This is a genomic window from Streptomyces sp. NPDC050610 (assembly GCF_040654875.1).
Taxonomy (GTDB): Bacteria; Actinomycetota; Actinomycetes; order Streptomycetales; family Streptomycetaceae; genus Streptomyces.
In genome coordinates this window covers 112,352-157,560 of sequence record NZ_JBFAIV010000020.1, presented here as the reverse complement: position 1 = coordinate 157,560, position 45,209 = coordinate 112,352, and the positions used below count along the sequence as shown (strand labels likewise).

The 45,209-nt window shown below is 72.7% G+C and carries 41 protein-coding genes and 1 tRNA gene (1 of these 42 cut by a window edge); 20 read left to right on the top strand and 22 right to left on the bottom strand.

Features of this window, described 5'->3' with window-relative positions; all coding sequences use genetic code 11:
- Nucleotides 1-127 precede the first annotated feature (127 nt).
- Nucleotides 128-1,285, bottom strand: coding sequence for a hypothetical protein (locus tag AB0I22_RS24455; protein ID WP_363133011.1), 1,158 nt, complete (start codon nucleotides 1,283-1,285; stop codon nucleotides 128-130).
- Nucleotides 1,286-1,337: 52 nt separating this feature from the next.
- On the opposite strand from AB0I22_RS24455, the gene AB0I22_RS24450 reads away from it, so the two are divergent.
- Nucleotides 1,338-2,000 (top strand): NAD(P)H-binding protein, encoded by a 663-nt coding sequence (locus AB0I22_RS24450; protein ID WP_363133010.1) that lies wholly within the window; start codon nucleotides 1,338-1,340, stop codon nucleotides 1,998-2,000.
- Between the two features lie 98 nt (nucleotides 2,001-2,098).
- Here the strand turns inward: AB0I22_RS24450 and AB0I22_RS24445 are convergent.
- A tRNA-Tyr gene (locus tag AB0I22_RS24445) sits at nucleotides 2,099-2,180 on the bottom strand.
- 186 nt (nucleotides 2,181-2,366) lie between these two features.
- Here AB0I22_RS24445 and AB0I22_RS24440 point away from each other — a divergent pair.
- Nucleotides 2,367-2,855 (top strand): YajQ family cyclic di-GMP-binding protein, encoded by a 489-nt coding sequence (locus AB0I22_RS24440; RefSeq protein ID WP_363133009.1) that lies wholly within the window; start codon nucleotides 2,367-2,369, stop codon nucleotides 2,853-2,855.
- A gap of 227 nt (nucleotides 2,856-3,082) precedes the next feature.
- On the opposite strand, the gene AB0I22_RS24435 is transcribed toward AB0I22_RS24440, so the two are convergent.
- Both AB0I22_RS24435 and AB0I22_RS24430 read right to left on the bottom strand, forming a co-directional pair.
- Nucleotides 3,083-4,105: an NAD-dependent epimerase/dehydratase family protein gene (locus AB0I22_RS24435; RefSeq protein ID WP_363133008.1), complete on the bottom strand. Its 1,023-nt coding sequence runs from the start codon at nucleotides 4,103-4,105 to the stop codon at nucleotides 3,083-3,085.
- A 149-nt stretch (nucleotides 4,106-4,254) separates the two neighbouring features.
- Entirely contained in the window at nucleotides 4,255-4,911 is a 657-nt protein-coding gene (locus AB0I22_RS24430; protein WP_363133007.1) for a ScbR family autoregulator-binding transcription factor, read from the bottom strand.
- A 310-nt stretch (nucleotides 4,912-5,221) separates the two neighbouring features.
- Between AB0I22_RS24430 and AB0I22_RS24425 the strand changes: the two genes are divergently transcribed.
- Together AB0I22_RS24425 and AB0I22_RS24420 are read left to right on the top strand one after the other, a co-directional pair.
- Complete coding sequence (locus AB0I22_RS24425; RefSeq protein WP_363133006.1) at nucleotides 5,222-5,890, top strand: ATP-binding protein; 669 nt, start codon at nucleotides 5,222-5,224, stop codon at nucleotides 5,888-5,890.
- A gap of 112 nt (nucleotides 5,891-6,002) precedes the next feature.
- Nucleotides 6,003-6,938, top strand: coding sequence for a response regulator transcription factor (locus AB0I22_RS24420; RefSeq protein ID WP_363133005.1), 936 nt, complete (start codon nucleotides 6,003-6,005; stop codon nucleotides 6,936-6,938).
- Between the two features lie 222 nt (nucleotides 6,939-7,160).
- Here AB0I22_RS24420 and AB0I22_RS24415 read toward each other — a convergent pair whose 3' ends face one another.
- Together AB0I22_RS24415 and AB0I22_RS24410 are read right to left on the bottom strand one after the other, a co-directional pair.
- Nucleotides 7,161-8,114: a phosphotransferase gene (locus tag AB0I22_RS24415; RefSeq protein ID WP_363133004.1), complete on the bottom strand. Its 954-nt coding sequence runs from the start codon at nucleotides 8,112-8,114 to the stop codon at nucleotides 7,161-7,163.
- 323 nt (nucleotides 8,115-8,437) lie between these two features.
- Complete coding sequence (locus AB0I22_RS24410; protein ID WP_363133003.1) at nucleotides 8,438-9,430, bottom strand: ScbA/BarX family gamma-butyrolactone biosynthesis protein; 993 nt, start codon at nucleotides 9,428-9,430, stop codon at nucleotides 8,438-8,440.
- Between the two features lie 163 nt (nucleotides 9,431-9,593).
- Between AB0I22_RS24410 and AB0I22_RS24405 the strand changes: the two genes are divergently transcribed.
- Together AB0I22_RS24405 and AB0I22_RS24400 are read left to right on the top strand one after the other, a co-directional pair.
- The gene (locus AB0I22_RS24405; RefSeq protein ID WP_363133002.1) at nucleotides 9,594-10,220 is read left to right on the top strand and encodes a ScbR family autoregulator-binding transcription factor; all 627 of its coding nucleotides are present in this window, start codon (nucleotides 9,594-9,596) and stop codon (nucleotides 10,218-10,220) included.
- Between the two features lie 399 nt (nucleotides 10,221-10,619).
- Complete coding sequence (locus AB0I22_RS24400; RefSeq protein WP_363133001.1) at nucleotides 10,620-11,546, top strand: AfsR/SARP family transcriptional regulator; 927 nt, start codon at nucleotides 10,620-10,622, stop codon at nucleotides 11,544-11,546.
- On the opposite strand, the gene AB0I22_RS24395 is transcribed toward AB0I22_RS24400, so the two are convergent.
- Both AB0I22_RS24395 and AB0I22_RS24390 read right to left on the bottom strand, forming a co-directional pair.
- Nucleotides 11,492-12,196, bottom strand: a complete 705-nt coding sequence (locus AB0I22_RS24395; RefSeq protein ID WP_363133000.1) for an SDR family oxidoreductase — start codon at nucleotides 12,194-12,196, stop codon at nucleotides 11,492-11,494. The two genes, AB0I22_RS24400 and AB0I22_RS24395, sit on opposite strands and share 55 nt — an antisense overlap.
- A 95-nt stretch (nucleotides 12,197-12,291) precedes the next feature.
- A complete protein-coding gene (locus tag AB0I22_RS24390; RefSeq protein WP_363132999.1) occupies nucleotides 12,292-13,416 on the bottom strand; it encodes a 3-oxoacyl-[acyl-carrier-protein] synthase III C-terminal domain-containing protein in 1,125 nt (374 codons plus the stop codon).
- A 313-nt stretch (nucleotides 13,417-13,729) separates the two neighbouring features.
- Between AB0I22_RS24390 and AB0I22_RS24385 the strand changes: the two genes are divergently transcribed.
- The 6 genes from AB0I22_RS24385 (at nucleotide 13,730) to AB0I22_RS24360 (ending at nucleotide 20,321) form a co-directional block, all read left to right on the top strand.
- Complete coding sequence (locus AB0I22_RS24385) at nucleotides 13,730-14,002, top strand: phosphopantetheine-binding protein (protein ID WP_363132998.1); 273 nt, start codon at nucleotides 13,730-13,732, stop codon at nucleotides 14,000-14,002.
- Nucleotides 13,995-15,335: a beta-ketoacyl-[acyl-carrier-protein] synthase family protein gene (locus AB0I22_RS24380; protein WP_363132997.1), complete on the top strand. Its 1,341-nt coding sequence runs from the start codon at nucleotides 13,995-13,997 to the stop codon at nucleotides 15,333-15,335. Before AB0I22_RS24385 ends, AB0I22_RS24380 begins: the two co-directional genes overlap by 8 nt.
- Nucleotides 15,332-16,675 carry a beta-ketoacyl synthase N-terminal-like domain-containing protein gene (locus AB0I22_RS24375; RefSeq protein ID WP_363132996.1) on the top strand — a complete coding sequence of 448 codons (1,344 nt, stop codon included), beginning with the start codon at nucleotides 15,332-15,334 and terminating at the stop codon, nucleotides 16,673-16,675. Before AB0I22_RS24380 ends, AB0I22_RS24375 begins: the two co-directional genes overlap by 4 nt.
- 93 nt (nucleotides 16,676-16,768) lie before the next feature.
- A complete protein-coding gene (locus AB0I22_RS24370) occupies nucleotides 16,769-17,794 on the top strand; it encodes an AfsA-related hotdog domain-containing protein (protein WP_363132995.1) in 1,026 nt (341 codons plus the stop codon).
- Between the two features lie 64 nt (nucleotides 17,795-17,858).
- Nucleotides 17,859-18,536, top strand: coding sequence for an HAD-IB family hydrolase (locus tag AB0I22_RS24365; protein WP_363132994.1), 678 nt, complete (start codon nucleotides 17,859-17,861; stop codon nucleotides 18,534-18,536).
- 168 nt (nucleotides 18,537-18,704) lie between these two features.
- Entirely contained in the window at nucleotides 18,705-20,321 is a 1,617-nt protein-coding gene (locus AB0I22_RS24360) for an FAD-dependent monooxygenase (protein ID WP_363132993.1), read from the top strand.
- Between the two features lie 164 nt (nucleotides 20,322-20,485).
- On the opposite strand, the gene AB0I22_RS24355 is transcribed toward AB0I22_RS24360, so the two are convergent.
- Nucleotides 20,486-22,189 carry an MFS transporter gene (locus tag AB0I22_RS24355; protein ID WP_363132992.1) on the bottom strand — a complete coding sequence of 568 codons (1,704 nt, stop codon included), beginning with the start codon at nucleotides 22,187-22,189 and terminating at the stop codon, nucleotides 20,486-20,488.
- 454 nt (nucleotides 22,190-22,643) lie between these two features.
- Between AB0I22_RS24355 and AB0I22_RS24350 the strand changes: the two genes are divergently transcribed.
- From AB0I22_RS24350 to AB0I22_RS24335, 4 genes are all read left to right on the top strand, one after another.
- Nucleotides 22,644-23,570, top strand: coding sequence for a TIGR03560 family F420-dependent LLM class oxidoreductase (locus AB0I22_RS24350; RefSeq protein ID WP_363132991.1), 927 nt, complete (start codon nucleotides 22,644-22,646; stop codon nucleotides 23,568-23,570).
- Nucleotides 23,571-23,765: 195 nt separating this feature from the next.
- Nucleotides 23,766-24,455 carry a restriction endonuclease gene (locus tag AB0I22_RS24345; protein WP_363132990.1) on the top strand — a complete coding sequence of 230 codons (690 nt, stop codon included), beginning with the start codon at nucleotides 23,766-23,768 and terminating at the stop codon, nucleotides 24,453-24,455.
- Between the two features lie 205 nt (nucleotides 24,456-24,660).
- Nucleotides 24,661-26,919, top strand: a complete 2,259-nt coding sequence (locus tag AB0I22_RS24340; protein WP_363132989.1) for a helix-turn-helix transcriptional regulator — start codon at nucleotides 24,661-24,663, stop codon at nucleotides 26,917-26,919.
- Nucleotides 26,920-26,925: 6 nt separating this feature from the next.
- Entirely contained in the window at nucleotides 26,926-27,483 is a 558-nt protein-coding gene (locus AB0I22_RS24335) for an XRE family transcriptional regulator (RefSeq protein ID WP_363132988.1), read from the top strand.
- 122 nt (nucleotides 27,484-27,605) lie between these two features.
- Here AB0I22_RS24335 and AB0I22_RS24330 read toward each other — a convergent pair whose 3' ends face one another.
- From AB0I22_RS24330 to AB0I22_RS24270, 13 genes are all read right to left on the bottom strand, one after another.
- Nucleotides 27,606-28,310, bottom strand: coding sequence for a 4'-phosphopantetheinyl transferase superfamily protein (locus AB0I22_RS24330; protein WP_363132987.1), 705 nt, complete (start codon nucleotides 28,308-28,310; stop codon nucleotides 27,606-27,608).
- Between the two features lie 236 nt (nucleotides 28,311-28,546).
- Nucleotides 28,547-28,939, bottom strand: a complete 393-nt coding sequence (locus AB0I22_RS24325; protein WP_363132986.1) for a YccF domain-containing protein — start codon at nucleotides 28,937-28,939, stop codon at nucleotides 28,547-28,549.
- A 159-nt stretch (nucleotides 28,940-29,098) separates the two neighbouring features.
- Nucleotides 29,099-29,962: a zinc metalloprotease HtpX gene (htpX, locus tag AB0I22_RS24320; protein WP_363132985.1), complete on the bottom strand. Its 864-nt coding sequence runs from the start codon at nucleotides 29,960-29,962 to the stop codon at nucleotides 29,099-29,101.
- Between the two features lie 153 nt (nucleotides 29,963-30,115).
- On the bottom strand, nucleotides 30,116-31,744 hold the full coding sequence (locus tag AB0I22_RS24315) for an NADH-quinone oxidoreductase subunit N (protein WP_363132984.1): 1,629 nt from the start codon (nucleotides 31,742-31,744) through the stop codon (nucleotides 30,116-30,118).
- Entirely contained in the window at nucleotides 31,744-33,321 is a 1,578-nt protein-coding gene (locus AB0I22_RS24310; protein ID WP_363133019.1) for an NADH-quinone oxidoreductase subunit M, read from the bottom strand. The genes AB0I22_RS24315 and AB0I22_RS24310 overlap by 1 nt, the downstream gene beginning before the upstream one ends.
- 17 nt (nucleotides 33,322-33,338) lie before the next feature.
- The gene (locus AB0I22_RS24305; protein WP_363132983.1) at nucleotides 33,339-35,423 is read right to left on the bottom strand and encodes an NADH-quinone oxidoreductase subunit L; all 2,085 of its coding nucleotides are present in this window, start codon (nucleotides 35,421-35,423) and stop codon (nucleotides 33,339-33,341) included.
- Nucleotides 35,420-35,782 (bottom strand): NADH-quinone oxidoreductase subunit NuoK, encoded by a 363-nt coding sequence (gene nuoK, locus AB0I22_RS24300; RefSeq protein WP_363132982.1) that lies wholly within the window; start codon nucleotides 35,780-35,782, stop codon nucleotides 35,420-35,422. The genes AB0I22_RS24305 and nuoK overlap by 4 nt, the downstream gene beginning before the upstream one ends.
- Complete coding sequence (locus AB0I22_RS24295) at nucleotides 35,782-36,498, bottom strand: NADH-quinone oxidoreductase subunit J (RefSeq protein ID WP_363132981.1); 717 nt, start codon at nucleotides 36,496-36,498, stop codon at nucleotides 35,782-35,784. Before AB0I22_RS24295 ends, nuoK begins: the two co-directional genes overlap by 1 nt.
- Complete coding sequence (locus AB0I22_RS24290; RefSeq protein ID WP_363133018.1) at nucleotides 36,495-37,208, bottom strand: NADH-quinone oxidoreductase subunit I; 714 nt, start codon at nucleotides 37,206-37,208, stop codon at nucleotides 36,495-36,497. Before AB0I22_RS24290 ends, AB0I22_RS24295 begins: the two co-directional genes overlap by 4 nt.
- A 26-nt stretch (nucleotides 37,209-37,234) precedes the next feature.
- Nucleotides 37,235-38,200, bottom strand: coding sequence for a complex I subunit 1 family protein (locus AB0I22_RS24285; protein ID WP_363132980.1), 966 nt, complete (start codon nucleotides 38,198-38,200; stop codon nucleotides 37,235-37,237).
- Nucleotides 38,197-39,492: an NADH-quinone oxidoreductase subunit C gene (locus tag AB0I22_RS24280; RefSeq protein ID WP_363133017.1), complete on the bottom strand. Its 1,296-nt coding sequence runs from the start codon at nucleotides 39,490-39,492 to the stop codon at nucleotides 38,197-38,199. The genes AB0I22_RS24285 and AB0I22_RS24280 overlap by 4 nt, the downstream gene beginning before the upstream one ends.
- A 95-nt stretch (nucleotides 39,493-39,587) precedes the next feature.
- Nucleotides 39,588-40,376: an NADH-quinone oxidoreductase subunit NuoB gene (gene nuoB / locus AB0I22_RS24275; protein ID WP_363132979.1), complete on the bottom strand. Its 789-nt coding sequence runs from the start codon at nucleotides 40,374-40,376 to the stop codon at nucleotides 39,588-39,590.
- Nucleotides 40,367-40,783, bottom strand: a complete 417-nt coding sequence (locus AB0I22_RS24270; RefSeq protein ID WP_363132978.1) for an NADH-quinone oxidoreductase subunit A — start codon at nucleotides 40,781-40,783, stop codon at nucleotides 40,367-40,369. Before AB0I22_RS24270 ends, nuoB begins: the two co-directional genes overlap by 10 nt.
- A gap of 181 nt (nucleotides 40,784-40,964) precedes the next feature.
- Between AB0I22_RS24270 and AB0I22_RS24265 the strand changes: the two genes are divergently transcribed.
- From AB0I22_RS24265 to AB0I22_RS24250, 4 genes are all read left to right on the top strand, one after another.
- Nucleotides 40,965-42,170 carry a sensor domain-containing protein gene (locus AB0I22_RS24265; RefSeq protein ID WP_363132977.1) on the top strand — a complete coding sequence of 402 codons (1,206 nt, stop codon included), beginning with the start codon at nucleotides 40,965-40,967 and terminating at the stop codon, nucleotides 42,168-42,170.
- A 329-nt stretch (nucleotides 42,171-42,499) separates the two neighbouring features.
- Nucleotides 42,500-43,909 carry a sensor domain-containing protein gene (locus tag AB0I22_RS24260; RefSeq protein WP_363132976.1) on the top strand — a complete coding sequence of 470 codons (1,410 nt, stop codon included), beginning with the start codon at nucleotides 42,500-42,502 and terminating at the stop codon, nucleotides 43,907-43,909.
- 262 nt (nucleotides 43,910-44,171) lie between these two features.
- Nucleotides 44,172-44,843: a response regulator transcription factor gene (locus tag AB0I22_RS24255; RefSeq protein WP_363132975.1), complete on the top strand. Its 672-nt coding sequence runs from the start codon at nucleotides 44,172-44,174 to the stop codon at nucleotides 44,841-44,843.
- Between the two features lie 277 nt (nucleotides 44,844-45,120).
- Nucleotides 45,121-45,209 carry the 5' end (the start) of a 2-oxoacid:acceptor oxidoreductase subunit alpha gene (locus tag AB0I22_RS24250; protein ID WP_363132974.1) on the top strand. Its footprint extends 1,870 nt past the window's final position, so the window shows 89 of its 1,959 coding nt (coding positions 1-89); the start codon lies at nucleotides 45,121-45,123; its stop codon lies beyond the right edge, outside the window.

Sequence of the window (45,209 nt, the reverse complement as noted above, 5' to 3'; positions counted from 1 at the left end):
GGAGGGAACGATCCGCGAGACCAGGCCCGCCCGTTCGGCCTCGGCCGCGTCCATCGTCCGGCCGGTGCTTCAACGGGCCTCGCCTCGTTGAAGCAGCCGCCCCTCCCCCAGGGCGTCAGCCCCCGTATCAGCCCCCGTAAAGGGAGTTGCTGGTTCCGTGGGCGCCGCCGCGGCTGCCACGGGCGTCCGCGGCCAGGGTCATGAGCCCGGCGAACATCTTCTCGGGGTCGACCGCGGTGGCGTTCTCGGGGGCGGCGACCTTGGCGGCGCCGTCGCCGAACGTCATCCGCAGCGGCACCTCGCCCTTGACCTTCGCCTTCTCCGCGAGGGGCGCGAGGTCCATGGAGGCGGCGGAGAGCTTGCCGTTCTTGATGGCGAAGTCGACGGAGACCTCGGCGTCCGGGATCTCCTTGAAGTCCTCTTCCTTGGGCATGTTGCCGGCGCCGCCGGGCGACATCTCGTCGGCGAACGGCCGCAGCTTGTCGAAGACGCTCTTGACGACCGTACGGAACGGAGCGGTGGCGAGCACGTGGTCGGCGCCGTCGCGCTTGCCGCCGTCCTTGATCTTGACCTCGTGGTTCACGACGCCCTTGATCTCGTCAAGGATCTTCTTCTGCGTCTTCTCGCTGAGTGTGGGCTCGGCGGACGGCTTCTCGCCGCCCTTGGCCTTCGACTGCTTCTCGGCGGCCTTCTTCATCGCCTTGGTGTCGACCTTGACCCACTCGCCGTCGAGGATCTTGTCAGCGAATTCGAGGCCCTTGGGGAGCGTCGCGTGCATCTCCTCCTTGGTCGGCGCCGGCGAACCGGTCATCTTCGCGAACGCCTTCACGTCGACGCGGTAGTACACCGTGTCCCCGATGAAGCGGCCTTCCACCAGATCGCCCTCGGCGCCCGAGATCTTCATCAGGGAACCGGTGACATCCCCCTCCTCCGTGTCCTCCAGGGCCTTCTTCGACTCCGCGGAGAAGGTGACCTTCAGCTTCGACATCGCCTTGGCCATGGCCGGCGGAATCGGTTCGTCGCTGCCCTTGGACATCGCGACCAGCTGGTCCGGGGCGGCGTCGAGGCCCATCTCGACCGAGAGCGAGTGCTGCTTGCCCAGCGAGTCGAAGGCGTTCGACAGCTGCTTCTCGGGGGACAGGTTCTGCTCCGTACCGCAGGCGACGGCGCCGGCGGTGAGAGCTGCGACGCAGCCGATGGCGGACACGGTCTTGCGTATGGCGGTGATGACGAACTCCCTCGTATCTGGCGCGGGGCGGTTTTTCGACCCCACGTTGATGATCACCAGAGGTGACTCCTGAGTGGCAGAGAAGGTTGCACCGCGTACGGTCGGAATTATGCGCATTGTCATCGCTGGTGGACATGGTCAGATCGCACTCCGACTCGAACGCCTGCTCGCGGATCGGGGGGACGAGGTCGCGGGCATCATCCGCAGGCCCGAACAGGCGGGGGATCTGCTCGCCGCGGGCGCGGAACCGGTCGTCTGCGACCTGGAGTCCGCGCCCGTCGAGGACGTCACCCGACACCTGGAGGGCGCGGACGCCGCCGTCTTCGCGGCGGGCGCGGGCCCGGGCAGCGGCGCGGACCGCAAGGACTCCGTGGACCGCGGCGCGGCCGCCCTCTTCGCCGACGCCGCCGAGCGCGCGGGCGTACGCCGCTTCCTGATCGTCTCCTCCATGGGCGCCTCCGACAGCCCGCCGCCCGGCACCGACCCCGTCTTCGCCGCCTACCTCCGCGCCAAGGGCGCCGCGGACGACGACGTACGGGCCCGCTTCGGCCTCGACTGGACCGTCCTGCGGCCCGGCAGGCTGACCGACGACGCGGGCACCGGCCTGGTGACCCTCGCCGAATCCACCGGGCGCTCCGACGTCACCCGCGACGACGTGGCGGCGACACTGGCCGCCCTGCTGGACGCGTCGGCCACGGCGGGGCGCACGCTGGAGCTGATCGGGGGCGACACGCCGGTGACGGAGGCGGTCGAGGCGGTGGCCGGGGGCTGACCCCGGCGGGGGCGCGGCTCTTCCGAGGAGCGCCTATAGCCCACACGAAAAAGCCCCTGTCCTGCGAAAACGCAGGACAGGGGCTGTTCCTTTGCCTGTGGCGGCGCCAGGGTTCGAACCTGGGTAGGCTGAGCCGGCAGATTTACAGTCTGCTCCCTTTGGCCACTCGGGCACACCGCCAAGGGTTGCTGCCGTACGAACGCTGGTTCGCAGCGCTCTGTGGCAACGACGTAAACCATACCCGATGACCAGGGGTGGTCCGCCACTCGATTCGGCACCGCCGGATCGGGCACGGGTGACTAGGCTGGCAGGGCGGTCCGCGGGCCGTACCACCTGATGGATCTACGTACGAGGAGCCAACTCAATATGGCCGACTCCAGTTTCGACATCGTCTCGAAGGTCGAGCGGCAGGAGGTCGACAACGCCCTCAACCAGGCGGCGAAGGAGATCTCGCAGCGTTACGACTTCAAGGGCGTCGGCGCTTCGATCGACTGGTCCGGCGAGAAGGTCGAGATGCGCGCCAACTCCGAGGAGCGGGTGAAGGCGGTCCTCGACATCTTCGAGACCAAGCTGGTCAAGCGGGGCATCTCGCTGAAGTCGCTGGACGCGGGAGAGCCGCAGGCATCCGGCAAGGAGTACAAGATCTTCGCCTCGGTCGAGGAGGGGATCACGCAGGAGAACGCGAAGAAGGTCGCCAAGATCATCCGCGACGAGGGCCCCAAGGGCGTCAAGGCGCAGGTGCAGGGCGACGAGCTGCGGGTGACCTCGAAGAGCAGGGACGACCTCCAGTCCGTCCAGCAGCTGCTCAAGGGCAAGGACCTGGACTTCGCGATCCAGTTCGTGAACTACCGCTGACCCGTCGACCGGCCCGGCCCTGTCGCCCCGGCCGGTACGGGCGCGGTGGAGCGGAGTGGACACGGCACAGCGAGGGCACAGCGAGGGCACAGCACCGAGGACGGCCTCGGTCGCCGCCCTCGCTGTGCCTTTTCTGTCGGGTCCGGTTCTCTCGGGGCCGGCTCTGTCGGGACCGGTTCTGTCCGGTTCTCTCGGGGTCCGGTTCTTTTGGGGCCCCGCAGGTTCCGTCAGGCGGGGGCCGGGACGGGCAGGCCGAGGTGGGCGCGGTACCAGGGGGCGGTGGCGGCGAAGGTCTCGGTGAAGGGCGGGCCCGGGGTCAGGGCCAGGTCCTGCCAGATGCCAGAGCTGTCGAACCAGTGGTCGACGCCGAAGACGGACAGGGAGTGCAGGTCCTTCGGGGAGCCGGCCAGGCGGGCGCGCGCCTGTTCGTAGTCGAGGTCCGCACGCGCGTCGGGCAGGCCCAGGTGGGTGGCGAGCGCGTCGGTCAGCTCCACGCCAGAGACCGGGTCGGGGTGGTTGACGGCGTGGGCGCCCGGTATCGGATAAGGGGTCAGGGCGGCGGCTAGGACGGCCCTGGCCAGGGCGTCGACGTGGATGACGGAGTGCTGTACGCGGCCGCCGGACACGTCGGCGCGGAGCGCGGTGTGCATGCTCAGCAGGGCGGGGACGACCCAGCGGTCCCCCGGTCCGTACACGAGGTGCGGGCGGAGTACGGTGCCGCCCGCGGCGAGGACGGCGCGTTCGGCGTCGGCGCGGCTGCGGCTGGTGGCCGAGGCCGGGGCGATGGGCAGCCGCGCGCTGTCCGCTCGTGAGAACGGGCCGCGGCCGTGCACCGCGGCCGTGCTCAGGCAGACGACGCGCCGTACGCCCGCCCGTACGGCTTCCTCGACCAGCGCCTCGGTGCCTCGGCCGTTGACCTGTTGGCTCTCCGCCGCATCGGTGCCGATGCGCGAGGCGCAGTGGACGACGGTGTCGATGCCCTCGCAGGCCCCGCGCAGCGTGGCCGGGTCCGCGAGGTCGGCGCGCCAGTGTTCGGCCCGGTCGCGGGCGCCGGGCGGGCGCCTCGTGAGCAGGCGTACGCGCAGGCCGGGCACGGACAGGGCCGACTCGGCCACGCGGCTGCCGATGAATCCGTGCGCGCCGGTGATCAGGAGGCCGCGGCCGGGCGTGGCGGTGGGTGTCAGAATGCGCTTCGTGGCGGGCGTCACGACGCGCCTCGTGGCGGGTTGCTCGGTCTGGGTTCTTCGCATCTCTCTCTTGTCTCCCCTGTCTGCCGTGTCTGCCGTGTCTGCCGTGGCTGCCGTGGCTCGCTTGCGGACCCAGGCGTGCGGCGGGACGCAGCGTAGAGAGCGGTGCCGGGGCGGCGGGCGGACTTCTCGATCTTTTTGTACGGTCCTCTTTACGAGCGGGCCGCGACAGCGGGCGCTGCGGCCTGCGCGGGCTCGGCGATCTCACCCGAGTGGGGCCGGTCGCGTACGGGCTCCGTGGTGAGCCGGGGCAGGAGCAGGGACCAGAAGGCGGTGAGGGACGGGGCGGAGAGCCATCTGCGGTCGTAGCGTCCCAGGAGTTCGAAACCGGTGGTGGCCGCCACGATCGCCTGGCCCGCCTCGCGGGCGCTGACCGCGTGTGTGAGAGCGCCCTCCGCGTCGGCGCGTTCGAGCATGCGGGCGACGAACCGTTCCCACTGCGCGTACGGGCCCTCGGCCGGGGGCCGGATCCGCTCGCAGCAGAGGCGGAAGCCCGCCCGTACGACCACGTCCTCGCGCAGCAGCGCGGCGAGTGCGTGGGTGGCGTCGACCAGGCGCTGGAGGGCCGGCGGGGCGCCGGTCAGGGCCTGGTCGGTGATCGCGCGCAGGGTCGTGCCGGCTTCCTTCTCCACCGCCTTGGCCAGCCCCGCCTTGTTGGTGAAGTGGAAGTGCAGCGCTCCCTTGCTGACGCCCGCGCGGTCGCTGATGCCGGTGAGGCCCGACGGTGTGAACCCTTCCTGGTCGAACGTTTCGGCGGCCGCCCGGAGCAGCGCCTGCCGTGTGCGCACCGCCCGTTCCTGCTGGACCATCTCTTCTCCTGACGTCGGCCCCGTGGAGGGAAGGCTAGCAAAAAACAAACCGCTCACCAGGTTTCTTTTCGGCCGCAGACTGGAACACATCGAGGGGGCTTCGAGATGGTGGGGTGGCGGAGACCACTTGGATGTGCGGGCATTTTGTCGGCCTCTGGCGGCCGTCGCCGCTCACTCCCCAACGGCAAACACCCGTTAAAAACAAACCGGGCAGTTTGATTGTTACTGAACTCCGCACTACCGTCGGAGACATGACCGCCGCAGCGGTGGCCGTGCGGTGGCCTTACCGAAGGCGAAGGTAGGAGCTGCGATGCTGTACGTAGACGACAGTCCCCACACGCAAGACCGGCGCACCCTGGCACGCGAAGTGCACGACCGCATCGGCAGCGGCCTGTGCCTGGCCCTGCGTCAGCTGGAGCTGCTGGAGGCCGACTCCGCGCCGATGGGCGAGCGCCCGGCCCGCCGCCTGGACGCGGCCCGCACCGCGTTGCTGACCACTCTCACCACCACCCGCGCGCTCGCCAGCGGCCTGCGCGGTCCGGCCGTCGCCGACGGCTCGCTGGAATCCGCCCTGCGCTCCTTCGTACGGTCCATGCGCATCCCCGGCCCCCTCGACGCCCACGTACGCGTACAGGTGCTCGGCGACGCCACGCGGCTGCCGCCCGCCACCGTCGACGAACTCTTCTTCATCGTCCGGGAGTCGCTGCGCAACGCCCTCGCCCACGCGCACGCCGGCCAGGTGACGGCCGTCCTGCGGCTCACCCCGTACGCGGCCCACGCCACCGTCTCCGACGACGGCCGGGGGTTCGACCTCGCCGCCACGCTCGCCGGCGGCCGGACCAACGGACTGCTCGCCATGGCCGAACGCGCCCAGGCGCTGGGTGGTTCGGCCGAAGTCGCCACCGCGCCCGGCGAGGGCACCACCGTGTCCGTCCGCATCCCCGTCCGAGAGCGGAGCGACCGCCATGACCTCGTCTGAACTCATTACCTCGTCCGAGCCCATGACCTCGTCCGAGCCCATGACCTCGTCTGATCCCGCGGCCCCACTTGAGCCCATGACCTCGCCCGAGCCCGCGGCCTCACCTGAGCCCATGACCACACCTGCGCCCACTGCCGGCCGGCCGATCCGCATCCTCGTCGCCGACGACCATGTGCTGTTACGCGAGGCGCTGTGCGATCTTCTGCGCGCCGAGGCCGACTTCGAGGTCTGCGCCGAGGCCGGTGACGGCGAGGAGGTACTGCGACTGGCCGCCCGGCACCGGCCCGACGCCGTCCTCCTCGACATCGAGATGCCCCGCAACGAGGACCCCGCCGCCACCGTCCGCAAACTGCTCCAGCACCAGCCGGAGCTGCGCGTCGTCGTCCTGTCCATGCACGACGACGCGCGGCTGATCCAGGACCTCCTCGCCGAGGGCGCCAGCGGCTACCTGCACAAGGGCTCCGACCGCGAGACGCTCGCCGCAGCCCTCCGGTCCCGGTCCGACCTCGGCCGCCGCGTGGTGACGATCTCGGTGTCCGACCGCACCCTGCGCGCGAACGAGACGGCGGAGGCCGGCCCGGCCGCACGGCTGTCGCCGCGCGAACGCGAGGTTCTCGACCTGGTGGCCGCCGCCCTGAGCAACCGGCAGATCGGCGCGCGGCTCGGCATCACCGAAGGCACCATCAAGCGCCACCTGCGCAACATCTTCGACAAACTCGACGCCGTTTCCCGCCTGGACGCCGTGAACAAGGCGCTGGGCAGCGCAGCGGCCCGGCCATGGGCGGCCCGCTCCGGGGGCGGGCCCGGCCCCTCATCGATCCCCTTGCCGGGCGCGGGGGCCTCGCCCGTCTCCGGCCCCGCTTCGGTGGGCGCCGCACACCCGGCCCCGGTCCTCGCCCGGCGCCACAGCCCGGCCGTGGCCGTACGTCGTACGGACCCGTCGGCCTATCCCCCGTCGCGCTTCCCCGCGAGCGCGACGGCTCGGCACGGCGGCGAGGCGCGGCGCCAGTACGTGGCGAGGGAGAGGGAGGGGGAGAGGGAGAGGTGAGCTTGTGCCGGCTTGGCGGCGGGCTGCTGGTCGCGGATCGGCTTCCACCTACGGGCCTCGGCGCGCGCTTTGGCGGACTCCGCCCTGCGCGACTACAGCAGGCTGTGGAGGCACCGGGACGGCAGCCCCGGGATGCTGCCCGGATCTGGCCGGAACGGTTGCAGTCTGCGGTTCAGCCCGCCGAACGGGCCCGGCTGCGGGTGAGGAGGCCACAGCCGCCGGTCAGCAGTTGCCGTCCTGGTCGGCGAACCACCGGCGGGCGGCTTCCAGCCCTGCCTCGTTCATGGCCGGGCCGTCGATGCCTGTGAGGTCTCCGCGGGCGATCCGGTCGGCGAAGTACACGGCTTGGCCGGCCCAGCGGTAGTCCAGCAGAGGGGGCAGTGCCCTCTCGACCTCGCCGTGGGTCAGCGCGCCTCCCGCCACATAGGCGTCGATCAGCGGCCGCATGGAGTCCGCTCCGCGGTACATCACCAGCGCCGCCAGATCGTACGCCCGCGGCAGTACGCCCGCCCCGCTCCAGTCGATCATCCCGCAGACGCCGCTGACCGGATCGAGGCGGAAGACGTCCGGAGCCGGGTCCCCGTGCACCGGCCCCCAGGTCAGCGTCTCCAGGTGGACGCCGTCCAGCCGGGACATGACCTTGGTGATCACGGGCCTGAGCCAGGGGCGTACGTCCAGGTGCTCCGACGGGAGGTGCAGACGTGCGGGTGCGGTGCCCTCGCCCGTCTTCCTATCGATACCGAGCGCGTGATGGGCTCGGGCCAAAGTGGCCCCCATCAGCTCCAGTTCGGTGTGCGATGCGCCGGTCAGCCCGCGGCCTTCGACCCAGCTCAGCAGGGCCACCGCTTGGTGGGCGAAGGGCACGACGGACAGCCCGCCGACCGTCGCCACCGGGGCCCCCGCCCGTATGCCCGCTCGCTCCAGTCGCTTCGCCACGTCGAGGCCGAAGACGAACGCGTCCCTGGCCTCCGGCGGTACCGCCTTCACTACCCAACGAGCGCTCCCGGCGCGCGCTTCCCACGTCAGGGAGTTGATACCGCCTGCAAGCGGCGTGATCTCATCCGCGGGGAGCGCCCAGTGCTCTGCGAGCAGCCGGGCGACGGGCTGAAGGTCGAGCGGCGCCGAATCGGCATCGGCGGCGTGGTCGGGCACGGGCACGGCATAGCGGTCAGCCATCGTGGGGGTCCTCCGCGCGGGCTTGGGCCGTCCGAGGGTATGCCAATGGTCGTCAACTCGCTTGTTTTTACGATCGGTTGAAATTTTCGGGTTGTCTGCGCAGGCCGTCCGCCGATCTGGTAGTCGAACTGGATGCGGTGCGTGCCGTCGGCGGCACAGGAAGGCTTTCGTGAGCCGCATGACGCCGATGACGGTGGTCTCCACCGGCTCGCGCCCGACGAGAGGACCATGCGCGCAGGCCGCCCGCCGAGCGGCGGCCGGGGCGGGCCGCCGCTGAACGCGGCCTGCCCCGGGGCGGCCGGTTCGGGCGGCGGCCCCGCGCGTCAGCCGCAGAGTTCGGCGGAGACCGTGGACTCGAATACGGTCTCGCCGTTCTGCTCCGCGCGGACCCGTACCTGGGCGTCCTTGCCGCGGCGGATCGGTGTGCGGGTCGCGGTGACCCAGCAGGGCGCCGCCAGTTCCACGTACCTGTAGTACTTGCTGTCGACGGCGACCGGCAGCACTTGGGCCGGGGACAGTGCCTGCGCGGCCTGGCGGGCGGCTTCCAGCAGGGCCATGCCGGGTACGTGGTCCACGGGGTGGTCGAAGAGGACCGGGTGGCCTCGGTCGATGCGCAGTTGCCAGCTCCCGTACGCCCAGTCGCCGTTGAGCCCGTCGGCTCCGACGGGTCTCTCCTCTCCGGGTGTTCCGAGGACCACGTCGCGCGGGTCGCGCCGGCCGACTTGGCCGGGCGGCACGGGGGCGGGCCGGGGCGGGAGTTCGTCGGGCGGAGTCGCGTACGGACCGCGCAGCCGCCGGTAGACGGCCGGCGACATGATCTGGAGCGGCATCCGGCCGGTGCCCATGAGCCTGCCGTCCCGCAGCAGGGTCGCGTCCAGGCACATGGCGGCCAGGTGTCTGCCGCGCCGCTGGACGTCGCGGCACTCGATGCGCAGCTCGACGTCGGCGGGGCCGGGGCCGACCGCCAGCGGTCTCGGCGCCGTCTGGAAGTCGAGCGCGCTCATCAGGGAGGGGTGGCCGGCCGGGACGCCGTAGAACTCGTGCCCGAGCAGTACGGACGCCTGCCGTACGGTCTCGGCGACGAGCAGCGGATCGTGCCAGGCGCGGGCCACCGGACCGTAGAAGCTGTGCCCCCGGGGCCACTGGGCCGCGAGGCGGAACGAGTCCTCGCCCAGCTGCCGCCAGTCGGTGAGCAGGACCTCGGCGACCGCGGCGCGGTGCACGAGGTGGCGGGGGGCCGTACGGGCGTAGCTCAACGCGGTGTGTTCGGTGCCCTGTTGCGGCACGGACGCGGGAAGAACATCGATCAGAGACACTCGCCGTCGCCCTTCGTAGGGGGTTGGTCGTAGCTTCCGACGTGAGTAAAATACGGACCACCCGGTTTTATTCTCAAGCAAGATCACCACATTTACCCCGCTCTTTACTCTGCGCCCCAGGGGATACGGGCATCGAACGGGACGAACCGAGCTGGAGGCCCTCATGGCGAAGCAGGAGCGCGCGGTACGGACGCGGCGCAAGGTGCTGGAGGCCGCCGCCACGGTCTTCGACGAGCACGGGTACGCCGCTGCCAACATCTCGGAGATCCTCAAGGCGGCCGGCGTGACCAAGGGGGCTCTTTACTTCCACTTCTCCTCGAAGGAAGAGCTCGCCCGCGGAGTGATGGCCTCCCAGATGGAGGAGACCTCCGTCCCCGAATCGGGCTCCCCGCTCCAGGACATCATCGACCTCACCCAGCAACTGGCCGTTCGGCTGCGGATGGGCCACGACCCGTTGCTGCGCGCGAGCATCCGGCTCACCATCGAGCACGGCTCCTTCGACGCCAGGGACACCGCCCCCTACGACTGGTGGCTGGAGACCTTCACCCGCCGCTTCATCCTCGCCATGGGCGCCGACGAACTCCGCGCGGGAACCGTCCCCGAGGACGCCGCGGCCACGGTCGTCGGCTCCTTCTCCGGCATCCAGCTTCTCTCCCACGTCACCACCGACCGCGAGGACATCACCCGCCGCATCACCACCTGGTGGCAGCAGCTGCTGCCGGGCCTGGCCGCGCCCGACGCCCTCCCCCGGCTGCGCCCGGAGGGCTCGGCACCGCTCCCGCAGGAGTGACGCCCGGCATTACGAGGAGGAGTGAGGCCCGGGGATACGAGCAGGAGCGACACCCGGCGCTACGAGCAGGAGCGACACCCGGCGCTACGAGCTACGGCGGACTCCCCGAAGGTGGCAGTCCGGAACGCCGTTCGGCACATACGCCCACCTCGTACGGGCCGCTAGGGTCCCCCGAAGAGCGCCCTCATCAGGGCGCCCGGAAGGCCGGTGAGCCGACGGACGCGTGACCTGGCACCGCGCGACGCCGCCCGTGCCACGGGGGCGTAGGCGTACGCGTCTCGTGCCCACGTGCACGCGTGCGTACGTACGTGCGCACTCGTCATCGCGCATCGCGCAGCGCACAGCGCGGGGGCGGCACCGCGCCATCCATCCACCGTCTGTTGGGGGTAGCGGTAAATGATGGCCAGTCACATACATTTCTCGGTGCTCGGCACGCTGCGGATGACCGTGAACGGCACCGTCCACGTCCCACGCGGCCCGAAGGTCAACAAGCTGCTGGCCCTCCTTCTGCTGCGGGCCGGGCAGGTCGTCGAAACCGGCACGCTCGTCGACGAGTTGTGGGCCGAGCAACCGCCGCGCGGGGCCGTCAGCACGGTGCGTACGCACATCTACCACCTGCGCCGCCAGCTCGCGGAGTGCCTCGGCGCACCGGTCGGCCCGCTGCTGGCCACCCGCCCGCCCGGCTATCTGACACAGCTCGGACCCGACCAACTGGACGCCACCCTCTTCACCCGGCTCACCGCCGAGGGCCGCGCCCTGCTGGCGCGGGGCCTGCCCGCCGAGGCGGCCGCGGCGTGCCGCGCGGGGCTCCGGCTGTGGGAGGGCCGCGCGCTGTCCGGGGTGCACGCCGGACAGCATCTGGAGGTTCATCTCCAGCGACTCGACGAACTGCGCGTCCAGGCGGTGGGGACGCGCGTCGAGGCCGAGATGCGGCTCGGCATGCATGCCGAACTCATCCCGGAGCTACGGTCGTTGGTGGCCGCCTATCCGTACCACGAGCGGTTCCACGCCTGTCTCATCGAGGCGCTGCGCCTGTCGGGCAGGCGCCGTGAGGCGCTCGACGCGTACGACGACCTGCGCAGGGTCCTCACCGACGAGCTGGGGCTGGGGCCGTCGGCGCATCCGCACGCCCTGCTGCGGAGCATCCTCACCGATACGCCGCCGGGGACAGGGGCTGGGGCTGGGACAGAGGCAAAGGCAGGATCGGGGGCGTATGCGGGGCCCGCCCCCGGCCGTACGCCCGCTCTCGTCGGGGCCCCGGCCACGGGGGCTCAGACACCCATGCCGATACCGCCGCCGACCGGCAGCACCGTGCCGGTGATGTAACCCGCCTCCTCGCTCGCCAGGAAGCGGACGGCGGCCGCGACCTCGTTCACCGTTCCCGGCCGGCCGAGCGGCGTCATCTTCATGGTGTCCCGCATCCGGCGGTCCGACAGCAGCTTGGTCATGTCGGTGTCGATGATGCCGGGGGCCACCAGGTTGACGGTGATGTCCCGCGCGCCCAACTCCCAAGCCAGTGACCGGGCCAGGCCGACCAGCGCCGTCTTGGTGGCGGCGTAGTTGGTCTGCCCCGGCGCGCCGAGGAACGCCAGCGCGGAGGAGAGCAGCACGATCCGGCCCCGGCGCGCGGCCAGCATCGGCCCAGTCGCCGCCCGTATGGTCCGGAACACCCCGCGCAGGTTGGTGTCCAGCACCTCGTCGAACACTTTCTCCGACATGCGCGGCAGGAGGGTGTCACGGGTGATCCCGGCGTTGGCGATCAGCACCTCGACGGGCCCCTGTTCCCGCGCGACCGAGTCGAAGGCCGCTTCGACCGAGTCCGCGTCGGTCACCTCGCAGCGCACTCCGAACAGTCCCTCTGGGGGTTCGCCGGACCGGTACCCGACCGCCACGCGGTCGCCGTCGGCGGCCAACGCGCGGGCCACGGCCAGGCCGATGCCCCGGTTTCCTCCGGTGATGAACACGGATCTCGACATGTGTTTTCCGCCTTCCTTATTGCCTGTCGTGGTGTTCTGTTGGGTGGGTTTCGCTCTCTCGTGGCTTCGTTCTCGCGTGGCTTTCGCTCTCTCGTTCAGGCGGTCCGGCGGGGCGCCTGGACCAGCAGGCAGGACCAGGTGAACCCGGCCCCCGCGCTGAACACCAAGGCCGACTCGCCGGGTGCGAGCGCGCGCCGCCGCAGCAGGTCCGCCAGCCCCGCCGCGGCGTCTCCCGCGCCCAAGTGGCCCGTCGTACGGCCGTAGTCCACGGGTTCGGCGCTGGTGTGGCCGGCGAGTTCCGCGACCCACGACTCGGCGAGGGTCTTGGCGCCGAAGCGCGGCAGCACCGCGTAGCGCAGCCCCGGGCCCCACGGGTCCACGCCGGTACCGTCCAGCGCCTCGGCCACGACCGCGCCGATGGCGTGCCGGTTCGCCCGCGCGAACGGCTCGTTCCCGTGTTCGCGCAGGTAGGCGCGTTTGGTGGCGCGCATGTCCACGCGGGGCCGGTGGCCGCGCGGTACGAGCGCGAAGGGGTCGGCGCCGCGGTGCATCACCTCCAGCTCCGGGGCGGCGACGCTCGCCGACGACCGGAGCAGCAGGGCGTCCGAGGGGCCGGCGGGCAGCCGCAGCAGTACGGCCGTACCGGCGTCCGCGTAGGCGACGCCGTAGTCGCTCGCCCACCGGTCGAAGCCCGGCCCGGCGAAGCGGTCGGCCGTGGTGACGAGGGCCCAATCGGGGGCGGGGGCGGAAGCGGGGATGGGGGTGGTGCCGGAGGCGCGGGCGTCGCGGTCCAATGCACCGGCCGCGCCCGCCGCGCCCGCCGCGCCCGCTACGAGCCGGGCCGCCGCCAGTTCGACGGCGGCGCTGCCGCCGTTGCACACCTGCTGGACGCCGACCGGCACGGCCCGTAGCGCGCCGAGCCGGTGGGCGACGTAGTGGGCGGGCGACCACAGGTCGTGCCCCTGGTAGTACATCCACGCGTGGCAGGCCAGGCCGAGGTCGGCCGCCTCGACCCCGGCCGCCGCGAGTGCCGCACGAGCGGCCCGTACCGCCATGTCCGGCGGCGCCACGTCCTCCGCGACCGGGATCTCCTCGTGGCCGAGGTCCCCGGCCTGCCGCTTGCGCAGTCGTCCTTCGCGCACCGCGTCGTCCGCCCGGGACCGGCCCCGGGGCAGCCACAGCGCGGCGGCCGCGATTCCCGCGGGCTCCACCAGCCTCATATCCGAACCGCCTCCCGTGAGTTACCGGAAAGCAGAGTGCAGCGGCCCGATAAAAGCTGAATGAAAGACGGATGAAAGGCGAATGTAAGTGGGACGGAAGGCACGACATAGAGGGTCGAAGTGACGCCGACACAACCATCTCCACCTGCACATATACCGGCTGTGCCGAATTATGAGCAGTCACCCCTACCCCTTTGGAGAGAGTTGTCGAAGCGGCGGCATCAGTGTTCCATTCATCTCGTCGACCGAAAACCGGTCGCGAATGATTACCGAACCGAATATTCCGCATCCGCGGCACACCAAGGAGAATTCGATGAGCCACGACAACGTTTCCGAAGAGCTCCGGCAGCAGATCCGGAAGATCGTCGCCGACGTACTGGAGGCCGAGGTCGCCGACCTCACGGACGGCAGCAGCTTCGTCGACGACTTCGACGCCGACTCCCTGCTCGTGATCGAGATCTTCTCGCGCTTCGAGCGCGACCTCGGCATCCGAATCCCGCAGGAGGACCTGACGGAGCTGGACGACCTGCCCGCCGCGTACGCCCTCGTGGCACGCCATCACGCCCCGGCGGTCGTCAGTGCGTAGGCCGGGGGCGTACGGGCGTGAACCGGAGGCGTCAGCGTGTACGCCGGGAGCTCCGGGAGCGCCGGCGCGTCACCCGGAGGCGGCGACCTGTGCGCCGGGAGCCTCCGCGCGTAAGCCGGGGGAACGCCGGGTCGTCGTCACCGGCATGGGTGCGGTGAGCAGTCTGGGCATCGGCGTCCGGCCGTTCGTCGAGAGCATCCGGGCGGGGCGCAGCGGCATCGGCCCCGCCGCGGAGTTCGACACCGCGGGGTTCGAGCACACCCGCGCCGGGGAGGTGCCGGACTTCGCTCCGGGCCGGCTGCTGCGGCGTACCGACCCCGGGCGATGGGGGCGCAGCGGCCAGTTCGCGGCCGCCGCGGCGCGGCTGGCCGTCCAGGACGCGGCCCTCGCCCCGGGCGCGCTGAACCTGGAGCGCACCGCTGCGTGCTTCGGCACGACCAACGGCGAGTCCCAGGTGCTGGAGCGGCTGGTGGCCCAGTGGGTCACGGACGGCCTGGACGCCCTCTCGCCCCGGCTCATCGGGCAGGCGGACGCCGGGCGCATCGCCGCCGCCGTCGCCGCCGAACTCGGCCTGGGCGGCGAGGTGCTGACCTTCGGCACGGCCTGCGCGGCCGGCAACTACGCCATCGGTTACGCCTACGACCTCATCCGCGGCGGTGCCGCGGACGCCGCCCTGTGCGGCGGGGCCGACGCCTCCAACCGGGCCACGCACGCCGGGTTCCACCGGCTCGGCGCCCTCGCCGAGGGGGAGCCCCGGCCCTTCGACGCCCGCCGCGACGGCATCGTCACCGCGGAGGGCGGCGCGGCCCTGCTCCTCGAACCGCTCGACGCTGCGCTCGCCCGCGGCGCCCGTATCTACGCCGAGGTGCTCGGCTACGGCGTCACCTGCGACGCGCGGCACATGACCAACCCCGATCCGTCCTCCATCGCCGCGTGCATCCGCGCCGCCCTCGCCGACGCCGGGGTGAAGCCCGGCGACGTCGGCTACATCTGCGCCCACGGGACGGGGACGCGGGCCAACGAGGCAGCCGAAGTGAGCGCGGTGCGCGAGGTGTTCGCGGACCGCGTCCCGCCGATCAGCTCCATCAAGTCGATGCTCGGCCACACGATGGGCGCGGCGTCCGCGTTCGGCGCGATCGTGTCCTGCGCGGCCCTGTACGAGGGGTTCCTGCCGCCCAGCGCGACGCTGCGCGAAGTCGATCCGGAGCTGGGCCCCGGTCTGGACTGCGTACCGGGCCGGGCCAGGGCCGCCCGGCCGGGCGTGGTGCAGAACCACGGCTTCGCCTTCGGCGGCAACAACGCCATCACGCTCTTCGGGGAGGTCCCCCAGTGAACGCCGCAGTGACCGGCTTGCCGAACGAACGGGCCGTACCGCCACAGCCACAGCCACAGCCGCGGCGGGCGGTGCTGCCGGAGGCGGCCCCGGAAGCGGTCCCGGAGACCGTCCTGGACGCGGTCCCGGAGGCGGTGGTTCCGGTGGACGTCGTCGGCTGTGCGGTGCTCAGCCCGGCCGGGACCGGGCTGGCCGCGCTCGCCGCCGCCTTGGCGGGCGTTCAGGCGTCGGCCGGTGTCGGCCCTGTCGCCGCGCACCACACCAACGGGAGCGGCGAGGTCGCCGAGGTCGACGGAACCCTGGGAGCCGTGGGAGGTCGCCCGCCCCTGGCCGTACGCCCGGTGGCGGGCTTCGACCCCGCCGCGGTCCTCGGCGCCAAGGGCCTGAGCCGCCTCACCCGTACCGACCGACTCGCCATGTCCGCCTGCACGATGGCGCTCGCCGAGGCGGGGGCGGGGGCCGAGGCGGGGGCGGGCCCCGCCCCCGAACGCACCGGCGTGGTGCTCGGCACCGCCATGGGCAGCTCCGGCGCGCAGTCGGCGTTCCTGCGCGACACCTTCGTGCAGGACCTCCCGTATCTGGTGAACCCCTCGGCCTTTCCGGGCACCCTGATGAATTCGGCGGCCGGCAAGACCGCCATCAAGCACGGGCTCACGGGCGTCAACGCGACCGTGTCCGGCGGGCCGCCCGCCGCCCTGCACGCCCTGCGCTACGCCCGTACCGCCCTGGTGGGCGGCCGTGCGTCCCTGCTGCTCGCGGGAGGCGTGGAAGAGGTGTCGCCGCAGAGCGCCCGGGCCTGGCAGCTCAGCGGCGCGCTGCGGCCCGGCGCCCCGCTCGCAGAGGGGTGTGCGGTCTTCGCCCTGCGGCCGGCGGACCCGGGCGCGGAAGCCACCGGCCGCCGTCCCCTCGGGAGGCTGCTGGCCTGCGAGACCGGTTACGCCGACCCGGTCCGGGACGTCCTGGGCGTCGGCCGCCGGCTCGCCGCCTGCGTACGTACCGCCCTGGCCCGCAGCGGCCTCGCCCCCGAAGACGTGGCGATCGTCGCCGCCGGCGCGGGCGGGCGGCGCGGCTGGGCGGCCGTCGAGGAACGCGCCCTGCGCCGCGTCTTCCCCGCACTCGCCACCCCCATCCCCTCAACCGCGCCCACCACCGCGCCCCGGCGGCTCCGCGTGGACCTGGCCCTCGGCGAGACGTACGGCGCGAGCGCCGCGCTGCAACTCGCGGCCGTACTGGCCCACTGGCAGGACCCGGCGACGCCCGCCGACGGCGAACGCGTCGCGGTGGTGACGTCCATCGGCCCGGACGGGTGCGTGGGCTGCCTCGCCGTGACCCGCCCCTGAACCGGTTCAGCGACCACAACCGCCTTCCCCACCACCCCCTATCGCTCCCCCATCCCTCCCTACTTACCGACCTACCGACCGACCGGAGAAACCATGCAGTCCGTCGTCTCCCCCACCGTCCAGGCCCCGCCACCCGGCCCGTCCCTCGACCCGCCGCAGGAACTGTCCCGCGAGCGGACCGTCCCCCGTGGCCTGGTGCACCGGTGGTCGCTGTCCGAGGTGTTCCTGACCGACTCCCGTGCCACGGACGGCCGCGCCTTCGTCGCGGCGGCCCAACTCCCGCTCTCCCACGCCTACTTCAGGGACCATCCCGGCCGCCGCGCCTTCCACGATCCCCTGCTCGTACTGGAGGCGTGCCGCCAGTCCGTGACCTACGCCGCCCACTGCCATCAGGGCGTTCCCGAGGCCACCACCTTCATGGTCACCTCCTGGGTGCTGGAGGTGACCGGCCCGGCCGCCCTCGACTGCGGCGAGCGCCCGGGCGACCTCACCGTGCACGGCGAGGTCACCGACCGCGTCGAACGCGGCGGCCGGCTGCGCCGCCTGGTCTTCGCGATGCGGCTCACCCTCGACGGGCGGCCGCTCGGCACCCTCTCGATGGACGTCAGCTGCACCCCGACCGAGCAGTACCACGCGCTGCGCCGGATGCAGCGCGGCAGCGAGGTGCCGACCGCCTTCCTGCTCCCCGCCGACCCGTACGGCGAGCCCGCCGACGCGGCGCGGGCCGGCCGCCTCGACCCGCTGAACGTCGTGCTCGACGACGCCCGGCACGCTGCCGGGGCCCTGGAGTCGGTGCTCAGCGCCCGTACGTTCCGCAACCGCAGCATGTACGACCACCCGTACGACCACGTGCCCGCGATGGTGTTCAGCGAGGCGGCGCGGCAGGGCGCGCTGCTGCTCGACACGGATGGCGGGGCGGATGGCGGGACGAATGACGGGACGGGGGCCGGCGCGGGCCGCGTGCTGCGGCTGCACGGCTCCTTCGAGAAGTTCGCCGAACTCGACGACACCGTGCGCCTGACCACCCGGCCCGACCCGGAGCGCGGCCCCGGCTCGTACGTCATGACCGCCGTCCAGAGCGGCGCGACGGTCGCCGAAGTCGCCGTCACCCTCGGCTGAGCCCGCGCGCCGCCCAACTCACCCGCTTGCAGAACCAACTTGCAGACCCAGCTTGGAGACTCAGATGGAACCGCGCCCCGCCGGCATCGCCTTCTTCGACGCCGACGAGACCCTCATCACCGTCAAAAGCATGTTCGACTTCTACGACTTCTTCCTCGACGCCATCGGACACACCCCGCAGGAACAGGCCCGCCTCCACCAGGAAGCCCGCGACCTGCTGCGCCCGGGGCTCCCCCGCGCCCAGGGGAACCGCCTCTTCTACCGGCGGTTCGCCGGGCACCGGGAGGACGAGGTCGCGCGGGTCGGCCGCGCCTGGTTCGACCGGCGGCTGGCCCGCGGCGGCTTCTTCCACCAGGACGTGCTCGCGGCGCTGCGGGCGCACCGGGCCGCGGGCCGTACGACCGTGGTGCTCTCGGGCTCCTTCCCGGCCCCCCTCGACCCGGTGGTCGCGCACGCCGGTGCCGACCTGCTCGTCAGCACGGGTCTGGAGGTGCGGGAGGGCGTCTATACGGGCGAGGTGCTGCGCACGATGATCGGCGACGCGAAGGCCGAGACCGCGCGGCGGTTGATCGCCGACGCGGGCGCCGTCGCGGCGGACTGCCACGCGTACGGCGACCACGGTTCCGATCTGGACCTGCTCAGCCTCGTCGGCCACCCCGTCGTCGTCGGGGCGAATCCGGAGCTGACGGCCGCGGCCGACGCTCGCGGCTGGCACCGGCTGGCCGGGGCGGCGGCCGCCTGACCGGCGCTTTCCCGTCCTGGTTCTGGTTCCCCGTCCCGGTTCTGATTCACCGTCCTGGTTCTGGTCCGTCAGAAGAGCCGCCGTGCCACCGGGCCCGGCGGCCTTTCGCCGCGCCCCCATTCCCCTTCTTTACTGCCCTCCATTTCCCGCTTACCGAAAGGCGGATCCATGAATGAGCAAGTGGTGATCGTCGGAGCCGGCCCGGTCGGCATGCTGCTGGCCTGCGAACTGCTCCAGCAGCACATCCCAGTCAGGCTGGTGGACGCCGCGCGCGAGCACTCGGCCCACTCACGGGCCACGATCGTGTGGCCCCGGCTCCTCGAACTCATGCGCCGTACCGATATGACCGAGCGCCTGGCGGCGAACGGCCACCGCATCGACGGCGTCGCGTACTTCTCCAGCGGCCGCAGGCTCGGCACCGCGTGGATGAACCGGCTGACGGACACCCCGTATCCCTTCGCGGTCGCCATCGCCCAGAGCGAGACGGAACGGCTCCTGGAGGACCGGCTCACGGAACTGGGGGGAAAGATCGAGCGCGGGGTGCGGCTGACCGACGTCGTAAACCCGCACAGCCCCCGCCCGACGGCCGTCCTCGCGACGGCGGACGGCAGGGCGGAGGAGGTCGAGACCTCCTGGCTGATCGGCGCCGACGGCGCGCACAGCGCGCTGCGCGGACTGCTCGACGCGGGCTTCGAGGGCGAACAGTTCGACGTCAGCTTCGCCATCACCGACGCCGAGGTGCACGGCGACGCGCCCATGAACGTCGTGAGCTACTGCTACACCCGCGAGGGCAGCCTCGCCCTCGGGCCGCTGGGGAGCGACGTGACGCGGGTGGCGGTCAGCGTGCCGCACCCCGAGGACGACACCCCGCCCTCCCGCGAGTTCTTCCAGCGCGTACTCGACGAGCGCGGGCCGGGCCGCAACGCGATGGGCGAGCTGCGCTTCAGTACGACCTTCCGCGTCCACGCCCGCACCGCCGGGCGGTTCCGCTCCGGGCACTGCCTGCTGGCCGGGGACGCGGCCCACATCATGAGCCCGGCGGGCGCCCAGGGCATGAACACCGGCCTCCAGGACGCGGTCAACCTCGGCTGGCGGCTCGGCGGGATCATCAACGGTCTGCTGCCCGAGTCCGCCGTCACCGGCTACGACCGCGAGCGGCGCTCGGCCGCCCACGCGGTCGCCCGGAACACCTCCCGGCAGACCCGTTGGGGCCTGCTCCGGAAGAGCTCCCACATCGCCGTCCGCGATGCCGCCCTGCGCACCGCGTCCGCGACCGGGCTCCTCCAGCGCGCCATCGCCCCGCTGGTCGCCCAGACGGCGGTGCGCTATCCCGCCGCCGACGGCCGACCGGACGGACACCGCCTCCCCGGCGCCCGGACCCGTACGGGCGACCGGCTGCCCGTACTCCCCACCGGAACCGCTGGAATCGCAGGAACCACTGGAACCGACGTCCGCCTCAACGGCCGGTCGTGGACCCGTACCGCCGACGACACCCTGACCGTCCTGCTGTGGCCCGGCAGGCGCCCCGGCCCCGGGTGGTCCGAGACCGTACGGCGGGTGACGGCCGCCGCGGCGCCGCACGCCGCGGTCGTGACGCCGGCCGGCGAGCCGGGGCCGCTGGCCGACGCGCTGGGCCCCCGGGCCGTGATCGCGGTCGTACGGCCGGACGGCCACCTGCTCACCGCCCTCGCCCCGGACCGCGCCGCCGAGCTGCCGGCCGTGCTGGCGGCCGCTCACGCGCACCCCGACCCGGCCCCGTACCCCCTCGCGCCCCAGCGCGATTGAGCCGGCCCGTTCGCCGCTTCGCCCCGCCGGAACGCGTCCGGCGGGGCGAAGTGCTGTTGTTCAGGTCCGCTCGTACGGACCTGGGAACGCCCGGGGCGGAGCACGGTAGTCCGTGCTCCGCCCCGGGCTCGGCGCTCAACGCGCCCGCTTGCGCTGACACTCCGTCAGGAAGCTTGTACGGGAACGGGCTCGGAACCGGGTCCGGCTTCCGCACCGGCTCCCGCGTTCCTCTCGTCCCTTACGCCGGAAGCACTGGAAACATCAGGCGCACCAGAAACAACCGAAGCAGCAGACGCACCGGCCCCCACCGTCTCAACCGCCTCAATCGCCTCAACCGCCCGCCGCTCCCGCAGCAGCAGCGCGATCACCACCGCCGCGAGCAGCCCCGCCGCGGCGAGCACCCACAGCATCGTGTGCAGCGCCCCCGTGTACGCCGAGGAGGCCGTCGCCGCGAAGGCGTCGTGCGCCGCCTTGGGCCGTACGGTGTCCGCGGCGGTCGCCAGGTCGCCCTGGTTGAGCAGGTCGGCGACCCGGTCGGGCCGGCGCGCGTACGGCGTGTCGTACGAGCCGAGCTTGCCCGCCAGGCCGCTCTGGGTGAACGTCACCAGCAGCGAGCCGACCACGGCGATCGCGGCGGCCTCGCCCGCCAGCCGCATGGTGTTGAACATCCCGGCGGCCATCCCGGCGCGCTCCGCCTCCACGCTGTCGACCGCCGCGCCGTCCAGCAGGCCGAACGAGACGCCCACCGCGGCGCCGATCAGCATCAGCGGGCCCAGGATGGCCAGTGCGCCGCTGCCGGGTTCGATGACCGTCAGCCACGCGTAGCCGACCGCGGCGACGAGTACGGCGGCCACGAGCTGCACCCGGGCCGGGACCCAGCGGGTGAGCGCGGCGGCGATGGCCGGGAAGACGAGCGTCGGGCCGGTGAGCATCATGATCGTCAGGCCGGCCTGCTGGGCGCTGAGGCCGTCGACGGCGGAGAAGTACGACGGCAGGTAGACGACGAGGGGGCTGAAGCCGAGCACGATGACGACCACGGTCAGGCAGAGGCCGAGGAACTTCGGGCGGGCCAGCAGCCCCAGGTCGAACATCGGCTGCTCCTGCCGCCGTTCCACCCGGACGAACACGGCGAGCAGCGCCACGGCCCCGGCCAGCGAACCGAGCGTGACCGGGGCGGTCCACCCGGCCTGCGGCGCCTCGACGAGTCCGAGTACGAGCAGGACCAGCGAACCCGTGAACGTCACGGTGCCGGCCTTGTCGACCCGGCCCGCCCGTTCGTTGCGCGACTCCGGCACCACCGGGATCAGCAGCAGCACGGCGAAGGCCAGGGCCGCCGGGACGAGGAAGACGGACCGCCAGCCGAAGGCGGTCACCAGGACGCCCGAGACGCTCGGGCCGAGGGCCAGGCCGAGCCCGACCGTCGTACCGAACAGCCCGAACGCCCGCGCCCGCGCCTTCCCCTCGAAGACCTGGGCGAGCAGCGCGCTGCCGCTCGGGAGAGCGGCCGCGGCCCCGGCCCCGGCGACGGCCCGCGCGATGTCCAGGAGCACGATGTTCCCGGCCATCGCGGCGACCAGCGCCCCCGCGCCGAAGAGCGCCGTGCCGGAGAAGAACACGCGCTTGCGGCCCACCAGGTCGGCCAGCGAACCGGCGGCGAGGATGAAGCCCGCGAAGGTGAGGTTGTAGCCGTTCACCGCCCATTGCAGGGCGGACAGACCGCTGTGCAGATCGGCGCCGATGCTGGGCAGGGCGACCGAGGTGCCGGTGATGGAGAGCGGGAACAGCACCGACGCCAGGCACACCGCGACGAGCGTGAGCACCGGTGGCCGGGGCCGGCCGGAACGCGGCGCGGCAACGGAAGGGGACATAGGAATACTTCCTCCACGGAGTGGCCGATTCCCATGGGAGAACGCCGGACGGGCCCAGGGTGGGACCGGGGCAGGCCCCGGCGGGACCGGACGGGCCCGGGGTAGGACCGGGATGTGCCTGCGGCGGGCCCCCGGCGCGAAAGCCTCCCGAAAGACGCACGAAAGACGCACACCGCGGGAATCGAGGAATGCACGGCGAATGCCGTTTGCCCGCCACGCTAGGCAGCCGCCTGATGCCGCCTCAATGCTCCTGCCGCGCAGGGCACAAGGGAATGCCACCTAAGTGACATGCGCCCGCTCCCGCCGGGGAATACCGGGCCGCCGGCGGCCCGATTAGCGTTCCCGGAGAAGAGACGCGGACACCCAGGCCCGCCGAAATCGCCGGGAGCGCCGAAATCGCCGAGAGCGCCGGGTGCACCGACCAGGGATACGGCACAGACTGAAGGAGAATTCCGTGCAGCTGCGCATTCATACCGAACCCTCCGAGCGCGGCGCCCCGTACGCGACGGTGCTGCGGGCCGCGCGGGCCGCGGAGGAGCTGGGCTTCGACGCGTTCTTCCGCTCGGACCACTACCTCCAGGTGGGCGCGGACGCCGAGCCCCCCGGGCCCAGCGACGCCTGGCTCACCCTGGCCGCGCTGGCCCGCGACACCCACCGCGTCAAACTGGGCACCCTGGTCAGCCCCGCCACCTTCCGCTCGCCCGGGCAGCTGGCCATCCAGGTCGCCCAGGTCGACGACATGTCCGGCGGCCGGGCTGAACTCGGCCTGGGCGCGGGCTGGTTCGAGGCCGAGCACGAGGCGTACGCGATCCCGTACCCCGGCAAGCGGTTCGCCCGCCTGGAGGAGCAGCTGCGGATCGTACGCGGCCTGTGGACCACCGGCCGCGACGAACGCTTCGACTTCGCGGGCGAGCACTTCACACTCGTCGGGGCCCAGCCCACGCTGCCGCCCGTCCAGCGCCCGCACCCGCCGATCATCGTCGGCGGTACGGGCGCCGTCCGCACCCCGGCGCTGGCCGCCGCCTACGCGGACGAGTACAACGCCGCGTTCGTCTCCCCGGAACAGGCCGCGATCCAGTACGACCGCATACGCAAGGCGCTGGCCGAGAACGGCCGGGGCCCGGACTCGATGCGCTTCTCGGTGATCCAGACCGTGTGCTGCGGCCGTACGGACGCCGAACTGCACCGCCGCGCCCAGGCCCTGCGGGAACCGCTGCCCGAGCACGCCTTCCACGGCACCCCGGACCGGATCGCGGACCTCATCGGCCAGTACGCACAGGCCGGCGCGGACCGCGTCTACCTCCGCACCCTCGACCTCACCGATCTCGACCACCTCGAACTCGTCGCGGACCGGGTGCTGCCGCAGTGCGCCGCGGCCTGAGCGGGGCGGGGGTCGTGCGGCAGTAGGCGCCGCCGCGGCCGTACGGTCCCGCATCCGGCAAGGACCGCCCCAAGTGCCGGCTGCCCGCGGCGCTCAACGGCGCGTGCGGCGATGGAGAGCTGGGCAGTGTGGAGAACGGGCACGGCCCCGGCCGTCGCGGTCCGGCTGCCGGGCGGGATCTCAAGGGGGGACGGGATGGCGGCGAAACGGCGCAAGCGGCGCCTGAAGCGCGCGACGCGGGCGAAGCTGTGGAAGTGGGGCGGCCTGACAGCCGCCGTGCTCATCGTGCTGGCGGCGGCGAACTGGTCCACTGTGTGGCCGTACCTGGCCGCCGTGGCGGGCCTGGCGGCGGTCGGCGGCGCGGGGTGGGGGCTGTGGCGAGCGCATGCCCTCGCGCGGAGCGCGGACCTCCGCTGGCGGGCGGGCGAGGAGCACCGGGCGCGCGAACTGTCCATGACCGCGGTCGACGCTCTCTCCTGGCAGGAGTTCGAGCGGTACATCGCCGAACTGTGCCGCCGCGACGGCTGCACGAAGGTCGTCGTCAGTGGCAAGAAGGGCGACCTCGGCGCGGACGTGATCGGCTACCTCGCCGACGGCAGCAAACTCGTGGTGCAGTGCAAGAAGTACGCCGCGCACCGGACGGTGCCCTCCGAAGACATGCAGAAGTTCGTGGGCACGGCCCGCCTGGAACACCAAGCGGACGTCGCCCTGTTCGTCGCCACCTGCGGCGCGTTCACCAAGGACGCCCTGGCCCTCGCCCTGCGCCAGAACGTCGTCGCCATGCACCGGGACCTGCTCGGCGCCTGGGTCAAAGGGGCGACGCTCCAATCCCTGCTGCCACTGAACGGCTCCGGCGGCGGCAACCGCCGCCGGCCTTCGGCCTGAGCCCTGCTCGTAGGGAGCCCGGACGCGCGGGTGCGGCAGTACGCACGCGGCCACTCGTACGCGCCCAGGCCGGTCATACGCGTCCGGCCGCTCTGCCCGGCGGGGCGTCGACTCACCCCTCGAACGCACCTCGTGCGCGTTGCGCGCGTGAAACGTACGCGCTTCGTACGTTTCACGCGCGTAGGGTGTGGGCCCGGAGGTGATCATGTCCGAGTTGTTCGACGCGGTCGACGCGCTGGTGGCGTCCCGCTCCCCGCTTCCGCCCCCGGCGGAGCGCAAGCGGCTGCGTACCGCGCACGGCCTGACGATCGATGAGGTGGCAGGTGCGCTGAAGGTGCGGCGGGCCACGGTGTCCGGCTGGGAGGCCGGCAAGACCGAGCCCCGCCCGCCGGAGCGGGACGCGTACGCCCGGCTGCTGGACAGGCTCGCGGACCTCTACCCCGCCCCGGCCGGCGGGCCCGCCCCCGACGCGCCCCCCGCTGTCCCGGCCCCGCCTGCCCCGGCGGAAGCGCAGCCTCCGCCCGCAGCCGCGGCCCCCGCACCCGCACCCGCACCCGCACCCGCACCCGAGACCACCCGGACCGGCCCCGCTACCGTTCCCGTTCCCGCCGCAGCGGCTCCGGTGGCCGCGCCGCGTCCGGCCCGCACCACCAGGCCGACGTCTTCGACATCGGCGCCGCGCCGCCCGGGCGCGAAGAAGGCGGCCCCGGCATCGGCCCCGGCGGGCGGCGTCGACCCCCGGTTCGAGAACGGCCCGCTGGCGGTCGTCGACATCGCCGACGGGCAGGCGCTGGCGTACTGCGTGGGCGGCCTGGTCCTGGACGTGCCCGCCAAGAGCCTGCCGGCCCTGGTGGACTGGACACTCAAGGAGGCGAAGCTCGGCCAGCCGAAGCTGTCCGGTCCGGGCAAGGACGCCGACCCGCTGCTCGTACTCACCGAGGCCGCGCTGGAGCGCTACGGCCTCCCGGCCGCCCTCACCGAGGAAGAGCGGCTCGCCGGGCGCGTCCCGGAGAGCCACAAGGTCGTCAAGCAGCTGACCCGCGCCGACTGGCAGCTCACGAAGCGCGGCTTCGGGCCCTGGGCGCGCATCTACCGCCCCGCCCAGGGCTCGGGCCGCCAGTGCGTGCAGCTGTGCATCCCCTCCTGGCAGGCGCTGGACACCCGCCACTGGGGCGAGGCCGGACAGTTGCCGCCGGCGGAGCTCGCCCGCGTGCTGGGCACGTACGCCTCCCGCGTGATGACGCCGCGCGGCTCCACCGCCGTCACGGGCCTGGAGCTGATGACCGCGCTGCACCCGGCGACCCGCGCCTCCGAGCCGGACTCGGACGGCAAGCGGTACTCCGAGCACAACCCCGGCTCGCTGGGCCGGGACCCGGTGGACTGCGCGCCGTGCGAGGCCCCCGACGGGCACCCGCTCCTGGCGGATCTGCCGCGCTTCCACATCCGCGGCCCGGCGGAGAAGCTGTTCGAGGAGGCGTACGACTGGGCGCGGCCGCTGACCGACGACGAGTGCCTGCACCGCCACCTGGTGGGCATCGACGTGAACATGGCCTTCGCCGCCGGCGCCAACGGGCTGACCGTCGGCCTCGGCGAGCCCACGCACGTCACGAACCCCGTGTTCGACCCGAAGCTGCCCGGCTCGTGGCTGGTGGACCTCTCCCACGTCGACCTGTCGCGGGTGAAGGCCGGCAAGGACAAGTGGGCCGAGCTGGACGCGAGTCTGCTGCCCAGCCCGTTCACGCCGAAGGGCGACCGTCCGGAAGGACCGGCCTGGTACGCGACGCCTACCGTGGCGTACGCGGTGGAGCTGGGCTACGACGTCGCGCCGGTCGAGGCGTACGTCCGGTACGAGAACGGCCGCTACCTCGACGGCTGGTACAACCGGCTGCGCGACGCCTACCTCGCCACAATGGCCGACCTCGGCGTCGGCGCCGACCTCGCCCCTGCCGACTTCCTCGCCGCGATGGACGGCTACCGCGGCCGTGACCCGCAGCTGGCGATCGTCGTCTCGGCGGTCAAGGCCACGGTGAAGGGCGGTCTGGGCAAGCTCCGCGAACGCCCGCGCGGCGAGGGCTGGCGGCCCGGCCGGCCGTGGCGCGCCCTGGCCCGGCCCACCTGGCGGCCGGACATCCGCGCGGCGGTCATCGCCCGCACCCGCACCAACCTCCACCGGAAGATCGTCAGGCACGCGGCGTTCACCGGCCAGTACCCGGTCGCGGTCCTCTCCGACTGCGTCGTGTACGCGGCCGACGGCGAGAGCCCGCTGGACTTCCTGCCCTACCGGGACGGCAAGCCGCTGCCCGGCGGCTTCAAGCTCGGCGTGAACCCCGGCCTGGTCAAGTGGGAAGGGACCCAGAGCGTGCTGTGGGGCGAAGGCGTCCGGGACCAGTTCGACGCTCCCGAACTCAACCTGGCCCGCTACATCAAGGACGGCACCGTCACCGACCAGGACAACGGGGAGTAGCGGCCGATGAGCATATTCGGGGACGGCCTCGACGCCGCGGTGCAAAAAGCGTTCACCCGCCCGGCGCCGAAGTCGGCCGGCGCGCAGATGCGGTACCTGGTCAAGCAGATGAAGGGCACCAGAGCGGTCGCCCAACTGCTGCGGGTCTCCCAGCGCACCGTCGAGCGCTACGTGAAGGACCAGATCAAAAAGCCCCGCCCCGACCTCGCCGCGCGCCTGGAGCGCGAGGTGAAGAAGCGGTGGCAGCCGCAGATCCGGGCCAAGGCCCGGCAGAAGGCGGCCAGCACCGACGGCATCGTCATCGACACCCGCGCCCGCATGGGCTACACCGCGCCCATCGGCACGACGGACCAGGACCGCATCCGGCACCTGACCGTCGCCCTCCCACCGCACCACGCCGCCCGCCTCTTCGACGCCCAGGAGGCCGGTGCCGGCGACGACCGTCTGCGGGAGATCACGGCCGACGCGCTCAAGGAGGTCTACTTCCAGGACGGCGGCCGCCGCGCCGGCAGCCTGGAAGAGGTCCGCTTCACCGACATCGAGCACCTGGACTTCGAGCTGTAGCGGAGCGGCCACGCGCGAACAGCCCGCGGCCCCCGGTGTGGCTGACGCTCCGGCCGGCGGCCGAGCGGCCGGTACGGCGGCTTCGCGCGCTCAGCCGCGCTCCCCCGCGCGGAGTCGGGCTCTCATCCGGTACGGGCGGCGGCCGCCCGCTCCCCGGCCTGTACGCGGTCCGCGGTGACGAGCACCGTGGTCCATACGTACGGGCCGTCGAAGTGGGCCTGACCCGCTATCCGGTGTTCGGGCGGGAGCAGGCCGTGCGCCGCTTCGATGTGGAGCCGGGCGCCCAGGACGCGTATCTCCACGCTGTGGAAGACGAGGTCGCGTTCGGCGGCCAGTCCGCAGAGGGCCTTGTAGGCGGCCTCCTTCGCCGAGAAGGCCACGGTGAGCAGTGCGGCGTCGGCGGGTTCGCGGAGCAGGCCGGCGCGCTCTCGGGGGGTCAGGACCAGCCGGGCCGTGCGGGGGTTCAGCCGGCCCAGCCGCTCCACGTCCACCCCGACGCCGGCGATCCGCGGCCCGACGCCGGCCAGCGCGGCGGCGGCGCCGCCCTGGCAGTGGCTGACCGAGCCGTGTACGCCCGGTGGGAAACGCGGGCGGGGGCCGTCGCGCAGTACCGGACCCGAGCGTCCGAGCAGTCGCATCGCGTCGGCGGCTGCGTGCCTGCCGGCGACGAAGTCCCGGCGCCGGGCCCCGTTCAGCGCGTCGGCGAGTTCGCGCTCCGCCGGGTGCAGTTCGGCGGCGGTCCGACGGTCCGCCCTGCGCAGCACTCCGGCGACTCCGGGGGCGGGGCGGACGATGGACACGCTGGGCACCGCGTACGCGCTCGCCATGAGGGCCCCGTTCTCGCTCGGATCGCTGGGGTCCCATCGTCCGCCGCCGCTCGCGCCCACGGCGGGGAGTGCTGCCTAAGAACGGGCGCGCTCCTTCTTAAGAAGACTCCGCTCAAGGCCCACTCAGAGCTCTCAACAGGTCCTCAACAGGTCCTCACCAGGTCCTCGCCAGGTCTCTCGCGCCGGTCAACTTGGGTGCGGATGGGCTGCTCGGAGGACCTTCCGCCCCCGCGGCCTCAGCGCGTCGCGAACGGCTGGTCCGTCGGGACGATCTCCCGGCCCAGCGGCATCAGGGAGATCGGGATCAGCTTGAAGTTGGCGATGCCCAGCGGGATGCCGATGATCGTGACGCACAGCGCGATGCCGGTGATCACATGGCCGAGCGCCAGCCACCAGCCCGCGAAGACCAGCCAGATGACGTTGCCGACGCAGGACGCGGCGCCCGCGTCCCGTCGTTCGACCGTGGTCCGCCCGAAGGGCCACAGGGCGAAGCCGGCGATGCGGAAGCTGGCGATGCCGAAGGGGATGGTGACGATGAGGACGCAGCAGATGATGCCGGCGACGGCGTACCCGACGGCCATCCAGAAGCCGCAGAGGACCAGCCAGACGATGTTCAGGATGAACCTCATGGTGCGAACAGCCTCCTACGTGCTCCTACGGGCGAACCGTCTTCCAGCAGGCAAGACGCTCGCACGCCGCGCGGTGGTTGCGACCGGCCGGGGCGGAGAGCGCCGGACCGGAGGGAGTCGGACCGGAGGGCACCGGACCGGAGGAATACCGAGCCGGCGTCATGGGCGGTACCCCGCCAGCTGCTCCAGGCGGCTGATGCGCTCCGCCATCGGCGGGTGGGTGGAGAAGAGCTTCGACATGCCCTCGCCGGGCCGGAACGGGTTCGCGATCATCAGGTGGCTCGCGGTCTCCAGGCGGGGCTCGGGCGGCAGCGGGAGCTGCTTGGTGCCGGCGTCGAGCTTGCGCAGGGCGGCGGCGAGGGCGAGCGGGTCGCCGGTGAGCTTGGCGCCGGAGGCGTCGGCCTCGTACTCGCGGGAGCGGCTGACGGCGAGCTGGATGAGGGAGGCGGCGATGGGGCCGAGCAGCATGATCATGATCATGCCGATGAAGCCGGGGCCCTCGTCGTCGTCGGATCGGCCGATGGGAATCAGCCAGGCGAAGTTCACCAGGAACATCACGATGGAGGCGAGCGCTCCGGCCACCGAGGAGATCAGGATGTCGCGGTTGTAGACGTGGCTGAGCTCGTGGCCGATGACGCCGCGCAGCTCCCGCTCGTCGAGGAGGCGCATGATGCCGTCGGTGCAGCAGACGGCGGCGTTGCGCGGGTTGCGGCCGGTGGCGAAGGCGTTGGGGGCGTCGGTGGGTGAGATGTAGAGGCGGGGCATGGGCTGGCGCGCGGCCGTCGAGAGCTCGCGGACCATGCGGTACAGCTGCGGGGCCTCGAACTCGCTGACCGGGCGGGCGCGCATGGCGCGCAGCGCCAGCTTGTCGCTGTTCCAGTAGGCGTACGCGTTGGTGCCGAGCGCCACGAGGACGGCCACGATCAGGCCAGTACGCCCGAAGAGGCTGCCGATGACGATGATGAGGGCGGAGAGTCCGCCGAGGAGTACGGCGGTCTTGAGCCCGTTGTGCCGGCGGTGCACGGTACGCCCTCCAGGTGGTGCGGCAGGGGAACCCTTTGCTTGGCGTTTTCCACCTTCCAGTGGACCCTTCCGAACTGGTCAACGCCAGATGAAGGCCGCTAGTTCCCTTGTGCACCGGGGCGGTCGTACATCCGTACGGGTGAGCTGGGCGGGCTACAGGAGCACGCCGGAGGCGAAGCGCAGTACGAGCTGCGGCGCGCCGGACAGGGCGATGCCCAGGACGGCGGCGAGGCCGATGGCCGCGGTGAGCGTGGCCGGGATCTTCGGGTTGGCCGGTTCGTGCTCTTGCGCGGCACCCGGTACGGGCTCGTGGACCCCTTCTCGTACGGGCTCGTGAGCCGACTCCCGTACGGACTCGTGAGCCGCCTCCCGTACGGACCCAGCAGCCCCTTCCGGCACAGCGGCCCCCTCCGGCGCCCGGAAGAGGACCGCCGTCCACTGGAGGTAGTAGTAGAGCGCGATCACCACGTTCACGGCCATGACGGCGGCCAGCCAGCCGAGCCCCGCGTTCACCGCCGCCGAGAAGACCGTGACCTTGGCGAACAGGCCGATGATCCCCGGCGGCAGCCCCGCCAGGCAGAGCAGGAAGAAGCCCAGCGCGAGGGCGGCGAGCGGGCGGCGCGCGTAGAGGCCGCGGTAGTCGGCGACGCGGTTGGCCGGGCTCGTACGGGCGACGAGGGCGGCGACGGCGAAGGCGCCGAGGTTCACGGCGGCGTACATCAGGGCGTAGGCGACGGTGGAGCCGATCGCGTGGGCCGCGCCGCCGTCGGAGTCGGTGTACGCGGCGGCCGCGATCGGGACGAGCAGATAGCCCGCCTGCGCCACGGACGACCAGGCGAGCAGGCGCACCGCGCTGTGCGTGCGGTCCGGGCGCTGGCGCAGGGCGGCGACGTTGCCCGCCGTCATCGTGAGGGCGGCGAGCACGGCCAGCGCCGGGCCCCAGACCCGCCCGTACGACGGGAAGGCGACGACGGTCACCAGGATCAGCCCGGAGAAGCCGACGGCCTTCCCGACCACCGAGAGGTAGGCGGCCACGGGCAGCGGCGCGCCCACATAGGTGTCGGGCACCCAGAAGTGGAAGGGGACGGCGGCGGTCTTGAAGGCGAAGCCCACCAGGGTCAGGGCCACGCCCGCCTGGGCGAGCGTGTCGAGGCGCGGGTCCACGTGCGTGAGCCCCTCGGCGATCCGCGTCAGGTGCAGGCTGCCGGTGGCCGCGTACACGAAGCTGACGCCGAGCAGCATGACGGCGGTCGCGGTGACCGAGGAGAGGAAGAACTTCAGGGCGGCCTCGGAGGAGAGCCGGTCGCCGCGCTTCAGGCCCACCAGCGCGAACGCGGGCAGCGAGGCCACTTCGAGGGCGATCACCAGGGTCGCGAGGTCGCGGGCGGCGGGCAGCAGGGCCGCGCCCGCCGCGGAGGACAGCAGCAGGAACCAGAACTCGCCCGCGGGGAGTTTGAGATCGACGATCGAGTTAATGGAGAGCAGCGCCGTCAGCAGGGCGCCGCCGAGGACCAGGAACTGGATGACGAGGGCGAAATGGTCCGCCGTATAGCTGCACGCCTCGGCGCCCGAGGTGAGGCAGAAGGTGGACCGGTCGCCGTCCAGGAGCGGCAGCAGCGACAGCCCGGCCAGCACCAGGCCGCCGATGGCGATCCAGCCGAGCGCCCCCTTCTTCCCTTCGGGGAGGAAGAGGTCGGCGACCAGGACGGCGAGCGCCACCACGGCGGTGATGACGGGCGGGGCGATGGCGAGCCAGTCGACGGACTGGACCAGGGAGCTCATCAGGCGCCTCCGCGCAGGAGCTGCTGAACGGCCGGGTCGGTGAGGCCGAGAAGGGCCGCGGGCCAGAGTCCGGCGAGGACGGTGAGGGCGACGAGCGGGGTCCAGGCCGCGAACTCGTACGTATGGACGTCGGGCACGGCGAGGAGCGGCGGCGCGCCCCCGGAGCCGGCCGCGGGTTCCGGGCGCCGCTCGCCCATGCACACGCGGCGCACGACGATCAGCATGTACGCGGCGGTCAGCAGGGTGCCGACGGCTGCGATGGCCAGGAACGTGAGGAAGGCGGGGCGGCTGAGGCCGTCGGCGGGCCGGAACGCCCCGAACATCGCGAGCATCTCGCCCCAGAACCCGGCGAGGCCGGGCAGCCCGAGGGAGGCGACCGCGCCGAACGCGAGCAGCCCGCCGAGCCGGGGGGCGCGCCCGTACAGCGCCGCGCCGCCCTTCCCCGCGAGCTGGTCGAGGTCGCTGGTGCCGTACCGGTCCTTGACCGCGCCGACCAGGAAGAAGAGCAGGCCGGTGATGAGGCCGTGGGCGATGTTGGCGAAGAGCGCGCCGTTCACGCCGGTCGGGGTGAGGGTGGCGATGCCCAGCAGCACGAAGCCCATGTGCCCGACCGAGGAGTAGGCGATCAGCCGCTTGAGGTCGCCGCCCGCGCCCGTACGGGCCAGGGCCAGGCAGGCCAGGGAGCCGTAGACGATGCCGACGACCGCGAAGGCGGCGAGGTAGGGCGCGAAGGCGCGCGCGCCGTCGGGGGCGATGGGCAGCACGATGCGGACGAACCCGTACGTGCCCATCTTCAGCAGCACCCCGGCCAGCAGCACGGAGCCCGCGGTCGGGGCGGCGGTGTGCGCGTCCGGCAGCCAGCTGTGCAGCGGCCACATCGGGGCCTTCACGGCGAGCCCGGCGCCGATGGCGAGGACCGCCAGGAGCTGCGTGGTGTGGCCGAGCTTCGAGCCGTTGTCAGTGGCGAGTGCCACCATGTCGAACGTGCCGCCCTTGACCCCGATGAGGAGGAGGCCGAGCAGCATCACGACGGAGCCGAGCAGCGTGTAGAGGATGAACTTCCAGGCGGCGCGCTCCTTCTGGCCGCTGCCCCAGCGGGCGATGAGGAAGTACATCGGGATGAGCACCATCTCGAACGCCAGGAAGAACAGCACCAGGTCGAGCACGGCGAAGGTCGCCAGGGTGCCGGATTCCAGGACGAGGATCAGCGCGACGAACGCCTTCGGCGACGGGCCGGCGGGCATGTGCGAGTAGCTGTAGAGGGCGCAGAGGAAGGTCAGCAGCGCGGTCAGTACGAGAAGGGGGAGCGAGACGCCGTCCACGCCGAGGTGGAGGCGGATGCCGAGGGCCGGGATCCAGCCGACGTCGGTGGTCGCCTGCATCCGGGCGGGGTGGTCGTGGTCGAAGCCGGCGGCCAGGGCGACGGCCAGCGCGAGGATCACGCCGCTGACGGTGACGCCGTGCCGGAGCACGGCCTGGTCGGGGCTCCTGCCCTGCAGTCCGGGCGGGGCCGGGAGCAGGGCGGCGACGGCTCCGAGGAGGGGGACGACGACGATCGCGGCGAGGAGGACCTGCATGACGGTGTGGCTCACGGTCAGCCTCCGGTGGCTGCGAGTACGGCGGCGACGGCCAGGATGACGGAGCCGGCGAGCAGGGCGCTGAGGTAGGTCTGCACGTTGCCGGTCTGGGCGCGGCGCACGGCCGCGCCGAGCAGCCGGGGCACGCCGGACGCGCCGCTGACGTAGGCGTCGACGACCTCGCGGTCGAGGAAGCGTACGAGCCGCGCGGCGCCGCGCACGGGCCGGACGAACACCGCGCCGTACAGGGCGTCGAGGTGGAACCCGGCGGCCGCGTGGCGGTGCAGGGGGCCGAGCAGGAGGCGGCCGGGGTCGGCGGGGTCGGGCGCGCTCGCGATGGACCCGTACGCGCTCGTGTGCGTCGCGATGGCCTCCTCCTCGGAGACCGCGGGGTCGGCGCCCGGGTCGGCGGCGACGGCGCCCAGGGGGACGCGGGCGGTCAGCGTGGAGGTGTGGCGCCAGGCGGCGTAGGTGACGAGGACGCCGACGAGGGCGAAGCCGGTGCCGATGATGGAGGTGGACAGGGTCGGCTTGAGGGAGTGCCCGTCGAACCAGTCGGGGAGGGCCGCGACGGCAAGGCCGAGCGCCAGGGTGGGGACGAACAGCACCCACAGGACGGCGTTCATGACGACGGGGGTCCGGGCGGGGTGGCCTCCGGGCGCGGTGGCGGCAGCGGCGGCGGCATCCGCCGACGCCGGCCCCGGCTCCACCTGGTCGGCGGCGGAGAGCGCGGGGCCCTTGCGGCCGCCGCACAGCAGTGCGGGCGAGCCGGCGAGCAGCCACAGCCGGGTGGCGTAGCCGGCGGTGAGGAGGGCGGTGAGCAGTCCGGCGACCAGTACGGTCCAGCCCGCCGCGGCCGGGACGCCGGCGGCGTGCCCGGTGGCGGCGTGTTCGGCCGCTCCGAGCACGGCCTCCTTGGAGAAGAAGCCGCTGAACGGCGGGATGGCGGCAAGCGCGAGGAGGGCCACGGTCATGGTCCAGAAAGCGTCGGGGGCCCGCCCCCACAGGCCCTTCATCCGGGCCATCGCGGCCAGCGAGTTGGTCCCGGCGACATGGATGATCACGCCGGCGCCGAGGAAGAGGAGGGCCTTGAACGCGCCGTGGGACAGGAGGTGGAAGACGGCCGCGCCGCGGTCGCCGACGGCGAGGGCGCCGGTCATATAGCCGAGCTGGCCGACCGTCGAGTAGGCGAGCACGCGTTTGATGTCGTCCTGGGCGAGCGCGGCGAGCCCCGAGCCGACCATGGTGATCGCGGCCATCGCGGCGAGTACGACCATCGCGGCGGCGGAGGCGGCGAAGACGGGCAGCAGCCGGGCGACGAAGTAGACGCCCGCCGCGACCATCGTGGCGGCGTGGATCAGCGCCGATACGGGCGTGGGACCGGCCATCGCGTCGGGCAGCCAGGTGTGCAGCGGGAACTGCGCCGACTTGCCCGCGACCCCGGCGATCAGGAGCAGCGCGACGAGCGTGGGGTGGTCGAGGCCGCCGGACGTGGCGGCGGTGACGATGCCGCTGATCCGGAACGTACCGGCGTCGGCGGCCAGCGCGAAGATGCCGATCAGGAAGGGGACGTCGCCGGCCTTGGTGACCAGGAACGCCTTGAGGGACGCGGCGCGGGCGGCCTCGGTCTCCCAGTAGTGGCCGACCAGGAAGTACGAGCAGATGCCCATGATCTCCCAGCCGACCAGCAGCACCATCAGGTCGCCGGAGTAGACGACCAGCAGCATCGCGGAGGTGAAGAGGGAGACGAGGGCGGCGTAGGAGGGGTAGCGGGGATCGTCGCGCAGATACCCCGTGGAGTAGAGCTGCACGCAGGACGCGACGACGGTGACGAGGACCGCGACGAGCGCCGCGAAGCCGTCGAGGTGCAGGGCGAGGTCGATGGGGACGGAGCCGGTGGGGGTGAGCCGGGTCGCCGCGTCGACGGCGTCCCCGCCGCCCTGCCGCCAGGCCGCGACGGCGGCGAGCACGGCGGCGGCCACGGTCGGCAGCACGGCCAGCGGCCGTACGAAGCCGGGGGCGCGGCGCCCGAGCAGCAGCCCCGCCAGGGCGCCGAGGAAGGGCAGCAGGGGGACGAGGACGGCGGTGGTCGTGATCGTCACGCGGCGGCCTCGGCCTTCTCCTCGCGGTCTGCCGGTTGTTCGGGGCCGTCCGCCCGCTCGTTGAGGTCGCGCATCTTGTCGACGCCGGCGGTGCCGCCGTTGCGGTACACGAGCAGGACGATGGCGAGGCCGATGCCGATCTCGGCGGCGGCCACGGCGATGGTGAAGAGGGTCAGCGCCTGGCCGGCGTGCAGCTCGTCGCGGAGCCACACGTCGAAGGCGACGAGGTTGAGGTTGACCGCGTTGAGCATCAGCTCGACGGAGATCAGCACCAGGATCGCGTTGCGCCGGGCGAGCACGCCGTAGAGGCCGACGCAGAAGAGGAGCACGGCGAGCACGGCGGGATAGGCGAGATGCATCAGCGTGCCCCGTTCTGTCGGCTGTCGGGGCTGGTGGGGGCGGCGGGGCTGGCAGGGGAAGCGGGGCTGACGGGAGCGGCGGGGCCCTTGCGGACGGCAGGGCTGCCGGGGCCGCCGGGACTGCCAGGCCCCCCGGGACCGCCGGAGCTGCCGGTGCCGCCGGGGCTTTCGCCGTTCGCCCGCTCCCTGTGCCGGGAGAGGACGATCGCGCCGACGAGGGCGGCGAGCAGCAGCACCGAGAGCGCTTCGAACGGCAGCACCCAGTGCCGGAAGAGGAACTCCCCGGAGACCTTGGTCGAGCCCTGCACGACGCCGTCGAGATCGATCCAGGTCGTACGGAAGGCGTCCACGACAACCCAGACGAGGGCGGCGGCGGAGGCGACGGCCACGGCGAGCGCGGCCCACCGGTTGCCGGAGTCCGCGTCCGGGGAGCGCCCGATGGGCGCCTTGGTGAGCATCAGCCCGAAGAGGAGCAGGACCACGACGGAGCCGACGTAGATCAGGACCTGTACCCAGGCGATGAACTCGGCGGTCAGCAGCAGGTACTCCACGGCGAGCCCGCCGAGCGCCACGACCAGCCACAGCGCGGCGTGCACCAGCTGCTTGGTGGTCACGGCGACGAGGGCCGCGCCGAGCGTCGCGATGCCGACCAGGAGGAAGGCGATCTCGACGCCGGTCGGGGACAGGAAGCCGTGTCCGGCGGCGGCGAGCGTCACGCGTCCCCCTTCCGGGTCGGGTCCTCGTCGACGGGAGGCTGTTGCCGCGCGGCTTCAGCTCCGGCTTCGGCTCCGGATTCCGCCTGTGCCGCCTGAGCGGCCTCGGCCTCGGCTGCGGCTGCGGCTGCGGCTGCGGCTTCCGCCTCGGCCTTGGCCGCCTGGGCCGCGAGCTTCTCGGCCGCCTTGCGGGCCGCCGCGACCTCCTTCGGCTCCTCGGCCGCGGGGTCCAGCGCGGGCGGCGCGGGCACCGTCCACATCCACTCGCGGAGCTTGTCGCGCTCGTGGGTCAGCTCATGGATGTCGGTCTCCGCGTACTCGAACTCCGGGGACCAGAAGAGCGCGTCGAACGGGCACACCTCGATGCAGATGCCGCAGTACATGCAGAGCGAGAAGTCGATGGCGAAGCGGTCCAGGACGTTGCGGCTGCGCTCGCGCCCGCCGGGGGCGGCGGGCGGCACCGTCTCCTTGTGGGAGTCGATGTAGATGCACCAGTCCGGGCATTCGCGCGCGCACAGCATGCAGACCGTGCAGTTCTCCTCGAACAGCCCGATCACACCGCGGGTGCGGGGCGGCAGCTCGGGCTGCGCGTCCGGGTACTGCGCGGTGACCGTACGACGGGTCATCGTGCGGAGGGTCACGGCGAGGCCCTTGGCGAGGCCGCTGCCCGGGATGCGCGACCGGGCGGGCTGCCCGGCGGCCTCCGTCCTCATGGGCGGCTGCTGCTGCGGCTCGGCCATTACTGGATCACCACCTTGACGACGCCGGTGAGCGCGATCTGCGCGAGGGCGAGCGGGATGAGCACGGTCCAGGCGAGCTTCTGCAACTGGTCCTCGCGCAGCCGCGGATAGCTGACACGCAGCCAGATGACGACGAAGGCGAGGACGGCCGTCTTGAGCAGGGTCCACAGCCAGCCGAGGCCGTCGGCGCCGAACGGGCCGTGCCAGCCGCCCAGGAAGAGCACGGTGGTCAGACCGCAGAGCACGACGATGCCCGCGTACTCGGAGAGCAGGAAGAGCGCGAAGCGCAGCCCCGTGTACTCGGTGTACGCGCCGAAGATGATCTCGGAGTCGGCCACCGGCATGTCGAACGGCGGTCGCTGGAGCTCCGCCAGCCCCGCCGTGAAGAAGACGAGCCCGCCGACGATCTGCCACGGCACCCACCACCAGTGGAAGGCGTCGAGGACGCCGACCAGCGAGACCGTGCCCGCCGCCATCGCCACGGAGGCGGCGGCGAGGACCATCGGGAGCTCGTACGCCAGCAGCTGCGCGGCGGTGCGCAAGCCGCCGAGCAGGGAGAACTTATTGGCGGACGCCCAGCCCGCCATCATCGAGCCGAGGACGCCGACGCCCATCACGGCCAGCACGAAGAAGATGCCCGCGTCGATGGACTGGCCGACCTGGTTCCCCGGGCCGATCGGGATCGCGACGAGCACCAGCAGGTACGGGAGCAGGGCCACGGCCGGGGCGAGCTGGAAGATCCGCCGGTCCGCGCCCGCCGGGACGACGTCCTCCTTCTGCGCGAACTTCACGCCGTCCGCGACCAGCTGGGCCCAGCCGTGGAAACCGCCCGCGTACATCGGGCCGAGGCGGCCCTGCATGTGCGCCATCACCTTGTGCTCGGTCTGGCCGACGACGAGCGGGAGGACGAGGAAGGCCACGAAGACGGCGAGCAGGCGTACGACCACGTCGAGGGTGCCGTTCACGGTTTCTCACCTCCTGCGTCCGGGTCCGGGTCCGGCTCCGCCGGCGGGTCGTTCGGGCTCTGCGGTTCGTTCGGGTCCTGCGGTTCGTTCGGGCTCTGCGGGTCGTTCGGGTCCTGCGGGTCGTCGGGTTTCCCGCCGTCGCGTTTCTCGCGCGCGGACTCCTCGAAGGCGGGGCGGGCGTTGTGCCACGGCGCGTCGGAGGAACTTCCGGAGGAAGCGCCTCCGGAGGAATCCTCCGGCGCGTCGGACCGCGCGGGAGCCTCAGGCGGTACGGGCGCGTCGGGCCGTACGGGCACATCCGCCGGTACGGGTCCATCCGCCGGTACGGGCGCGTCAGGCGCTACGGGCGTCGCCGACCGCTCCGCCTGCTGGCTGGCCGACCCCTCCGAAACGGACCGCGAACGCCGTACGGGCCGCACGGGCCGCTCGGCGGGCGGGCCCGCAGGGGCCTCCGTCGCCGCCGGCGTCGCCTGCTGGCTCGCCGAATCCTGCTGGCTCGCCGAATCCTGCTGGCTCGCCGAACCCTGCTGGCTCGCCGAACCCGCGCTCGCGCTGCGCGTACGCCGGGCCGGACGCTCACCGACGGCACCGGCACCAGTACCAGCACCGGCACCAGCGGCCCCCGTCCCGGCGGCGCCGCCCCGCGCCCCGGCCGCGCGGGCGCCACGGGCCGGGCGGGCGGGAGCGGGCGGCAGCTGGCCCTTGAGGGGGCCCCACTCGTTGGGATCGGGCACGCCCGGCGGCAGCATCTGCCGCCGCTTCGGCCCGCCGTGCTCCGACTCCCCCGGCTCCTTGGCCCCGGGCCACGCCTTCGCGACCCGCGCCGCGAGCACGAAGTCCTTGCGCAGCGGATGCCCTTCGAAGCCGTCGGGCAGCAGCAGGGGGACGAGGTGGGGGTGGTCGGTGAAGTCCACGCCGAACATCTCGTGCGTCTCGCGCTCGTGCCACTCCGCTCCGGCGTACACGCCGACGGCGGTGGGCAGCACGGGCGCCTCATGCGGCACGGTGGTCCGTACGAGCAGCCGCCGCAGCGACGACCCGCCGGACGCCGCCCCGGGCTCCGCCCCCAGCGCCACCACATGCGCGCAGATCCGGAAGCCCGTACCCGGTTCGTCGACCGCGCTGAGCCAGTCGAAGTACGTACAGCCGAGAGCGGTCCGCGCCGTTTCGAGCGCCGCGAGCCAGGCGGCCGGCGGCACGTCGACGGTCAGCAGCCCGTACGCCTCCTCGGCGGCGGCGCCCGCGCCGAACAGCTCCTCCGCCGGCCCCGGCAGCCAGCCGACCGGCGGCACCGCCGGTTCCGTGTCCGGCTCCGGGCCGCCGTCGGAGGTGTTCGCGGGCTCGGGCTCGGGATCGGGTTCGGGCGCGGGTTCGGGCTCGGGGGCTGTCATCTCTCGTCTTCCCCGGTCGGTGAAGTGGCTTCCGGACCGGCGGGGCCCGGCGGGTTGTCGGCCGGCGCGGCGGAATCCGGCGAGGCCGTATCCGACGAGGCAGTATCCGGCGAGGCGGCATCCGGCACGGCAGCGGCCGACGGGCCGGCATCCGGGCCGGCGGAACCCGGCGAGGCGGCCTCCGGGCCCGCGGAAGCCGCGGCGGACCCCGACGGAGCCGGCGGAGCGACGAGGCCGCTGCGGAGAGCGGCCCCGGAGGGGGCGACCGCGGCGTAGCGCTCGCTCAGCGACTCGCGGGCGATCTTCTCCTGGAGCTTGAGGATGCCCTGGAGCAGCGCCTCCGGCCGGGGCGGGCACCCCGGTACGTACACGTCGACCGGGATGATCTGGTCGACGCCCTTGGTGACGGAGTACGAGTCCCAGTACGGGCCGCCGCAGTTGGAGCAGGCGCCGAAGGAGATGACGTACTTGGGCTCGGGCATCTGCTCGTACAGGCGCTTGACGGCCGGGGCCATCTTGTCCGTGACCGTGCCCGAGACGATCATGAGGTCGGCCTGCCGGGGCCCGGGCGCGAAGGGGATCACGCCCAGCCGGATGAAGTCGTGGCGCGCCATGGAGGCGGCGATGAACTCGATCGCGCAGCAGGCGAGCCCGAAGTTGAAGACCCACAGGCTGTAGCGGCGGCCCCAGTTGAGGACCACCTTCATGGGCTCGGGGGCGAGGCGGGCCAGCGTCCCGAGCCGGCGCGGCTCGGGGAGGTCCACCGGTGCGGGTGTCACGTCCATTCGAGGACGCCCTTCTTCCATGCGTACAACAGGCCGACGGCGAGGAAGCCGAGGAAGATGAACATCTCCACGAGCGTGGTGCCGCCGTATCCGGGCGCGGCGAAGACCGTCGCCCACGGGAACAGGAAGATCGAGTCGACGGCGAAGATCACATACAGAAACGCGTAGACGTAGTAGCGGACCTGGGTGTGCGCCCAGCCCTCGCCGACCGGGTCCACGCCGCACTCGTACGTCAGCATCTTCTCGCGCGTCGGCACGACCGGCCGCAGCAGCCGCCCGGACGCGAACGCCACCGCGACGAAGACCACGCCGACCACGGCCAGCAGACCGACGACCGAGTAGCTGTGGAAGTAGCCGGCCGCGAGCCGGACCCCGGCGTCGGTGGTGCGTACGGTCGTCTCCGGCACGTCCGCCCCTCGCTCCCTTTGCTGCTGCGCATCCGCATTCGACGATCTGTACGCACGGGATTCTAGGCCCTGACCCGTATCCGGTGAGCCGCCCCGTCACCGCGAAGGTGGGGTTATCCCTACTTCCGGTCGCCGACGAACCCCATGGCGCGGGGCCGGGCGGCCCGGCAATCTTGGCGGTATGACCGCCAGCAGCAGAGCGCGTGACGACGGCGCCCTCGACGACAGCGCCTTCGAGGAGGACCGGCTGCCCCCCGCGTTCTTCGCCTTCAACCGGCAGACGTGGCGCGAAGTCGCGCATCTGCTCGTCAACCTGCCCATGGCCCTCGTCGGTTTCGTCTACGTGTCCATGTGGCTCTACGCGGGCGTGGCGCTGTCCGTCACCGTGATCGGGCTGCCGCTGCTCGCGCTGGGGCTGTCGGGCTCCCGCGGGCTGGGCCGGACCGAGCGGTCCCGGGCGCGGGCGCTGCTGGGGCTGGCGATCGAGGAGCCGAGCCCGCTGCGGCGGCACCGCCGGGGCCGGGGGTTCTTCCCCTGGCTGTGGACGGCGCTGAAGGACCCGGTGGGCTGGCGGTCCACGCTGTATTTGTTCATACGATTGCCATGGGGCATCTTCACGTTCGTCGTCACCCTGCTCACCCTGATCATCGGCTGGCCGGTGCTGGGCTTCGTGGCGCGCGGGCTGAGCAACGCGGACCGGGCGATGGTGCGGGGGCTGCTCTCCCCCTCCGGCGAACTGGAGCAGCGGATCGAGGAGCTGGAGTCGGACCGCGGGGTCGTCTTCGACACCGCCGCCGCCGACCTGCGCCGCATCGAACGCGACCTGCACGACGGCGCCCAGGCCCGGCTCGTCGCCCTGGCCATGGACCTCGGCCTCGCCAAGGAGAAGCTGCTGGAGGACCCGGCCGCCGCCGCCCGCATGGTCGACGAGGCCCACGGCGAGGTGAAGACGGCTCTTCAGGAGCTGCGCGACCTCGCCCGCGGCATCCATCCGGCGATCCTCACCGACCGCGGCCTCGGCCCGGCGCTGGTGTCGGTCGCGGGGCGGTGCACGGTGCCCGTGGACGTATCGGTGGATCTCGCGGTGCGCCCCGCGGCGGCCATCGAGGGCATCGCCTACTTCACCGTCTCCGAACTGCTCCAGAACATCAGCAAGCACAGCGGCGCCCGCGCCGCGGGCGTCGAGCTGTGGCGGGTGCGGAACCGGCTGATGCTCCAGGTGCGGGACGACGGCCGGGGCGGCGCCTCCACCGGCAAGGGCAGCGGCCTGGCGGGGCTCGCAGAACGGCTCGGCTCGGTGGACGGGCTCTTCGTGGTGGACTCCCCGGTGGGCGGCCCCACGGTCGTCACGGCCGAGCTGCCGTGGCGGGAGCGCGCGGCCGGTTGAATGGGGGCGCGAGCCCGTCCCCCTGAGCCCCACCTCCTGAGCACGGACGGAAGGCGTACGGGCGGAAGAGGTACGGGCGGAAGGCTTCCGCCCCGGTGGTAGGGCCAACCCCACCACGTGGACGCCGACACGCTCCATGGCCCCGGGCGCGGCGATCGGGGAGCGTAGAGCCCAGGAAGACGACCGGTAGGGGACACCCGCCGGCTCCCTCCCAGCGGCGGTCGCCACCAGCGCGGCCCCTCTCAGCAGTCCCACAGCAGTCCGAGCAGTCCCCCAGCAGACCCAGAGCAGTCCCCCAGTCGCGAAGACCTTGGAGATCGGACAGACAGATGGCCATCGATCACGGCGAGTACGTCGGTCAGGGCGGTCGCGGCGGCCGCGGCGGGTATCGCGACTACGACCGGTACGGCGACGACGGCCGCGGCGGCGGCTACGGGCCCCCGGCCCGCACCCACCGGGTGCCCGCCGTGCTGCGCGCGCCGCTGGAGGGCCGCACCTGGCGCGAGTTCCTCTACCTCCTGCTGAGCCTGCCGATAGCCCTCGTCGGCTTCACCTACGCGATCGTGATGCTGAGCGCGGGCGCGAGCCTGCTGATCACCTTCATCGGCGTCCCGGTGCTCGCCGCCGGGCTCGCCGGGTGCCGGGCGCTGGGCGCCGTCGAGCGGACCCGCGCCCGGGTCCTGCTGCGCCTGGACGTGGACTCCCCGGAGCCGCTGCGGCCGGCGAACGGCCGCAGCGGGCCGATGGCCTGGACCGGCGCGCTGTTCAAGAGCGGCGTCTCCTGGCGCCATCTGCTCTACGCGCTGCTGCACCTGCCCTGGGCGATAGCCTCGTCCGTCGCGTCGCTGGTCCTGTGGTCCCTCGGCTGGACGATCTTCCTCTACCCGACGTACCAGTGGATGTACCCGCACTACTGGGGCCAGCCGGGCATCCAGCTGTACGGGGAGAGCGGCGGCACCTCCTTCTACCTCGACAACCCCTTCGAGCTCGCCGTCACCAGCGCCATCGGGCTCGTCGTCGTCCTCGGCACCCCGTGGGTGATCCGCGGCCTGGCGCAGGTGGACCGGCTGCTGGTGCTGGGGCTGCTGGGCCCGTCGCGGATGGCGTCCCGCGTGACGGAACTGGAGTCGGACCGCGTCGTGGTCGTGGACACCGCCGCCGCGGACCTGCGCCGCATCGAACGCGATCTGCACGACGGCGCCCAGGCCCGGCTCGTCGCCCTCGCCATGGACCTCGGCCTCGCCAAGGAGAAGCTGGAGGAGGACCCGGAGGCCGCCGCCCGCATGGTCGACGACGCCCACGGCGAGGTGAAGATCGCGCTCCAGGAGCTGCGCGACCTCGCCCGCGGCATCCACCCCGCGATCCTCACCGACCGCGGCCTCGGCCCGGCCCTCTCCGCGCTGGCCGCGCGGTGCACGGTGCCGGTGACCGTCGACGCGGACCTGGACTCGCGGCCCGCGGCGGCCATCGAGGGCAGCGCGTACTTCACCGTCTCCGAGCTGCTCCAGAACATCAGCAAGCACAGCGGGGCCCGCACCGCGACCGTCGATGTGTGGCGGTCGGAGAGCCGGCTGATGCTCCAGGTGCGGGACGACGGCCGGGGCGGCGCCTCCACGGAGAAGGGCAGCGGCCTGGCGGGGCTCGCCGAACGGCTCGGCTCGGTGGACGGCCTGCTGGTGGTGGACTCGCCGGAAGGCGGCCCGACGGTCATCACGGCCGAGCTGCCCTGGCGCGGCTGACCCCGGGCCCTGGCGCGGCTGACCCGGACCCCGGCGCGGCTGTGAGCAACGGCCGGTCCGGCACGGCTGAGCAACGGCCGGTCCGGCGCGGCTGGCCCGGAGCCGACACTCCCGCTGAGAGGCACGTACGCCTCCCGGCGGAGAGCCGGAACCCATCGCCCCTCCCGCCCCACTTCCTTGGATTCCGCCTCGGAGCGTCCCGTTCCGAGGCGGAATCCTGAGATGCTTAGGGGGTCATGCCAAGCATGGGGGGACGTACATCGTGGAGGACAGGGTGCGGGTGGTCATCGCCGAGGACTCGGTGTTGCTGCGGGAGGGCCTGACCCGGTTGCTGACCGACCGCGGGCATGACGTGGTGGCCGGGGTGGGCGACGCGGAGGCGCTGCTCAAGGCCATCGCGGAGTTCGCGGCCGACGGCGAGCTGCCGGATGTGGTGGTCGCCGACGTCCGGATGCCGCCCACCCACACCGACGAGGGCGTACGGGCCGCGGTGCGGCTGCGCCGGGACCATCCGGGCTTGGGCGTACTGGTGCTGTCGCAGTATGTCGAGGAGCAGTACGCGACGGAGTTGCTGGCCGGATCCAGCCGCGGCGTCGGCTACCTCCTCAAGGACCGGGTAGCCGAAGTGCGTGAGTTCGTGGACGCGGTGGTGCGGGTCGCGGAGGGCGGCACCGCGCTGGACCCGGAGGTCGTCGCGCAGTTGCTGGGCCGCAGCCGGAAGCAGGATGTGCTGGCCGGGCTCACGCCGCGGGAGCGCGAGGTGCTGGGTCTGATGGCCGAAGGACGTACGAACTCGGCCATAGCCCGGCAGTTGGTGGTGAGCGACGGAGCGGTCGAGAAGCACGTCTCCAACATCTTCCTGAAGCTGGGACTGTCGCCGAGTGACGGGGATCACCGCCGGGTGCTGGCGGTGCTGACCTATCTCAAGAACTGACGTCCCGACAGCCGACCGGCGGCCGCACCGGGCGGCGGGCCGGTGGTGTCCGGGTCGAGGACCAAGGTCGTAGAACCAAAGACGGAGTGGGGAGCGTCTCTAGAGAAGGGCCTGGGGGGCGAGCAGAGCATGGCAAACCATGACAGAACGGTATCTCGCGTCTGCAATCAGCAGGTGATCCGTCCAGGGAAGGTCACCCTTACGCCCGTACGATGGCTGTGGGAACACCGGTCGACATCACCGCGTGCAGCCGCCGCCTCTAGGGAGGTCCGTAGCAGTGACCAGCCAGGTCAGTAGCCCGGCCGAGCAGGCCGAACCAGCCGAACAGCAGAGCGAGTCGCAGTACCTCAACGGGCAACGCAAACC

Bases quoted from the DNA above. Each gene is read 5' to 3' on its own strand.
- AB0I22_RS24450 (WP_363133010.1), top strand. From the start codon at position 1,338: ATGCGCATTGTCATCGCTGGTGGACATGGTCAGATCGCACTCCGACTC.
- AB0I22_RS24420 (WP_363133005.1), top strand. From the start codon at position 6,003: ATGACCACACCTGCGCCCACTGCCGGCCGGCCGATCCGCATCCTCGTC.
- AB0I22_RS24415 (WP_363133004.1), bottom strand. From the start codon at position 8,114: ATGGCTGACCGCTATGCCGTGCCCGTGCCCGACCACGCCGCCGATGCC.
- AB0I22_RS24365 (WP_363132994.1), top strand. From the start codon at position 17,859: ATGGAACCGCGCCCCGCCGGCATCGCCTTCTTCGACGCCGACGAGACC.
- AB0I22_RS24310 (WP_363133019.1), bottom strand. From the start codon at position 33,321: ATGCAGGTCCTCCTCGCCGCGATCGTCGTCGTCCCCCTCCTCGGAGCC.
- AB0I22_RS24345 (WP_363132990.1), top strand. From the start codon at position 23,766: ATGGCGGCGAAACGGCGCAAGCGGCGCCTGAAGCGCGCGACGCGGGCG.
- AB0I22_RS24370 (WP_363132995.1), top strand. From the start codon at position 16,769: ATGCAGTCCGTCGTCTCCCCCACCGTCCAGGCCCCGCCACCCGGCCCG.
- AB0I22_RS24440 (WP_363133009.1), top strand. From the start codon at position 2,367: ATGGCCGACTCCAGTTTCGACATCGTCTCGAAGGTCGAGCGGCAGGAG.
- AB0I22_RS24260 (WP_363132976.1), top strand. From the start codon at position 42,500: ATGGCCATCGATCACGGCGAGTACGTCGGTCAGGGCGGTCGCGGCGGC.
- AB0I22_RS24390 (WP_363132999.1), bottom strand. From the start codon at position 13,416: ATGAGGCTGGTGGAGCCCGCGGGAATCGCGGCCGCCGCGCTGTGGCTG.
- AB0I22_RS24290 (WP_363133018.1), bottom strand. From the start codon at position 37,208: ATGAGGACGGAGGCCGCCGGGCAGCCCGCCCGGTCGCGCATCCCGGGC.
- AB0I22_RS24315 (WP_363132984.1), bottom strand. From the start codon at position 31,744: ATGAGCTCCCTGGTCCAGTCCGTCGACTGGCTCGCCATCGCCCCGCCC.
- AB0I22_RS24335 (WP_363132988.1), top strand. From the start codon at position 26,926: ATGAGCATATTCGGGGACGGCCTCGACGCCGCGGTGCAAAAAGCGTTC.
- AB0I22_RS24340 (WP_363132989.1), top strand. From the start codon at position 24,661: ATGTCCGAGTTGTTCGACGCGGTCGACGCGCTGGTGGCGTCCCGCTCC.
- AB0I22_RS24385 (WP_363132998.1), top strand. From the start codon at position 13,730: ATGAGCCACGACAACGTTTCCGAAGAGCTCCGGCAGCAGATCCGGAAG.
- AB0I22_RS24330 (WP_363132987.1), bottom strand. From the start codon at position 28,310: ATGGCGAGCGCGTACGCGGTGCCCAGCGTGTCCATCGTCCGCCCCGCC.
- AB0I22_RS24435 (WP_363133008.1), bottom strand. From the start codon at position 4,105: ATGCGAAGAACCCAGACCGAGCAACCCGCCACGAGGCGCGTCGTGACG.
- AB0I22_RS24430 (WP_363133007.1), bottom strand. From the start codon at position 4,911: ATGGTCCAGCAGGAACGGGCGGTGCGCACACGGCAGGCGCTGCTCCGG.
- AB0I22_RS24325 (WP_363132986.1), bottom strand. From the start codon at position 28,939: ATGAGGTTCATCCTGAACATCGTCTGGCTGGTCCTCTGCGGCTTCTGG.
- AB0I22_RS24395 (WP_363133000.1), bottom strand. From the start codon at position 12,196: ATGTCGAGATCCGTGTTCATCACCGGAGGAAACCGGGGCATCGGCCTG.
- AB0I22_RS24360 (WP_363132993.1), top strand. From the start codon at position 18,705: ATGAATGAGCAAGTGGTGATCGTCGGAGCCGGCCCGGTCGGCATGCTG.
- AB0I22_RS24405 (WP_363133002.1), top strand. From the start codon at position 9,594: ATGGCGAAGCAGGAGCGCGCGGTACGGACGCGGCGCAAGGTGCTGGAG.
- AB0I22_RS24400 (WP_363133001.1), top strand. From the start codon at position 10,620: ATGGCCAGTCACATACATTTCTCGGTGCTCGGCACGCTGCGGATGACC.
- AB0I22_RS24355 (WP_363132992.1), bottom strand. From the start codon at position 22,189: ATGTCCCCTTCCGTTGCCGCGCCGCGTTCCGGCCGGCCCCGGCCACCG.
- nuoK (WP_363132982.1), bottom strand. From the start codon at position 35,782: ATGCATCTCGCCTATCCCGCCGTGCTCGCCGTGCTCCTCTTCTGCGTC.
- AB0I22_RS24265 (WP_363132977.1), top strand. From the start codon at position 40,965: ATGACCGCCAGCAGCAGAGCGCGTGACGACGGCGCCCTCGACGACAGC.
- nuoB (WP_363132979.1), bottom strand. From the start codon at position 40,376: ATGGACGTGACACCCGCACCGGTGGACCTCCCCGAGCCGCGCCGGCTC.
- AB0I22_RS24425 (WP_363133006.1), top strand. From the start codon at position 5,222: ATGCTGTACGTAGACGACAGTCCCCACACGCAAGACCGGCGCACCCTG.